The organism is Bacillus sp. PK3_68, from assembly GCF_003600835.1.
In the GTDB taxonomy this organism is placed as follows: domain Bacteria; phylum Bacillota; class Bacilli; order Bacillales; family Domibacillaceae; genus Pseudobacillus.
The window spans coordinates 1857500-1915170 of record NZ_NQYC01000001.1 but is presented as its reverse complement, the minus strand read 5'-3'; the positions used below and the strand labels follow the sequence as shown (position 1 = coordinate 1915170).

Sequence of the window (57671 nt, the reverse complement as noted above, 5' to 3'; positions counted from 1 at the left end):
TGATTGCCACCATGATTGCACGCCTGCTTGATAAGGCGCCGGTGAATGAGCAGGAAAATGCAGCTAAAGATCCGGTTATTGGTGCGATTATGGGTGGGATGAATCCGCATCACGCTATCGTATCTGGACTGGGTGCCACGCCGGAAAGCAGTACCGGTGTTCCTTGGAATGCTGGATATATCGTAGCAAGTGGCAACTTATTAGCGGATTTCCGTGCGAATTTAAACGCCGAGTCTCAGGGAAGATTGCAGGTGGCTCGTCTGTATGAAATGACAGATGATCGCGGTGTTAAGGATATGTTATCATTCCTGCTGGCACGTGATACCATGCATCAAAATCAATGGATTGCAGCCATTAAAGAATTAGAGGAGAAAGAAGGAGTCATCGTTCCTTCTACTGTGCCTGCTGAATATGAAGCAACAGAGTTTTCACATAAACTGTACAACTTTTCAGAAGGGGAAGACAGTGTAAAAGGCAGCTGGGCTGAAGGAACCGCACCGGACGGAAAAAAATTCGAATATGAGGAAATGCCGGTCATCTACGGGGAAAAACCGATGCTGGCGCCAGCTCCCCCGTATATGCACAGCACTCCGCCACACGACCCACAATAAATCAACTATTTAAAAGGAGGAAACTACTTTGAATAAAGATGTATTAGAGGGCGTACTCTGTGAAGTGAACAACTGTGTTTATTGGGAAGAAGGAAATCGATGCTCTGCTAATGAAATTCTTGTGACCAGTCACCGGGGCCATCGAGCATCCAATGTAGAAGAAACAGATTGCCAAACATTTAAGAGAGAGTAAAGATACTTTTCAAAAAAGGCTTGCCACCAATGGCAAGCCTTTTTTGATTCGGATCAGAGAGCAAGACCAAAATAAGGAGGGAATGAGCTTATCCTTTTTGCTAAATATATAAGGAAGGGGGTGTGAACATTGGCGAAAGACGTACTTTGTGAAGTAAACAACTGTACTTATTGGGCGAAAGGAAACGAATGTACAGCAGATCGAATTTATGTGGTTAGCCATAAAGGGAATCAGGCCACTAACACAAAAGAGACTGATTGTAAGACATTTGAACCGGAAGTATAACAAAAAAGGCTGACTCGAAAAAAGAGTCAGCCTTTACAATCTGGATTTACTGTTTTATTAGCCAAAGGAGGACTTGCCAAACGATTCTTCTGATAACGGCAGGGAAATTCGAAAAGTCGTTCCTGTCGGTGAACTCTCTTTTAACAGGAGGTCACCTTTTAATGCTTGGGCTAGCAGTTTACTGTAAGGAAGGCCAAGCCCCAAACCGCGCACTTTGTATTTTTTTTGTTCGCCGCGGTAAAAGCGCTCGAAGATCAATGGCTGTTCAGCTAGAGGAATGCCGCTGCCATTGTCCTTCACTTCAATAGAGAGAAGGCCGCCTTCTTGTTCTGATAATATAACTTCAATTTTCCCATCCGAATCTACAGCATGGCGCGCATTATTTAATAAGTTAACGATGATTTGCTGAAGCCGAACGGCATCCGTTGAAATATATCGATCATGTGGCAGGGGAGACAGTGACACTGTAATTTCCTCAGTCTCCTGGCCCAAGTGCCATTGATGAACGATTTCAGAAATCAGCTCATTTACTGAATGCTTTTCCACTGCCACAGGCAGGGCTTTTGCTGAAAATGAATTGAAATCAAGCAAATCATTGACCATTTTTTGCATTTTCGTTGTCTCTTTTAAGGAGATATCAATGAAGTTTTGTGCTTCTTCGCCTGTCACCACTCCATCTTTTACAGCTTGTAGGAGTCCACTGATTGAAGTGACAGGTGTTTTTAGCTCATGGGTAACACCGGCCAGCAGTTCAGCACGCAAGGATTCTAGCTGCTGAAGCTTTTGGGCCATCTCCTTAAATGAGTGAACGAGATCGTATACCTCCTGTTCTTTAATTTGTTCCGGCAGGCGAACTTGGTAGTTTCCCTCCTGAATTTGTTTTGCCGCTTTTGCCACCTGGCTGATTGGAGTAGCGAGCCGGCGAGAGAGAATATAAATGGCAGCCCAGCCGAACAAGCCAAGACTGATAATCAGACCGGTGAGAAGACGGTATTCCTCTGTCACATTTTCCAGTTCATTCTCTGGCTGCAGCATGACGACCCAACCGAATATAATGTCATCTACCTTAATCGGCTTTTTAATCATCCATGTACGTGAGCCATTAGCCAATTCAGGAGAAAGTTTCAACACGTCTCCTTTCTTTTCCAATAGAGAAGCTGCAAAGGAACTTGTTTTAATGCCGGAGGTTTGCTGATTAGCCGAGAGTACTCGTCCTTTTGGATCTGTAATATAGATAGCTGGCGGATGTTCAGATTGCAAAAAGAGCTCCCGGCTCTTCAACATGTCTTCATCAATAGTGGGAGAGACACTTTTTTCCTCTTGGCTGCCGGCAATTCGGTTTGCTAACTCCTCTGCAATAAATTCTGACACTTCCAGCCGATTGTTAAGCATCGTATGCTGCAGCCAAATAACTGTAAGCATGGCGGCAATTAAAAGACCGAGGCAAAGAGCAGCAACATAACGCGTTGTCCAATAACGCAGCAAAGAAACTCTTCTAGTTGTTTTCATGAACACAAAATTGATACCCCAATCCCCGTAAGGTTTTAATTTCTCCTTCTGTCTCCGGCCAATTTTTCAAGGCTTTGCGGAGTCTTTTGATCGACAAGTCCACAGCGCGATCACTGCCGTCATAATCATGTCCCCACACATGCTCGATCAGCTGTTCCCGTGTAAAGGTTCGATTTGGCTGGGAGGCAAGAAACAGCAATACCGATAAATCACGTGGTGTTAATGATAAATCAATTCCTTTTAATGTGACTCGATGGGCCACACTATCAATGGTTAAGCTGCCATAATGCTTGAGAGCCGAAGTCGGGGGTTCGTTGATTGATCGTCTCAGAACCGCCCGCACTCGAGCTGCCACTTCTTCTCCATTGAATGGCTTTGTAATATAATCATCTGCACCATTATTTAATCCATCTAGCCGATAGGTTACATCCCCAAGAGCTGTCAGCATAATGATTGGACAGGCACTTGTTTGACGAATCTCTTTAAGAACGGTCCAGCCATCTGCCTTGGGCATCATGACATCTAACAGCACAAGATCAGGCGGCTCGGAATAGAATAAATCAATCGCTTGTCGTCCGTCGAAAGCTTGGATCACATGAAAGCCGGCCTTGACTAGATAAGCTTTTAATACTTGGCTGATAGCCAATTCATCCTCTGCAAGCAGTACAGAAGCAGTCATCTCACTTCACCTCAGCTCATTTGATTACTGGTGTATGTTCGTTAAACAAATAGCTTACATTTTTAATCATTATAATTAAAAAGCAAATAAGCTGCCAAATTGACAGCTTAAAGAAAGAATCTCATTTAGCGCTTTTCATGTAACGATAGCTGAGCTATGCGAACTTCGCTCTTAAGGGTTTGAACGTCTTTATTCGATGTATCAATGCCTAGCGCAGCAGCCTGCTGTTTTATTTTTTCTTCCCTTACTTCCTTAGCAAGTGTTTCTATATCTTTATCTTCAACGTTGATCCCGAATGTTTGCGCCTGTTCACGAATGACATCAGAAAAATCTCTGATCGGCTTAATCTGCTGGCCGTCCCGATATTTATAAGACGTCACTTCCGCATTTGTTGTGGCAGGGCCTGCTGCTGTCATGGAAGGAGCCGATCCTAAAATCCCAATTGAGAGCGCACCGCTCATCACGTACGACATCGTTCTCTTTTTCATCTATCTATTCCTCCTATGTACAGAAAGACTTCAATAACGATTTGATAATTTTAATGTAAGGGATGAATGTGTCAACAACATGTCAAATGAAAAAATTCTATGTTTATTTTGTTTTTATTAAGAGAAAAGTAGTTTTATAACGTACTTTTTTAATATGGATAATAGGTCAATCAGGCGATGAGATGAACGGGAGAAATTGATATAATAGGCCGGATGAAAAGCAAATCACTTATTTAGCAGAGGTGTAAACTTATGAAACTATCAAAAAAAATGGGAACAGCCGCCGCCGCATTGATTCTTTCGGGCAGTATTTGGACATCTCCTGCAGATGCAGCCAATCCTTTTAGTGATATTTCCAGCGGATATTGGGCATACCCGCAAATCGAAAAAATGGCTAATGAGGGAATCATCACTGGATTCAAAGATGGGACCTTTCGAGCAGGTGAACCGGTAACTCGGGCACAGAGTGCCATTTTCATTGGACGGGCGCTTCAGATTAAGCCAGGACAATCCAGCACAACAAGTTTTCAAGATATTTCACCTTCTGGAACAGCTGCTTATCCTTATATTGCTGCTCTCACACAACGGGGCGTATTTTCTAAAGCAGAGAGCTTCTATCCAAATCGCACGCTTACAAGAGCAGAGTTAGCAAAAATTATGGTAACAGCATTTAATTTACCTAGGGCTAAAGGTTCGAATTTTACCGATGTACCGGAGGGCCATTGGGCAGCTGAGTATATTGGAACTCTTGCAGGAGCAGGAATTACTTCTGGAACATCAGCTACTACCTTCTCACCGAACGGGAAAGTAACGAGAGGACAGCTTGCTGTCTTTATTAGTAATGTTCTGAAGCATCATCAGCCAAATGATCAAAATGAGGAACTGACGAATCCGCAGCCGCTCGATCATCAGTCAGTTACGGGTACTCATTCTGAAATCGCAAAGCAAATTTTAGGGCTTGTCAACCAAGAACGAGCGAAAGCAGGAGTAGGATCGTTGCAGTATGCCAATGATGTGGCGAAGGTAGCCCAGCTAAAATCAGAAGACATGGTGAAAAACAACTATTTTGACCATACTTCTCCCACATATGGAAGTCCATTCGAAATGATGGATCAATTCAGCATTAACTACACATTTGCCGGGGAAAATATTGCTGCTGGTTACAGTACAGCAGAAGCCGTTATGGAAGGCTGGATGAACAGTCCCGGCCATCGCGCCAACATTTTAAATCCCAATTACAAAGAAATGGGAATTGGGATTGCCAAGGGCGGCGATTATGGCATTTATTACACTCAGATGTTCGTAAAGCGATAAACATCACAATTTTCATTACGGCAAGGAGGAGCTGAACAGATGGACTGTTCAGCTCCTCCTGCTGCAATTGTTACACAAAAGGAAATAATTTGCTTTTCTCTTGGAAGATTAGCAATTTTATAGTATGATAAATTTGTTTTATGAGAAAGAAATCTATTGGACAATCGAGGTAAAAGAAGGATGAAAGTGCAAGAACAGAAACAGTTATTGTTGCTCATGCAGGAAGCTTATGAAGAAGCTTATCGGGATGACAGTAAGGTTGAAAAAGTTATGCACATAATTAAAGAAAGAATGCAGGAAATGTACAAGGAAAACGTACATAGCAGGTAAAAGGCGGCCAATGTGCCGTCTTTTCTTAATTTTTTATTGATAGGGAAAGGGGATGGAAGATATGGGAATGTTTATTGAACAAAAAACAATTTCGAGCGATCTGGCTGAGCGGATGGTGGAGGCCGCCAAGGAAAAAGCAAGAGAGCTTGGCATTGCTATTAACGTAGCGATTATGGATGCAGGAGGCAATTTATTAGCTTTTTCTAGAATGGATCGGGCGCCGCTATTAAGTATTGAAATCGCCCAGGATAAAGCCTATACAGCTGCTGCATTTGGCCGGCCTACGCATGAATGGTATGATGTAATTAAAGACAAGCCGTCTTTAAAAACCGGTATTGTTCATACAAAGCGGCTTACCGTGTTCGGCGGCGGCTATCCTGTACGTTGTGGAGAAGATCTAGCAGGCGGAATTGGAGTAAGCGGCGGTTCGACCGAGCAAGATCAAGCTTGCTGTGAAGCGGCACTTGGCTTGATAACTGAGTAAAAAAGAACATGGCAACAAATATGGAGGGAAGAAAAATGCAGCCACCGCGTTTACAGCCCGGAGATGAAATTCGGGTGATTGCTCCATCAATGAGCATGGCGATTGTAAAAGGAAAGCAGGTAGAGCTGGCCAAAGAACGACTCGAACAATTAGGTTTTCGCGTTACCTTTGGCCGCCATGTTGATGAGCATGACCTTGTATTTTCTACATCGGTTGAAAATAGAATAGAAGACTTGCATGAAGCATTTCGCGATCCGGCCGTAAAAGCGATTTTTACGGCAATCGGAGGATACAATGCGAACCAGCTCCTTGCCCACATTGATTATGAGCTCATTAGAAACAATCCTAAAATCCTCATCGGGTATAGCGATATTACAGCACTTCAGCTGGCCATCTATAGACAAACCGGTTTAATTACCTATTCTGGACCCCATTTTTCTACGTTTGGCATGAAGTATATGGCAGATTACACCATTCAAGGCATGCTGACTGCTTTAACGAATGATGCGCCCTTCGAATTAGAAACTCCTGAAACATGGAGTGACGATAAATGGTACTTGGAACAAGAAGACCGTACATATTATCCAAATGAAGGACCTGTTATTATCACAGAAGGGCGAGCAGAGGGACGGCTAATTGGCGGTAATCTTTGCACGTTGAATTTGCTGCAAGGAACAGAGTTTATGCCTTCTTTAAAAGGAGCAGTATTGTTTATTGAAGATGATAATGAAACTCATTTAATGAAGTTTGACCGCGATCTGCAGTCAATCCTTCATTTACCTGAAGCGAAGGAATTGAAAGCTGTGTTGATTGGGCGTTTTCAAAAAGAGTCCGATGTGACCGAATCTGCCCTCATTTCGCTGCTGAAAAATAAGCCGGAACTTGCTGGAATTCCTGTATTGCTGAATGTTAGTTTTGGTCATACAGACCCAATGGCTACATTGCCAATTGGTGGCCAAGCGGAGATTGCGGCACAAAATGGCAAGGCTGAAATTATTATTTACGGAGCGTAAGTTATATACAATGGTATGAAAGAGCCTGTTGTGGAGACATTTATCACAGCAGGCTCTTTGACTATGCCTGATTAAGCTCCTCCGGGATGCGACGATTTCCTCGCTCCCATCGCTATTGTTAATTTGCGCGGCCAATGCTTTAGAGAATATCAAAGCAAAATAATGCAATTTTATACTCGGTGAGAGAAACGGTTTATCTACCTTTTATAGTTGAAGGGTGATGTATTAAGTTAAAAAGGCGCTGAAGCGATAGCTTATTTGTCAGGGATATGGTAAAAATAAATAAAACGATGTATAGAGCCATCGTTTTATTTTTATATTTTTAAAGGAGTACCATGTTATGAACATAATCAAAGTAAAAGATTACCGAGAACTAAGTGAAACAGCTGCCAGGATTGTATTAAAAAAAGTAAAACAAAATCCGCAAATGGTATTAGGGCTTGCTACAGGAGGAACCCCTGAAGGAATGTACGAGCGATTAGTGGCTGATCATCGTACAGCCGGAACAAGCTATAAACATATTACAACATTTAACCTTGATGAATATGCCGGTCTGCCACGGACAGACCGAAATAGCTACTATACGTATATGAAGCACCAATTGTTTGATCATATTGATATACCGGAGGAAAATATCCATTTGCCGAATGGAGAAGCGAAGGACTTACAGGAGGAATGTCTTCAGTACGAGCAGTCAATTAGAGAAGCAGGGGATATTGATTTGCAGGTGCTCGGTATCGGAGGAAATGGGCATATCGGTTTTAATGAACCAGGTACTCCTTTCCATTCAATCACTCATGTGGTAACGCTTGATGAATCCACAAGAAAAGCAAATGCCCGTTATTTCTCTAGTCTAGCTGAGGTGCCAACACAGGCACTTACTATGGGCATTCAAACAATCATGCGCGCGAAAGAAATTGTATTGCTCGTTTCAGGAGAATCAAAAGCAGAGGCAATGGTTCAACTGCTGACAGAGGAAGCGAACGAGAGCTTTCCGGCCTCGGCTTTGCTGGCACATCCGAATGTAACAGTGGTCGTTGATGAAGAGGCATTAAAAAAAGTAGAAAAACAGTAACATTCATTACTTGATTAAATGATTGAAGGGAAAGGGAGTTAATATGGGGGTCGTTAATAAAGGGGCAAAAGTTAGACATAACTAAAAATAACCCAGGGGTCAACAAAGTATTGATTGGATGGGACTGGGATGGGAATTTTCGAATGGATGTAGGGCCGATTAAATGTAAAGAGGAAGAAGACTGCGATAAGTATTTTGGATAATTAGGGTAACAAAAGAGAAGACAGTTCTGCCATAACGATGGTGGGACTGTTTTTTGATGGGGCCCGTTAGAGTTAGACTGGATTGTTAAGTTTTACTGCAATCAAATGCTTTCCACACGAGGTAAATGAGCTTCTGTAGGTTCGGTTTTTCCGGGACTGGCTGCTCCCGCTATAATCACTAGGGAAAAAATAACATTCATCTTTAACCAAGCCTTTTGAGTAAGGATGATAGCAGCCGTTTTTTTGTCAAAGCATAGCCGTAAAAACGGCCCAAAGAGACAAAAATACGGCTTTTTTTATAAAATAAGCGGCAAAAACAACGATTTTTAGCTGGCATGTTCCTTGCAATTATAAAACTGAATAATCAGACAAAGGGGGATTTTTCATGAAAGAAACAGTCGTAGAAGAAGTTAAAAAGGTGGACAAAGGGACAAGTGTTATGAAAGCTGCTGTGGTCAATGAATTTAAACAAGATTTAGAAGTGAAAACTGTATCAAAGCCTAAGCCGGGGCCTGGAGAAGCACTCGTAAAAATGGAGGCGTGCGGCGTGTGCCATACAGATTTGCATGCAGCTCATGGTGACTGGCCGGTAAAACCAAAGCTGCCGCTTATTCCCGGACATGAAGGAGTGGGTGTAGTCGAAGCGGTTGGTGAAGGGGTCACGACTTTAAAAGTGGGAGACCGCGTAGGGATCCCTTGGCTGTATTCCGCTTGCGGTGAATGCGAGTATTGCTTGAAAGGGCAAGAGACTCTTTGTCCGAATCAAGAGAATGGAGGCTATTCTGTTGATGGAGGCTACGCGGAATACTGTCTGGCTGCAGCAGATTATGTGGCGAAGATACCGGATGAGCTCGACTCAGTGGCAGCGGCCCCTATCTTGTGCGCAGGAGTAACCACATACAAAGCACTTAAAGTATCAGGAGCTAAGCCGGGAGACTGGGTAGCGATCTATGGTATTGGCGGTCTGGGCCATATTGCTCTTCAGTATGCGAAGGCAATGGGATTTAACGTAGTGGCGGTAGATATTGCAGATGAGAAGCTGGTACTCGCCAAAGAATTAGGCGCAGATGAAACAGTGAATGGCATGCAAGAAAATCCAGTCGAAGCGATTCAAAACCGTGTAGGCGGCGTTCAGGCAGCTGTCAGCGTAGCGGTAACAAAAAGAGCGTTTGAGCAAGCTTATCAATCTGTAAAACGCGGCGGTACGCTTGTTGTTGTCGGTCTTCCAAATGATGAACTGCCAATTCCGATCTTTGACACAGTTTTAAATGGCGTGTCAGTAAAAGGATCGATTGTTGGTACTCGCATGGATATGAAAGAAGCACTAGACTTTGCTGCAAGAGGAAAAGTAAAAGCGCAAATTGAAACCGCTCCGCTCGATCAAATCAATGAAGTGTTTGAAAAGATGGTCCAAGGAAAAATCAATGGGCGTATTGTCTTGACGATGTAAGATTTAAGAGAAAAGTAGTTTTACAATAGATGACTGTAAATCGCGATAGGGGGAGCCGCAATGATTTATGCAAATCCGGGCCAGGAAGGGTCAAAAGTAACCTTTAAGAAACGATATGAAAATTTTATTAATGGAGAATGGCAGGCGCCTGTAGGCGGCCAGTACTTTGAAAATATTTCACCGGTGACGGGGGAAGTATTTTGCGAGGTAGCTCGCTCGCAGGCAGAAGATATTGAACTTGCCTTAGATGCAGCTCATGCGGCTAAAGATGCTTGGGGGCGGACATCCGTGGCCGAACGAGCGAATATTTTAAATAAAATTGCCGACCGCCTGGAAGAAAACCTTGAAAGGCTGGCGGTAGCCGAAACATGGGACAATGGAAAGGCCGTAAGGGAAACGTTGAATGCCGATTTACCGCTGGCGATTGACCATTTCCGCTATTTTGCCGGTGCGATCCGTGCACAGGAAGGATCGCTTAGCCAGATTGATGATGACACGGTTGCGTATCATTTCCATGAGCCGCTCGGTGTCGTCGGCCAAATTATCCCTTGGAACTTCCCGCTTCTTATGGGCGTGTGGAAGCTCGCTCCCGCCCTTGCGGCCGGCAACTGTGTCGTGCTAAAACCGGCAGAACAGACGCCAGCTTCTATTTTAGTCTTTATGGAACTGATCCAGGACCTGCTTCCTCCAGGAGTCGTAAACATTGTGAATGGCTTTGGGTTCGAAGCCGGCAAGCCGCTCGCCTCTAATAAACGCATTGCCAAAATTGCTTTTACAGGCGAGACGACAACGGGCCGCCTGATTATGCAGTATGCTTCGCAAAATTTGATTCCTGTCACCCTGGAACTTGGAGGCAAATCACCGAACATTTTCTTTGACGACGTCATGGAAAAAGATGATGCTTTCCTGAATAAAGCGATCGAAGGCTTTGTGCTTTTTGCCTTAAACCAAGGGGAAGTTTGTACATGCCCTTCCCGTGCATTGATTCATGAAAGTATTTACGATCAATTTATGGAGCGCGCGATTGAACGTGTCAAGCAAATCAAGACGGGCAATCCGCTTGATACCGATACGATGATGGGGGCCCAGGCTTCCAGTGAGCAAATGGAGAAAATCCTTTCTTATATTGATATCGGCAACCAGGAAGGAGCAGAATGCCTGGTGGGTGGCGGCAAAAACACGGTCGCAGGTTTTGAAAATGGGTATTATGTAAAACCAACGGTCTTTAAAGGCGCGAACAACATGAGAATTTTCCAGGAAGAAATTTTTGGACCGGTCGTTTCTGTGACCACCTTTAAAGATGAAAAAGAAGCACTGGAGATCGCCAATGATACGCTGTATGGGCTGGGCGCCGGTGTCTGGTCTCGCCACGTGAACCGGGCCTATCGCTTCGGCCGCAGCATTCAGGCAGGGCGTGTCTGGACAAACTGTTATCATCAGTATCCGGCCCATGCGGCATTCGGCGGCTACAAAATGTCGGGCGTTGGCCGTGAGAACCATTTGATGATGTTGTCTCATTACCAGCAAACGAAAAACCTGCTCGTCAGCTACAGCGAGGATGCCCTTGGATTCTTCTAATACAGTCCCTATACTTCATCGCTTCGACATGGCAGGTAAAGCATGCATCCTATATATCAGGATGATTGAAAAATGTTTTTGTGAATAGCTTAAAAGCAGATGGCAGAAATTCTGCCATCTGCTTTTATTTTTCATTTAGGTAATAGCGGATTTGTCGTTTGGATAATCCAAGTCGGGCAGCCGCTTGTTCACGATTGCCGGCTGTTTCTTTTAAAACATTATGAATGATTGCTGCTGCTGTTTTTTTCTCCATATTTTTCATTTGCCTAATTAGCTCGTTCAGCTGCATTGGATCTTCTCTCTTATATACGTGTTCGACTTTACTGGCAAATTGGCGCCATTCATCAAGAAAATTGGCTGGTGCAACCTGTACGGGCACCGACGCGGATTGATGCTGGCCGTTCACCTTTCCCGGCAACAAATCGGGAGTGATGTTCATGCCATCATTTGATAAAGCGGCAGTGCGCCGGATTACGTTGGAAAGCTCTCTCATATTGCCGGGCCAATCATATTCAACCATTCGATCAATCGTTTCCTTGGCAAATACTATTTTTGCATTTAGTTGTTCAATGAGCGATTGAATAAGAAGGGGAATGTCTTCTCGCCGTTCTCTGAGTGGCGGAATGATGAGCTTTACTACATCAAGACGGTATAATAAATCTTCGCGAAAAGATCCTTGCCGAACGGCTTCCTCCAAATTAACGTGTGAAGCGGCAATAATGCGTGCTGATGTCCGCTTTGGAATCGTACCACCGATTTTCATAAACTCACCCGTTTCCAGAACGCGCAATAGCTTTACTTGAGTAGCAGGGGTTGCTTCTGCAATCTCATCAAGAAATAAAGTCCCTGAAGAGGCAGCTTCGAAGTAGCCAATCCGATCTGCGGTCGCGCCGGTGAAGGCTCCCTTTACATGGCCGAATAGTTCGCTTTCAAGCAGCGATTCAGAGATAGCCCCACAGTTAATACCGATAAATGGGTTTTCCTTGCGTTCGCTTGCCGCATGCAGATAATTTGCAAGCACCTCTTTTCCAGTGCCTGTCTCGCCTTCTATTAAAATGGTAATATCTTTCGAAGCGATTTTATAAGCGAACTCATATAATTGATGCATCTTAGAATTTGTGCCCAGAAAATAGCCGAGCTGCCGGGCGAGAACCGCATAATCTGCTTCTTCGTTATTTTTGGGAGAACTGTCGGTCAGCCGCTCGGCAAGCTGCTCAATCGCTGTAATGTCCTCAAAGGGTTTTTCGATAAAGTCCGCTGCTCCGTTTTTAATCGCGTCTACAGCTGTTTTGACTGTACCGTAGCCAGTCATAATAACACAGGCACATTGAGGAGCTTTCAATTTTAATGATTGTAGAATTTCAAGGCCATTGCGATCGGGAAGACGAACATCGATAAAAGCAAGCTGAAAAACAGAATAATCATCAAGTTGATCAAAGCAATCGCCGTTTTCCACATGTGTTGTTCTGTATCCTTTTAATTCAAACAATCTTGCTAAAAACCGGGCAACTTCCCATTCATCTTCAACGATTAAAATATGTTTCATCTATTCACAGCCTTTCACTTAAAAGAGGGATAGCTAATGTGAATGTAGTTTGATATGAATTTGAACTTTCGACTAAGAGGCGTCCCCCGTGTGACTTGGCAATGCCAAAGCTAACAGGCAGCCCAAGGCCGGTTCCGCTGTTTGCCGCTTTCGTAGTAAAAAACGGGTGGAAAATATCGTTTATTATTTCTGGAGCAATTCCTGTACCATTATCCGTAACGGTCAGAAAAGCAGAGTGATGATCGCTCTTTGTTTCAACGATAATCTTTCTTTTTCTGCCTTTTACATCTTGAAGCGCATCTTTAGCATTAATGAGTAAATTCACGGCTACTTGACTTAACTGTTGTAAATTTCCGTTGATGAGAGGCAGAGAAGAAGAAAGGTTGATGTCCAATTGAATGTTCTGTTTCTCAATTTGTCGGCGTGTTAAACTAAGCGCTTCTTCTACTGACTGGTTTAAAGAGCAAGGCTTAAAGGAAAACTCCTCCTGCCGGGAAAAAGCAAGCAAGCTGCGGATGATTGTCCGACATCGCTTCCCGCAAAGATCGATATCATCAAGCAGTGGCCTTATCTTTTCATTTATATCATTCATGCGAAGAAGCAGCTGTGTATTTCCGATAATGGCTGTTAAGGGATTATTAAGCTCATGAGCAACTCCTGCTGCCATTTCACCGATCGCTGCCAGCTGACCGGAATGAAGGAGCTGGGCTTCCATTTGCCGTTTTTCTGTAACATCTTTAATATAGAGAATAACAGCATGGAGAGTAGAGTCTTCAACAAAAAGAGGGTAGCAGGAACAATCATAAAACTTATTTTGAAGCCGCAGTTCAGCATAATGCGGCTTTTTGAACTTAATGGTTTCTTCAAATGGATTTCGAGAGGATCGGGCGGCTTCTTTTATGAATGGCCGAATGTCTCCATGGGAATCCAGCGGCCAGGAAGAAGCTGCATCATTTTTGGATAAAACGGTTCCATTTGGTGAGATAACTAAAATGGCGTCAGAGACTGCACGAAAGGTTTCTTCCCATTGCTGTTTGCTTGCAAAGACTTCCTCATACAGCCGGGCGTTTTCCACGCATACAGCAATTTGTCCAGCTAAATGCAGAAAGAAAGCTTGATCCTTCTCATCATATGAAAAGGGAACAAGAGAGCCCAGGGAGAGTACGCCAATAATTTTCCCCCGGCTTGTTAATGGAAATAAAAAAACAGAGTGAAGATGGAGATGTTGAAAAGCTTCTTTTTCAAAAAAGTCGGAGTCATCGTCCTGTTGATAAATGCGTTCTCGCCCAGTTACAAATACGTCGTTATATAAAGAGTGCTCTTTAGGAAAGGAAGTCTCTTTTTTTAGATAGAATGAGTCTTCGGGAAAGATATAGGACAGACGAAGTTCATAACCGTCAAAGAGGGCGAGGCTCACCCGTTTGATAGGGTAGATGCTTTGGAGTTTTTTCAGCGTATTCTCCAGCATTTCTTGAACGGACATATTGATATTGAAGCTTCTCATCACTTCATTCATGATTTCAAGCTGGCTATTTCGTTTCTTTAATTCTTCCACTGTTGTCTTTAACTCTGTATAATAGTTTTGTTTTGAGGATCGGACCCCTGTTAATAGTTCAATCATATCTTGTTTTTTCATCTTAATCACCTATAAGGCTTTGTAGAGAAGTGCAGCTACTTCTTCTGCCGTAATGTCTCTAGGATTTGTAATCATACAGGCATCTGACAAGGCTGTTTCGCTTATTTCAGGGATGGACGATTCTGCAAATCCCATTTCCGTTAATGTGAGCGGGGCGCCAATATCAATGGAAAGTTTCTTAATAAAGTTGATCGCTTTTTCCCCGGCTGCTGAAGAGGGAAGCGATTGGACATCTTCGCCCATAAGCGCAGCGATTTCTTTGAATTTATCAGGCGAAGCCAGCAAGTTAAATTCCATCACATGAGGAAGCAATACAGCATTGATATCGCCGTGTAAGAAAGGATAGCGGCCGCCGATTGCATGGGCCATCGCGTGGACAGCACCGAGAATAGCGTTAGAAAAAGCAAGGCCCGCATGCAAGCTAGCCATCGCCATTCGTTCTTTCGCCTTCTTGTTGTATTTAGAAGCAACAGAGGGGCGTAAGTAACGGCACGACAGAGCCAATGCATTTTTGGCATGAACATCTGTGAGCGGGGTAGCTGCGATGCTGACGAAAGACTCAATGGCATGGGTGATGACATCCAGACCAGTAGAAGCGGTCAGACGGGCGCTTTTTGTAGCGAGCACATCTGGGTCAACAATAGCGATGTCAGGAACAAGTGACTTAGAGACAATCGTCATTTTTTTCTGTTGTTCTGTATCAACTATAACAGAAAATTGCGATACTTCTGAACCCGATCCTGCCGTTGTGGAAACCATTACTAGCGGCGGGAGGGGAGAGGAGATCTGGTCTACTCCTTCATAATCGCGGATATGACCGCCATTTGTTGCAAGAATCGCAGCTGCTTTTGCAGTATCAATCGCGCTGCCTCCTCCTACTCCAATGAGAGCATCACACTCATTTTCAAGATAGGCGAGGGCACAGGCTTCTGCTTCTATATCTTTTGGATTTACGCTGACATGGGAAAAGACAACGGAAGAAAGCCCTGCTTCTTGGCAGCTTTTTTCTACCAGCTCGGACCATCCAGCTTGGATGACACCTTGATCAGTTACAATCAGGGCGCGTTTTGCCCCGAGACGAATGCAGCTTTCTCCCGTCTGCTGGATTGAACCGCTTCCGAAAATTACTTCAGGCATCACAAACTTATACATAAGGACACCGCCTTTTATTTCATCTACTTTTTTATTGTATCATTACACATGGAAATTTTTATATAATAAAAAAAGCTTATTCAACAAAAACGGTTGAATAAGCTTTTTTTGTTAACATTATTTATATACTTTTACACGCTCGCTTAGCGGCTGGAATTCTTTCTCACCAGCAGGTGCTACTGGTTTGCCGAAAGGCATTTGTGCATGCAGTTTCCAAGAAGCGGGAACATTCCACTCATTGCGTACTTTTTCATCAATTAAAGGCTGATAATGCTGAAGAGTAGCTCCTAAACCTTCTTGCTCAAGAGCGGTCCAAACGATATATTGGAGCATACCAGATGATTGCAAAGAATATTCCGGGAATTTATCGCTATATGTCGGGAACTGTTCTTGAAGGCCCCTGATCACTTCTTCCTCTTCAAAGAAAAGAACTGTGCCGGAGCCAGCTTTGAACATCTCCATTTTTTCTTCGGTTGGGCCAAAATCTTTGGCAGGAACGATTTCGCGCAATGTTTCTTTTGTTAAATCCCATAGCTTATCATGTTGTTCGTCGAACAAAACAATGACACGACCAGATTGAGAGTTAAAAGCAGTAGGTGCATATTTTACTGCAAACTCAACGACTTCCTGAACGCGTTCATTAGATACTGGCTGTTCTTTACTGATTGCATAGATAGAGCGTCTTTCTTCTACTGCAGTATAAAAGTCTTTTGCCATAGTAATTTCCCTCTTTCTGCAAATGGTTTTACCGCCTTTAAAGGCAGTATGTGTGTTAGTTGAAGAAGTTATCCTCATTTAATAAAATCCCGATTGTGTTGAAAAATCATTTTGTTACATTTCGTAACTAAATATAAAATAAAAATAAAGGGATGTCAAGTAACTTTGTTTATTAAAGTAAAGAGATTTCCTTTTAAAGAAAAAGGGGTATAATAAGTATATAAAGAGGTGAAGACGATGAGTGATTTTCAGCTTTGCCCCAAATTTGAAAAGGGGATGCAGATGCTCGGAAAGAGATGGACAGGATTAATCATTAATCAGCTTCTCTCGGGTCCACAGCGATTTTCACGAATAAAAGCCGAACTGCCAATCAGCGGAAAATTGCTGACAGAGCGTTTAAAGGAAATGGAAGAAGAAGAACTCGTCACAAGAAAAGTATACGCAGAAGTACCTGTACGTGTAGAATATGAATTGACGGAGAAAGGAAAAGCCCTGAAGCCGGTTATGAAGGAAATTTCAAAATGGGCAGAAGAATGGGTTGAAATAACGGAAAAAAATTAAGCGCCTCCTGGTTTAAAAATAAGCAAGGGTGGAAAAGAAAGATTGTTGTATTTTTAAACTAAAGGAGCTTACAAATGACACAGGACCAGCAGCAGTTTCTCTTAGCCATGCGAGAAGCTTATGAAGCAGCACAACAACAAGATACGAAACTAAATGATGTACTCAAATTAATTGAAGAAAAAGTCGGCTTTATCATTGCGTCCAATCAATAAAAAAAGCCCGTTCAATGCACGCGATTCTTTTGGAAAAAGAGTCGGGCTTTGGACGAGCTTTTTTGGTCTTTCTGTCCAGTTATTGAGCAGGAAGAGCGAAGCAGTTAGGCCTCTTTTTTTCATGTATTATGCTGGATAAGTAGATGGGTAACAGAATGGCTAATTACCGTGCTTGCTATCATGCGCCAGCTTGTTTGATCAATAGGCTCCATTAAACATGAAGGTTGTTTTTTCAATAGCTGATTGGCGTGGAAGCGGCGTCTATAGCGAAACTCAATCATCAAATACAGCAGAGCTTATCAATAAAAAGGCCTCCTGTTATTTAAACCGGAGGCATGACATTAAAGTAAAGCTTTTTTAATTGTCGTAATGCAAGTCCTCCGTGGAGTCGCTTAAAGCGACAGCGGAATTCGCGACTTCCTGGGATGCATGTTCAATTTCATCAACAATACGGTTAAGTTGAGCCATTTCGCCTTCAATTCGATGGTTTTGTTCTTTTGTATTTGCAATCAGTTCCAATAGCTCGTTGAAATCTTCATCGGTTTTTCCCATACTATCCATGCCTTTTACGACTAACTCATTCACTTTGTCAACGGACTGGCTCATCTGGCCAATCAAGCTATTCGTCTTCATAATATGATCGGATACATTTGTAGTGGATGTTTTTGTTTGGTCAGATAGTTTGCGAATTTCTTCTGCTACTACGGCAAAGCCTTTGCCGTATTCACCGGCACGTGCCGCTTCAATAGAAGCATTCAGTGCTAGCAAGTTGGTCTGTCCGGCAATGTTGCCGACGATGGTAATAACTTCTGTAATACTGGATGCAATATGATTCAATTCAGCAGAAAAAGTCTGGATATCGGAGACTGCTGCCTGGATATCTGTTAGCTTCTCGCCTTGGTCTTTCAGCATTCTCTGTCCTCGAACAGAATGATTAGCAGATTCATCAGCGAGGGCCATGCCATCTTTTGAAAGCTGTAAGATAGCATCTGACTTCATGCTAAGTTCCCGCAGTGATGCACTTGTTTCTTGCGAAATAGCTGCAAGCTCCTGGGAAATAGAATGAGCGCTAGCAATCATCGTTTCTCTCTTTTGCTGGACTATGAGGCGGAGCCGTTCCTCTTCTTTCTCATAGGCTTCCAGAACAAGCTGTTGCTCAAGATTTAACAGCTTAGATACGGAGGTAATGGCCTCAATTTTTTCGTCGACCGTTTTATCCGTCTCAGAAATGAGTGCGATAAGCGAGTTGAATAGCTCCTGAAAAGCGGACATGTACCATTTTGTTTTCAGACCGATACGCACGTGTACATAAGCAATCTTAAGTCGCTTCTGGATAAACTCCTCATCTATTTCACCATTAAATAGCTCTTGAATGTGCTGTCTTAGTGTTTTCTTCAATCGGTCAACACTGCTGTGTTCTTTTATGATATTCAGCAGGTTGGATTGTTTGCCAATAGCATCGTAAAATGCTGTCACAATATCATCGAGGTGTTCCTCCACAAGCGGCTGAAGTGATTTTACGACCGTTAAATCGTGTATAGATAAGTTGATCATGTCTAGTTGATTCATCAGGCTGCCTTCAGGGCGCACAGATAGACGTCCGACTGCTGAGAAAGTTGAAGCTGTTTCGCTCTCGGCCGTTCTTTTTGGTTTTATTCTGAAAAATTTCATATCCCCACTCCTATATCCCTATCCTTTTCAATGATAGAGTCCCATGGCTCTTTAAAATACATTGCTTCTTGTCTTTCATATCGGAAGTTTACAAAAATTGTTTATAGAGAAGAAAAAAATGTTGTGTCTTTTTATTGATGTAAAGAACATTCGTCTTTATATAGACCTGCGTGCATACGGTATAAAGAGGAGAAAGGAGAATGTAGAATGAAAATTAGAGAGTTCTTAACAAACCCTTATATTATCGCTGTACTAGGTGTGTGGTTTTCTACTTCTTTTATTATTATTTTTTATATGAATTGGACATTTGCCGGGGTGGCGCTTCTAGGCACCTTCTGTTTCTTCTTATATATTTCAGCTGTTTACCGGTTCGTGCTCTACAAAGGTGCTCCTTGGTTTGAGAGACGAGAGGATGATCTCTTTATGTCGCTTTGGTATGCATGGCCTGTCTATGTTCTTGCCTCCCTTACTATTTTCCTATTATCAGATGAATTATGGGCACTTGCTTTTGCTGCAGGAGGAGCAGCTGGAATACTGGTTGGTGAGTTCCGCCATGTCAGTTTAGCGGAAAAAGGAGAAAAAGAACCGATGAAAGTACAGGTACAATGATGAGGAGTTAAAGAGCTATTTAAATTGGTCTCCTAGATGGAGCTTTCTTTAATCAAATTCAGGATTTGCTGATAAGTTTAAGCACATGAACCCCCTTCATGAAGGAAGGGGGCAATAGATTATTGAAGGGAGCTGGCTAATCCAGGCTTTCTTCCTTGCATAGGATTTGTCTTTTCGAAAGCAAAGCCAACGTTTAATATGGTTTCTTCTTTTAATGCTGGCCCAATAATCTGCAGTCCGGCGGGCATGCCAGCCACAAGGCCGCAAGGAACAGTAAGGGCGGGAAGGCCGGTTAAGTTTCCGGGTCCCGTAAAGCGGATGATATGGTCAATCAAATCTACTTTTTCACCATTTAAGTCTGCAAAATCTTCCCCAATATTTGGCGAAATAATAGGCAATGTTGGGGTAATGAATACGTCTACTTTTTCAAATGCTTGTTGAAATTCCAATTTAATTTGACGTCGTAGCTGCTGAGCTCGCAAGTAATCCACGGCTGAAGGCAGTTCTCCCAGCTCAAATAGTAAGCGAATATCTGCCCCAAAGTCCTCCGGTCGTTCTAAAAGGTTTCGATGATGGATCGTGGCTGCTTCCGATAAAATGGTGATCATTTCTGCATATTCTGCGTGTCTTAATGAAGAAATGCTCACTTCTTCTACTTTTGCCCCTTGATCGACTAGGGATTGAATCCCAGCTCGTACAAGCTTTTCTATCTTGGAATCGACATTTTTAAAGAAGAATTCCTCATTTACACCAATGACAAGACCTTTTACATCGCCGGTTAACATTTCTGTATATCGGCTGACAGGTGCGTGAATAGAGGTAGGGTCGTTTGGATCACATCCAGAAATAATCTCTAGCAACCCTGCCGCATCTTTAACTGTTTTTGTCATGGGGCCAATGTGGTCAAGAGACCAGGAGAGCGGGAAGCATCCATATTTGCTTACTCTGCCGTGTGTGGGCTTTAATCCTACAATTCCACAAGCGGAAGAGGGAATACGAATGGAACCGGCTGTGTCTGTCCCAAGGGTAGCAGTAGTCATATCCGCTGCAACAGCAGCACCGGAACCGCCGCTGGAACCTCCCGGGATTTTTTCTAAATCCCACGGATTACGACAGGCGCCATAATGTGGATTATTATTTGTGATCCCCCATGCGTATTCATGCATATTTAATTTTCCGGTAAAAACAATCCCGGCTTCTCTCATCTTGCCAATAACGGTGGCGTCGAAATTGGGAATAAAGTCTTTATGAATTTTTGAAGCCATAGTCGTTCTTTCGTTTTGGACATATAGATTATCTTTAACGGCCATCGGAATGCCATGGTACATGCCGCGATAATTTCCGTTAGCTATTTCTTTATCCATATAGCGGGCAGTTTCTTCCGCTTTCTCGCGAGTAAAGCTGATGTATGCATTAATTGTTTTATTTTGGGATTCAGCATGATCCAGAACAGCTTTTGTTAATTCAAGAGAAGAAATCTTTCTATTTTCAATCAATGGTGCCAATTCTTCCACTGATTTTGTAATAAGATCTTTACTCAATATGATCACCTCCGGGAATATTGCGAAGAGAAATATCATAGTCGTCTAAAGACGCACTGTCCGTTTCAGCTTTCATTTGCTCGATGGCCTGCCAACGTGATTCAAGAAGGGGAAGATGCTCCTCGGTTACGCGCACCCCTTGGTTTTCTAATCTTTCACGTACGGATAATTTCATTGCAAACCCTCTCCTTTTCCTTAAGTACAAAGAATGATTCATTCATCAATTGATAAGTATGCAAACCCCATCCACGAGTTCCGTCTTTATGATGTGGAGTAAAATCCTCCTTTCTGGTTCTTTTAACTGCAATTTTTATGCCAGTACCAAAATCTGTAAGAGATGGAGAAAGTGCTTATAAGAATGTTGTAAAATAAGACAATTTTATTCCAAATATTCAGAAATTAATTGTATGATAAAGAGAAAGAAAGCTTGTCCGATTTTGAGACAGCTTTCCTAAAATAGGACAAGGGGATGGGGATGACGTGTATAGTAAAGTTGGATTGTTGTTTTCATTAACAGGAACGACTTCCATCACAGAGAAATGGCAATGTGAAGCAGCAAAGCTGGCGATCCAAGAGTATGATAACGGGGAGCACACTATAGAGACTGTTGTGCGTGATATTTGTTCAGATCCGTTAAAGAGTGCTCAGGAAGCGGAGCAACTTGCTAAAGAGGGAGTAAAAATCTTTATTGGGTGTTATACATCAGCCTGTCGAAAAGCGATTTTGCCTATTCTAGAAACATACGATTGTCTACTTGTCTATCCTACTTTATATGAAGGACGTGAATGCCATCCGCATGTCTTTTATACCGGAGAAGTACCTAATCAGCAAGTTCACACACTTTTAGATTATTTAACAAACCAGTATGGAAATCGAGTATATTGTATCGGCACAGATTATATTTATCCCCGTGAAACAAATGAGCAAGTTCAAACATACTTGTATGAGCGGGAGGGAATGGTGGTTGGAGAGCGGTATGTTCCTTTCGGGCAGCAAAAATTTTATGATATTTTAGAAGATATTCACTTAAAGAAGCCTGATGCCATTTTTTCTACACTTGTCGGAAAAAGTATCATTTCTTTTTATCAGGATTATAAACGGATGGGATTCAATCCCGAAGAAATCCCTATTTTCAGTCCAATTACAAAGGAAACAGAAATTGCAGCGATGGGGAGTGAATACGGAGCCGGGCATTACGGTTCGGCAAGCTATTTCCAATCTCTCTCCAATGCATTAAACACAGAATTCGTTAATAAATTTCACCGATTTGCTGGAGGGAAGCAAGTTATTTCTTCTGTAATGTTTAATACTTACTTAGGCACTAGATTAGTGATTGACAGTATCTGCAAAGTAAAGAGTGAAGATCACCGCCGCATTCTATACGACTTAAGCGGCCAAACATTCGACACAGCATGCGGCAAAATCGTAGTAGATGCAGATCACCGGCATTTAGCACGTCCGGTGAAAATTGCCAAAGCGCTATCAAACGGTCAATTTGATATCGTTTGGGACTCAGAAGAAAACATTCCACCCAAACCTTTTAAGCTTAAAACTATGGAGTCTGATCGGGTAAATGAAATTGTCCTTGAAGCGTGGGGGAGAATTAGTGAAGAGGCTTTGTTGGTTTTATCACAGCGAGGGAAAATCTTATATATGAGCAAGAAAGCAATCGAACTAACGGAATTTCGCGAAGGACAAACTCTTACTAAGCGTGCCCTTCAACATCTACGGCAGTGTTTCCAAGTCAACAGCTATGAAACCAATGACCAACATTTATATTTATTAAAGCGTAAGACAAAACAAGTTTCTATAGATTCACCATTTTCATTTGGCCGTGTTCAGACATGGAGTGAAAATTACCGACAAGAATTAGAAGTGGCCAGGCTGGCATCCCAATCTGTTGCCAACGTGTTAATTCTCGGAGAGACGGGCACAGGAAAAGAAGTGATCGCTCAAATGATCCATGAGCAAAGCGATCGTAATCATGGCCCTTTCATCCCTATAAATACAGGGCTGCTGCCTAAGGATTTGGTTGCTAGTGAATTGTTTGGCTTTGCTGATGGAGCGTTTACCGGCGCGAAAAAAGGTGGAGCGGTTGGTAAGTTCGAAGCTGCTCACGGCGGCACACTGTTTTTAGATGAAATCGGTGACATGCCGTTAGAATTGCAAGTGGTTTTACTGAGGGCGCTAGAAACAAAGAAAATTGTGCGTTTGGGAGAGACGAAGGAAAGGGCTGTGGATGTGAGAATTATTGCTGCGACCCATCGGAATCTTGCGGAGGAAATAGCATACAATGGTTCTTTTCGCTCTGATCTTTTTTACCGATTAAACGTTTTATCTGTTATGATCCCGCCGCTAAGAGAGCGTTCAGAAGATATCGAGCATCTTTGTCAGCAACTCTTGCAGGAGTTTACCGTATTATATGGGCAGGGCCCGAGCCAAGTAAGTAAAGAGGCTTTGCAAGTATTCATTCAATATCATTGGCCGGGAAACATACGAGAGTTGAAGAATGTATTAGAACGAGCGTTCTTGCTTGCTGGCAAGGAGAATCAGCAAATCGAAACGATACATTTGCCGAATGTATTAATGGGATATTACCATCGGAAAGAGCATAGACCAAAATCTATCAAAAATTATGAGAAGAAGCTTATTGAACAAGCCTTGCTTGAAACAAAAACAGTAACGGAAGCATCTGAACGGCTTGGAATCGCCCGCAGCACCCTGTATAGGAAAATAAAAGAATTTGATTTGACGATTTAATAAGCGTAAAAAGAACCGAAACGATGCTTCCTTCGGTTCTTTTTCTTGTCTAATTAAATGAAGCAGAGTGAAGCGTAAGTTAGCAGGTGTTTCTCGCTAATATTTGAACATTTATTAACAAGGACACCCATTAATCTTAAAAAGCCTCCCGGTATACCGTATTGGGAGGCTGGCCAATTAGACAGATTGTAGAAAGTCAATCACTTGTTCTGGGGATTTTGCGTGGGCACTGTGAAGGTGAGCCTGCTTTTCGCCATTTTTAAAAATTAAAAGGCTCGGAATGCCCATGACATCATATTTTTCAGCTATTTCAGGAAATTCGTCACGGTCAATTTCATACCAGTCATATTGATCGTATTTAGCGATGATATCGTCGATGAACATATCCATGCGGCGGCAGTCGGGACACCAGCCAGCTGTAAATTTCATAATAACAGGTTTTTCTTGTGAAATTAACTGCTGAAATTGATCTTTGCTTTGTACTCTTTCCATTTCTCATTCTCCTTCAGTTTTCATTCTGTCTTCCATTGTATGACGTACGGCGGCCAGAGACAAATAAAACATTTCAATTTCTTTAAGCTTTCGTTAAATGAGAGTGATTCGGGCTGGCTTTTCCTATAATAAGAAAGAGCGTCTACAAGTGAGAGGAGCAGCACGATGCATTTATCCTACGGAATTACGGGATTTTATGAAAGCGGAGAAAATCCTCCGCCGCGAAATAACGGCAAATTATTTAAGCAGATGTGTGTTGAAGCGGCACAAGAACTGGCTGCCGAAATGATTGCCTTTCATAAGCCGAGAGTCGACACTAATTTTTTTGAAGCGGTTCTGGACAATGGGGAAAAGCGCCTGCACATATTGATGAACGCACACTACCCGATTGTTGCTTTTGCAGCTTCGGTGTCATTTAAACATATTATTTTTTATGATGAGCCAGCATTAAGCGGAATATTTAAAGGCTTTTACATTTGCGAAGCGAAAGAGCTTAACCAATTGTTAAAAATAACAACCCAGCCTATATTTTCGATTGAGCAAGAGAACGATTTGAATAAGGCGGAAATGGGGCAAATTATTCACTGGCAGCCGCGCACCATAGGAGAGCTGGTATTCAATTACTGGAGTTAGCAAAATTGGAGAGTGAAAAGTGTTTCATTTTATTTCCAGAAGATTTTCTTCTTATTAGCTGATGTTAAACTGTTGTGAAATCGCACTTTAACGTTATAATGTAAGATGTGTAATTTTATAAGAAAGAGGCATCTTTTCATGACTTCTCCAAACCAAAACTCCAGCCGTATTGATTACGGATTAATTTTGATATTGTTAATGATGTTTATAACGAGTTGTGTTGCGATTTATAGTGCCCAGACAACGGGACAATATGACAGTAACTTTGTAATGAAGCAAATTGTTTATTATATGGTCGGCATTGCCATTATTTTAGTGGTTGTCCGATTTGACTCCGACCAGCTAATGGGGATGTCCTGGTATCTATATGGGCTTGGTATTGCCTTGCTCGCTTTTTTGATTGTAGCGCCTTCCAGCATTGCGCCCGTTATTAATGGGGCAAAAAGCTGGTACCAGCTGCCGGGTCTTTCTTTACAGCCATCCGAATTTATTAAAGTATTTTTAATTTTAACACTTTCCCGTGTGCTCATTGTTCATCATCAGAAGAACCCGGTAAAAACCATTCAATCGGACTTCTGGCTTCTGATTAAGCTTGGACTTGTTACAGCTTTTCCGCTGTTGCTCGTCATGCAACAGCCTGACCTCGGAACGTCACTTGTATTCTTATCTATCTTGCTCGGCATGATTTTCGTTTCCGGAATTACGTGGAAAATCTTATTGCCGTTGTTTGGGTCTGCCGCTGCAATTATAACGGGTATTTTCTATCTGGTACTGTGGCATCCGCTTATTTTAGAAAAATACCTTGGCGTCAAGCAATATCAGTTCGGACGCGTTTATTCGTGGCTTGATCCATACACGTATGAAAGTTCGACAGGATTCCATTTAACAAGGTCATTGCTGGCGATCGGTTCCGGACAAACGATGGGGAAAGGTTTCGGTTATCGGGAAGTTTATCTTCCGGAAAGCCATACCGACTTTATTTTTAGTATTATCGGCGAAGAATACGGCTTTATTGGTGCGAGTATTGTCGTCAGTCTTTTCTTCCTGCTAATCTATCATATTACCAAACTCGCTTTAAGTACGAAGATACCGTACTATACGTATCTGTGTGCCGGAGTCATTGCGATGATTACCTTCCATGCCTTCCAAAACATTGGCATGACGATTGGACTTTTGCCGATCACTGGTATCCCGCTTCCATTCATTAGCTATGGGGGAAGCTCGTTAATGGGAAATATGTTTGCTATCAGTTTGATTTTTTCTATGACCTTCAATGAGCGTCACTATATGTTCTCTTCAGACAGATAATAATATATCCGAAAAGACTGATCCAAAGACAGGGAGCCCTGTCCGGATCAGTCTTTTTTGTCGTTTAGTTATGTATAAACAAGGTGCGGGATGCTGAGACTAAGATATGTAAATTTTAAAAGGAATTAACAGGACACCAGGCTGATAAATGTTTGATTAATTATTAACAGAGATTAGGTGAAAGGATGCAACGTTCAGCTAAAGCACTTGACACAATTCGCTGGTTATCAAGAAAGCTGAAGCCAAATTCAGATTTTGTAGAGAAAAACATGAAAATTGAAAGAAAAGAGGCTACGCTTTTATTTATTAAAACAGTCGTAGACAGTAATGAGCTGCAAAAGCTGATTATTAAGCCTTTTTTTGAAATGGATTCAGAAGCTCATTATGAGGCATACTTACAATCACTTCCTAGCCAGCAGGAAGTCACTTCCAGGGAAAACTTAATGATCGAGTTAACCAAAGGCAGTGTGCTTGTTGCTGTAAGCGGTCAACTGCTCTTATTTGACGTCAAGAAGGTCAATACAAACAATATTCTTGAAGCTGCTATTGAAACTACCACACAAGGGCCACAATATGCATTTAGTGAAGATATACAAACGAATGTCAATCTTATTCGGCAGCGGTACCATGAGCCGACGCTCACAGTGGAAATGCTTGAAGTCGGATCTAAATCTCATCAGGCACTGGCTTTAATATACGACAGAGAAACAGTTAGTGAGAGAATGCTGGATAATATCAGACAGAACTTGAAGGAACTAAAAGAACCCATCATCCAATCAACAGTAGAATTAAAAAGAATGATGAACAAAAAAAAGTATGCCTTGTTTCCAAAAATGATGGTGACAGAACGAACAGACCGAGTTGTCTATAACTTGTCTGGCGGCAAAATAGTCATCCTTCTCGATGGAGATCCATTTGCCATTATTGCTCCATGTGTTTTTTTCGATTTTTTATCAGCAATGGATGACAACTATTACCCGTACTTCGTAGTGAAATTTTTAAAAGGAATCCGTTATTTGGGAATGTTTCTTTCTTTGGTGCTGCCTGGTTTATATGTGGCGGTCACTTCATACAATCCAGAGATTTTCCGTGTGCAGCTTGCCATGTCTGTAGCTGGCAGCCGGGTAGGGGTTCCTTATCCGTCCTTTGTTGAGGTATTGTTTATGCTCATTATTATGGAATTGCTGATTGAAGCGAGTGTCCGGCTGCCAAAAGTAATTAGTGGAACGGCGACCACTGTTGGCGGCTTAATTTTGGGGACAGCTGCAACAGAAGCGGCTTTGGTTTCCAATATTATGATCATTATTGTCTCCGCGGTGGCCATTTCCAACTTTGCCATTCCGATTAATGAGATGAACACGGCTGTAAGGGTAATGAAGTATGTTTTGCTCGCCATTGCAACCATTTCAGGGGTAGCCGGATTGACATTGGGAGTTGTCGGCCTGGTGATGTATTTAACGCATGTCAACAGCTTTGGCGAGCCTTATTTAAAATTATTTGTGCAGAAAAAAGCGAATGAAAATGAAGGGATATAAATATGAATCGTTATTTCTATTACTTGCTTGCTGTTAATATGGTTGCTCATATTATTACTTCTGTCCCGATGGTACTTTTTGAGGCAAGAAAGGAAGGAGCCATCGTGTCGATGATTCTTTCTCTCGGTGCAGGAAGCTTGGTTATGTACTGGATGACGAGGATATTTACCCGCTTTCCCGGCAAAGGCTATCCCGAGTTGTTAAAAGAGTACACCAGTAAATGGATTGCCAAGCCGCTTCTTTTCTGTACGGTGCTCGTCTGGTTTACAGCGGGTTTAATTACCATTATTACTTATTCGGCCTTGCTAAAGCGATTTTTAAATCCCGATATGCCACTGATAGGTATCATTTCCATGATGTTGGTGTTTGTTTCCTTCGGTATATTGATGAATTCCAAAAGCGTGTTGTATACCGTAGAGGTTGTCTTTCTTATCAGCATTCCTATTACGATTTTTATTTTTGCAAAAATGTATGTAGATAAAGGGATGAATTGGGACTTCGTGAGGGAAGCAATGATGTATATCGAACATATGCCAGATTACTCGGCATTTGCTGCAGCTGTATACGTGGTGTTAGGACCGGCAAATTTAATTATTTTCAATCGGGTGTTTACTAATAAACAAACGATGTCGTGGAAGCAACTGCTGATTATAGTCATAACCGGAATATTCGCTTTGTTTACTTCTTATTTCATTCCAATTGGATTCCAGGGGTTCAAGAATATTGATCTTCTTGTCCATCCCTGGTTCCTTACAGCTGACTCTATTCGGATGAAGTTTGGCTTTATCGAGCGCGTTCTTTTTATGTTCGCCCTATTAAGCTTGGCGATTGCCTTTTTAAGCATACTTATTCATTGGCATGTCGCCATAGAGTTACTCAAAAATATTATTTGGTTTAAGAAACTGCAATGGAAAGGTTACAATCTTACTCCTTGGCTATTTGTGGCTGTTTTCTGGGTTAGCAGTCTGATGGTTATTCCTTATTTAACGGAACTCCAACTGTATACGTATACAGCATACGCGCTTGACTTGTTCTTTCCTTTTATCTTTGTCATATTGCTTAGTCTTCTGTGGATAAGAAGGAGGGCGAAGGCATGAGCAGAAAGACACTTTTTCTTGTTATTTCTATGCTTACCTGTCTGGCAATCTTATCAGGGTGTGGATTTAAAGACATTGATAAGAGGGGGTTTGTTGTTGCGGTTGGTGTAGATGGGACAAAAGACAAAAAGAAACCCTATCGTATTACCTTAAAGTTAGTAGTGCCGACAGGAGCATTCAAGCAAGCTCCAAAACCAACGTATGATTATTTGTCTATCGAGTCCGCTACTCTGGCAGAAGGGGTTCGAATGTTAAAAACACATACCGATAAAGAATTAGACTTTTCGCATGCAAAAGTAATTCTCTTAGGAAAAAACATCCTTGAACGTGACGCCAGACAAACATTTGATATTTTCTTAAGAAGAAGAGATTTTCAGGGAATTGCCTGGGTAGCGGTCGGCGACCCTTCAGCGGAAAAAGTTTTAAAAACAAATCCGACTACCGACGTACCGGGCTCCAACGCCTTGTTCAACATCTTCTCTGATGAAGGGACAGAAAGCGTCTATATTGTAACCACCTACGTGTACGACTTTGCCCGCCGGCTATTTGAGACTGGTCTTGATCCGATTTTGCCGATTATTCGAGCAACAGACAAGGGGCAAGAATATCGAACGAACGAGACCATTGTTTTCAAGGAGGGCAGGGAAAAGGTAAAGTTAACCCCAGAAAAAACGAAATACTACAACCTTATATCGGGCAGGGAGGAAAGGGCAGACATTGTTGTGAAAAAGAAGGAAATGCATATTACGATTGCAGTTGGCAAAGTACAGGCAAAGTATAAAATACTGACACCCGCCAATCAAGCACCTGTTTTAAAAATGACTGTGGATATTGATGGAATTATAGAAGAATCACAACATCCCGTACAGCCTGAAAAGCTAAGCCTTTACAGTAAATACGCGAGCGAGGCAGTGAAGAGGCGATCACTTCATCTCCTGGAATTCTTGCAAGAAAATGAGGTGGATCCTTTAGGATTTGGTCTTCGTTATAAGGCTACAAGGCTTCATAACCGAGATCTTGAAGCAGAATGGCAACGGATTTATCCGCGGCTAAAATTCGATGTAGAGGCTAAAGTGACGATAAAAAGCACCGGGGTTATTAAATAAAAATCCAGCCAGGAAAATGTATGGCTGGATTTTTCATTTAGTGTTAATGTACGTCGTTACTGCGAATGATAAGAACGTCACACTTAGCTGTGCGGGTAATACGCTCAGAAACACTTCCGAGGAAAAGACGTTCTACTCCGTGAATGCCGGTTGCTCCACAAATAATCAAATCCGCTTCCACCTGATCGGCAATCTGATTTGGAATCAATGACTTTGGAGAGCCGACTTCCATTACTGTATAAACTTTCGGAGCGCCTGCTGCTTCTGCTGCTTGCTTGCACCTAGCGAGAAGTTCCTGCCCTTGTTTTTCATTATAATCAGGAATAGAAGCATGGGCCAGTGCTTCCACTGAAGAGAAATAGCCATTATCAACAATATGTACAATATGAAGGGAGGACTCGTTACGCTTGGCAATTTCTATCGCTTTTCGAAGCCCTTGTTCTGCTTCATCCGAACCGTCTACTGCAATTAAAATATTTTTATAATTCATCGTTATTCTTCCTCCTTTTCTTTATTGTACCTAATCGATGGAAGAGAATCAGTAGAAAATAGACAAGATTTGCGAATAATTTCCAAACAAATAGAAAATATATAGCATTTCAGAGCATTTTGAATGAAATTGTTCAATCAGTCAGCAAGCATAAGAGATCCATTTTAAGAAATATGAATAAAAGCCTTTTTAGTGACGGGGTTAGCGGAAGAACATCTGCGGGTTAGTATAGAAATTGCCCTGGGCGAGTCAGTTTTTCGTACAGGGAAGTTTCTGAGTGAGAATAAGCTGTTAGCTAAAGAAGCAGAATAAACTGCATCATGTGATGAATGAAAAAAGATACAGATGACGAATATACGAACATGAGCGGCTTCACTAAATGATAAAGTAAGCAAGGATGGATAAGCAAATAGAGGTAAGGACCATAGCGATTAAAGGCCTGAACGCTTTTGTACGTAAGTCCCGCAGATTCACATTTAACCCGAGACCCACCATAGCTGCTGTCAGAAGCCAAGTTGTCATATTAGCTACTCCGTTCATTGTCTTGTCTGAAACGTGAATAGAGTGGCCGAGAATATAGCTCCCAAAAAGGCTCATCACAAGAAATCCAATTAAAGACCACGGGAATTCCACTTTTGCTTCGGAGTGATTCTCCGCTGATTTGCGCTTCATCAAATACATAACAATAAAGCATAACGGAACGAGTAGAAAGACACGCCCCAATTTGGCGAGCAAGGCCATAGCTAACCCTTCTTGGCCGGCCGGTGCTCCTGCTAAGGCTACATGGGCAATTTCATGCAGGCTGATGCCTGACCAGATGCCATAGTCAACCGCTGATAAAGGAAGAAACGGCCGTAAGATGGTATAGGCAATAGCAAATATTGTGCCGACCAATGCAATGATTCCGACACTAATGGCCGTATCGTCATCGTCTGATTTGACGATAGGAGCCACCGCTGCAATAGCAGCTGCTCCGCAAACACCCGTACCGACACCGAGAAGGAGAGAAATCATTTGATCAGCTTTAAGCAATTTAGCGATTCCTAACGTTAAGAAGATAGCAAAAATGATGACTCCCGCATCCCGTACGAGCAGCCCAAGACCCTCATGCAGAACCATACTAATATTTAGTTTCAATCCATATAAAATAATTGCCAGTCTTAGCAGTCTTTTAGAGGAGAAAGCAATACCGGAACGAATGACTTCTGGATATCCGAGTAATTGCCGATACGCAACAGCAATTATGATAGCGCAGGCTAACTGGCCGACATGATCAAACCCAGGCACCTGAGCTAATAAGTATCCCAGCAAAGCAATCAGAAACGTAAAGGAGATCCCGCCGATCCATGGAAGAAGAAAAGCTGTCTTGCCTTTTGGCTGGACAAGCTTTTTTTTGAGTTGAACATTCTGCATAGCCATTTCAATCCCTCCACAAAAATAGATTGTAATTTTATCTTAAAGGATGATTTGCTATAAGAAAAATAAATCATTATGATAGTGATAATAAGCAAAATGCATAATAAACTGAGAAAGGAGAAACATATGTATGGATCAACTTTTGCTTGTTTTTATTACAGTGGCAGAAAAAAAGAATTTTTCTCGGGCAGCAGAGGAATTGCATATGACGCAGCCAGCGATCAGCCAGTGCATCCAAGCGCTTGAGCGTGCAGTTGGATCGCGGCTGTTAGATCGCACAAATAAATATGTCCGCTTAAATAAAGCAGGGGAGATCGTTTACCATCACGCGAAGGAAATCACAGGGTTATATACTAAAATGAAGTGTTTAGTAGACGATTTAACGAACAAGGCAAGCGGGGAGTTATCGATAGGGGCCAGTTATTCATTTGGTGAATATGTGCTGCCTCATATTATTGCTTATTTGAGTAAGTATTATCCGCTCATTAAGCCAGCTATTAAGATTGGCAATACAAAGGAAATTGAACATTTAGTCGCCAGGCATCAATTAGATGTTGGGATTGTAGAAGGAGAATTCAAGCATGAAAGGCTGAATTTTGAACCATTCGCTGAAGACAAAATGTATGTGGTGGCCGCTGCTCAACATAAACTCGCTCGCAGAAAGTCCATTAGGCTGGCCGAGTTAGAGAAGGAGACATGGATTGTTCGAGAAAAGGGATCAGGTACACGGGAAGCAACAGAAAAAATGTTTCAGCTATTTGAACAACCGCCTGAACAATTAATGGAGTTTGGCAGCACACAAATTATAAAAGAATCCGTTGAAGCCGGTTTGGGCATCTCATTGTTGTCACAATGGGCAATCAGAAAAGAAGCAATGGATGGTTCACTTGTCATTTTAAAAGTAAAAGAAGCGCCGGTAAAAAGAAAATTTTCCTTAGTGACAACAACGGACCCATTCCAGCCGAAGGTCGTTGAAATCTTGAGCCAGTTGCTACGAGAGGATTTAGCCAATGCTATCCCAAAGGTAGAGATATAACCATTCGAATAGGGGAAAAGAGCGGCCGTCTTATTGTTTGGGCCGCCCTTTTGAGGATAGGAAAGCCGTTAGCTTTCCAAGTATCGATATAATGTGGATTTGCTAATCCCTGTTTCTTCCTTTATATCACTTAGGCTATATTTTTTGCTTTGATACATTCGGATAGCCTTCTTGACATTTTCATCCGGCTTTCTCGGTCTCCCGGTTGCAATCCCTTTTTGCCTCGCTTCATGGACACCGCTTTTAGTCTTTTCGCTTATCACATCACTTTGAAACTCAACAAGGTGCTTAACAATATCACTGAACCGGTAGCCGCTTTCGTGGCTAGTATCAATTTCCTCTTTTAGTGATTGAATAAATGCTCCCTTCATCTCCAATGTCTCCAAGAGCTCAACTAAATGGCGAGTGGAGTCAGCTAATGCAAAAAGTTTTGCCACGATAATTTTATCTCCGGGATGAAGTTCCTTAATCATCTGCTCAAGGGCCTTTCTCTTTTTGGCAGATGAATGTTCTTCTTTAATGATTTTTTCACATGACCAGTCTGCTAAAAGCTGTGCTTGGCTGTCGCAATTTTGATCTTCATAATATGGCCTCATATATCCGATTAACATAACGACTCCCCTAACTAGTGTAAAAGTTTCAGGCTGTTTACCTGAGAGTATGTAAAGTAACTTTTGCCTGCATTTTTACTTCCTCTATAACCAGGTTGGTGTTCAAAAAAAGTACCAAAAGGGTTCCTTTTTGGGAAGAAAGATGATAGACTGTTTTTTGTTCCTGTCGGCCCGGCTTTCATGAGAGTGAAAAGCCAAAACATCCTACTATAAATGAGGGGTAAAACAAGATGATAGAAAAAATAAAAAAAGATTGGTTTTCTAATATAAGAGCAGATGTTCTTGCCGGTATCGTTGTGGCATTAGCGCTTATTCCAGAGGCGATTGCTTTCTCCATTATCGCTGGAGTGGATCCGATGATAGGATTATATGCTTCCTTTACGATGGCTGTTGTTATCTCATTTGCTGGCGGCCGTCCGGCTATGATTTCAGCAGCAACTGGGGCCATGGCGCTATTAATGGGGCCGCTCGTGAGAGAATACGGGCTTAATTATTTGCTGGCCGCCACGATTTTGACAGGTATCATTCAGATATTATTTGGTGTATTTAAAATCGCGAGGCTCATGAAGTTTATTCCACGAGCCGTGATGATCGGATTTGTTAATGCGCTGGCTATTTTAATTTTTATGGCTCAAGTGCCGAATTTCATTGGCATTTCAACTCTAACGTATATTTTTGTTGCTATTACTTTAGTTATTGTGTATGTTGTTCCTCGATTTGTCAAAATCATTCCGGCACCATTAATCGCGATCCTCGTTTTGACGGCGGCAGCTATTTATACACAAGCAGATGTGCGAACAGTAGGAGACTTGGGAAACATTAGTCAACAACTGCCGCAGTTTCTCATTCCAGATGTGCCTTTCACATTTGAAACATTCGCTATTATCTTTCCTTATTCTATTGCTCTTGCCATCGTTGGCCTGCTCGAATCATTGTTAACTGCTTCGATTGTTGATGATATGACAGGAACCGAAAGCAGCAAAAATCGGGAAGCGAGAGGCCAGGGAATAGCCAATATTGTAACAGGCTTCTTTGGCGGAATGGCTGGCTGTGCGATGATTGGCCAGTCTGTTATTAATGTCAAATCAGGCGGCCGCGGCCGGTTATCTACTTTAGTGGCAGGATTATTTTTAATGTTTCTAATTATAGTATTAGGGGATCTTGTTGTACAGATTCCGATGCCGGTCCTTGTGGGAATTATGATTATGGTATCTGTCGGAACGTTTGATTGGTCATCGTTCTCTTACTTAAGGAAAGCACCGAAAACAGATGCAGTTGTGATGCTCGTCACTGTGGCGATTGTTGTTGCAACTCATGACTTATCTAAGGGAGTAATTGCTGGAGTGATCTTAAGCGCTATCTTTTTTACAGCTAAAATCTCTAAAATAAAAATCAATAAACAAGTAGAAAAAGAGCATACATTGTTTACAGTGGAAGGCCAATTATTCTTTGCCTCTGCGGATGACTTTGTAGATATTTTTGATTTTACGGTGGAGAATAAAAAGATTGTCATTGATTTTTCAGGTGCTCATATTTGGGATGACTCCGCCGTTGGAGCAATTGATAAGGTCATGATGAAATACAATGAGAGAAATAATAAAGTGGCGATTAAAGGATTGAACTCGTCCAGTCAAAGAATCGTTGACAAGCTAGCTGTACACAAAAACGCTAAATTAATGCCTCATTAATTTAGCGAATGAGGTGACAATATGTATAAAAAGATTTTACTAGCTGCAGATGGGTCAGAGAATTCCCTGAGAGCAGCGCGGGAAGCTGCTGAAATTGCTTTCCTCGTAAAAGACTGCAAAATTGAGGTTGTTTATGTGGCTGACTATTCAAAATCAAAAAGCGCTATCCTTCATTCCCAAGGAAAAGAAGAGCTGGAGCTCTCCCGGCGGGAAAAGCTTCATCAGATGGAAAAAGAATTACAATCACAGCATATAGCGTATGAAGTGAAAATTTTGCATGGAGAGCCAGGACCCGCTATTGTTGAATATGCAAATAAAGAGAACTTTGACCTCGTCATTATTGGCAGCCGCGGGCTTAATTCATTCCAAGAGATGGTGTTAGGCAGCGTCAGTCATAAAGTCATGAAAAGAGTAAATTGCCCGGCATTAATCGTCAAATAGTTTCCCTGTTTAAACAGCTTGCTTGAAGAGTGGCTATTCTCCAAGCAAGCTGTTTTATTTGCATAAAAGAGAAAGAAGAGTAACGAATGAAAAAGTGAAGCATTGTACATAGAAGTATATTGTTATAAGCTAATGAGAAAATTGGTAGCCTGTTAAAAAGCCGCTGGTTTGAAGGGGGCAAGCGAAAAAATTGGAGTGAATCAAGCGAGTGGAAAATAATCTGGACTTAACATTATAGATACCTATTCGAGAAGGAGTTATGTAAGTGATAAAAGCAATAGTTTTATTTATTTTAGCAGGTGTAGCTGAAATCGGGGGAGGATATTTAATATGGCAGTGGCTGCGCGAAGGGCGTCCAGGATGGTTCGGTTTTCTCGGGGGAACAGCGCTGTTTTTATATGGAATAATTGCGACTTGGCAACTGTTTCCTAGCTTCGGTCGAGTATATGCTGCCTATGGTGGAATATTTGTGGTATTAAGTCTGTTATGGGGCTGGTGGATAGATAAGAAAACGCCGGATTCCTTTGATTGGATTGGCGGTTTGATTTGCCTAGCGGGTGTAATTGTAATTTTATGGCCGCGTGGCTGACACAAACCGTTCGTTTAAAGCACCTCTCCTCTGGGAACAGTAATGAATAGAACATGACCTAAAAGAGGAAGGGAGAATAAACAGTGGCTAGAAAAGAACCGCATGAGAAAATGACAGATAAAAGCAATGGGCTAAGCAACACACAAGAGGTGTTGTACCAGAGTGAATTTAATCGTGCAGACGCTGCAAACAAAGAGAAAAATAAGAAAAATAAGAAGTAAAACGAGTGGAGCTGTTTTGAAAGTCAGTGTGATGCTGATCTTCGAAACAGCTCTTTATTTGTGATAGCTCCCTTGCGCTACGTTCGTTTGAATGTAAGAGCGCCATAAATTTTTCAAGGGGAAGCGACCTTAAGCTCTGATGGCTTCAAAAATTATTCATAGAAGGGGCTCTAGAAAAAGTGTTAAACTAAATTAAAACGTTACTAAACAGGAAATTAAAAATGGAGGGCTTCAAGGTGAGCTCATTGCTATTCACTTCCATCGTCTTTCTTTGCCTCGGGTTGCCCATTGCCAGCCTTGTTATTTTACTTTTACTTGGATTTTTTGAGAGGGAATTTGACTATTTACAGCTGGAGAATAAACAGATTCGTATGGAGAAGGAACTGCAAAGCATGGAATATTTGCAGTTGAGCCAGCAAATTCAGCCTCACTTTCTGTTCAACTCTTTGAATGCGATGTTGTCGCTCGGGCGTTTAGGACGAACAAAAGATATAGTGGAGTCGATGGAGCAATTTTCTCAATTTTTGCGCTACAAATATATCGAGAAAGATGCGCTCGTCTCATTTGAAAAGGAACTAGAATACACCAATCACTATTTGTCTGTACAGAAGATTAGATTTGGTGACAAGTTAAGTGTTGAATTTGATCTTGATGACCGAGCCTTGCCAACTTATCTTCCGCCCTATATGCTGCAAACATTTGTAGAAAATGCTTTTAAACATGGCCTTGAAAAAAAGGCAGGGGAGAAGACATTGTTGATTCGCTTGAAAAGAGAAGGAAGCTGGGTCGTCCTAACGGTCATAGATAATGGCCCAGAAACGATGGTAAAGACCCATGAACAGAAAGGAATCGGCTTGGATAATATAAGGAAGCGCCTTCGCTTATTATTTGATTTACATACAGATGTCAACATAAGGAGATATCAAGACAGAACCGTTGTGACTGCGCAGTGGCCATATACACCAGGGGGAGAGCATGAACATATTACTGGTAGATGATGAACCGTTAGAATTAGAGCAATTGGCGTTTCTCATTGGTGAAAGGTATCCGCTATGGTCGGTTTTTACAGCAGAAGACGCCGCTCAAGCGAGGAAAGTTTTAATCAGCCAATCTATCCATTTGGCTTTAGTCGATATTCATATGCCGGGAGAATCAGGACTTGATCTTTGCGCATATATACGCAACGAACACGAGGCTGAATGCATATTAATCACAGCATTCCAAGAGTTTGATTATGCTAAGCAGGCGATCCGCTTGCAGGTGCTTGACTATATTGTTAAACCAGTGATCAGCAAAGAGCTTTATCATGTGTTGGATGCTTTCAAAGAAAAGCACCGTTACCTAGAAGGTTCACCGCCCATCCAAGAAGCGCTCGCTATTATTCATCAACATTATCAGACCAAGTTAAATTTATCTGAGTTGGCAGAGAGGATTCATGTAGCGCCAACCTACTTAAGTCGTAAATTCTCCGAAGAGCTAGGTGTCAGCTTTCAGGAATATCTGGTCAAGTATCGAATTGAAAAAGCCAAAAAGCTTTTAAAAGAGGAGCCTCATTGGAGCATGAGTAAAATTGCAGAAGAGACCGGGTTTTCGAGCCAAAACCACTTCAATTATACATTTAAAAAACTCGTCCATTTTTCGCCGAGGCAATACAAGGAGAGTTTGATCGATGATTGACTGGTATGTCATCTTATTTTTAGGGACAGCTATTGTGATGGCTAACATTGATCGGGTAGCTGAACATCAAAGTGCATGGGATTACCTTTCTACGGGGAAAGCTCTTGGCATTCAAAAAGGCACGGTTTTACTGTGGCTTTCTTTTTTAGTAGCTGGGCTGTATGGTTGCCGATCTTTCTTACTTATCATTTTGGGATATTTATCGGGATAGCTCTTCTTGCAGGAACAATAATAGCCCTGTACTTCTTTTTAAAAGAGATAATAAAAAGAATTAGCCACCAGCTTGACCACAAATCAGGAATTTTGTCTTACTATCAAAAAAAGTTTTCTGCAAATGGGTATCGTTTCTTTCTATTATTAATGGTTATCGCAAATTTAGAAGGGGTGTTGCTGGAGCCAGCATTTGCAAATGTTCTGCTGAATGAAGGCTTCGGGAAGAATGCTTTTTTCTTTATCATGTTGCTTTTTATGTTTGGCCTAATTATAGCAGGACTTGGCGGGATGACTACCATTTATAAGGCGGGAACGCAGCTTCTATGGATAAGCAGTGCATCGGTGATCCTTATTTCCCTGCTTCTTTACTTAGGGGAGGGCACAAATGCGATATTCAATGATTACAAAAGAGTGGCCCAATCATTGACCTATGAAAGAAAATGGCTATGGATAACAGCCTGTGTGATAGCTTTTGCCGGAAAGCTTTCTATGAACGTCTTCTTTTGGCAGGTTATTTCTTCAATTAAAGAGAAGCATTTAGCCTCCTCTATTAAGCTTTCCCTCTTTTGTTCAGCAGCTGTTCCTTTTTCGTTATGTTTGTATGCGGTTTATCTATTGGGAAAGGGGGTAACACCTACTTTTCCGGTGATTTTAAATAAGATAATGGAAGCTCACAATGAAGCCGCTTCTATACTGATGATTATTATTTGGCTAGTAGGTCTCGTACACTCTGTTGGTCTCTCTCTTTTCTCGGTGACAGCTATTTTTATTCATTGGATGGAAACGGCAGGCAAACAGGTAACAACAAAGAAAATCTATTATTTTGCCATCGGGATAGCTGTTGCTTGTCTAAGTCTGCAAGTTCTCTTGCCAAGCTTCTTTTTTTGGTTTCTGTTCATGTATATCTTATTTTATTTATCTTTTTCTATCCCGCTATGGGTGTCTTTAAGAAAGAGCGGGCGTATAAATATCAGCGCTCCTTTGGCGATGGCTTTCATTTGGGCCGTAGGGGTTACTGTTTATACTCTGACGAAGAGTACGAGCCTTTCGCTTCAATGGGGATTATTCTGGCCTTTACATTGGGAGGAAGCATTTTTTTATCTAATTTTTCAGAAAAGGATAACTTTTCATAAAATATGGGCAAGATTTCGAAAATCAACCTCCTTCGCTTTTTTTATAATGAATAAAAAGGAGGATGACAATCGTGGCTGAAACACTTACACGTCAAAAGTATATTTATGAAATGAGTCATACACATGCGCCTGTTTTAAGAGTAGCCTCTGGCACAGAGGTAGTGATTGACACTTATGACTGTTTTCTTAATCAAATTACTTCTGCTGATACTGCATTCAATGCAATTGATTGGTCGCAAATTAATCCAGCGACAGGTCCTATTTATATAGAAGATGCAGAGCCGGGAGATATTTTGTCCGTGACAATCCATAAGATTGAGCTTGAAAAACAGGGAGTGATGGCAACGGGACCGCAATTAGGAACCATGGGTCACCGTATAGAAGAGTTTTCTGTGAAAGTGGTGCCGATTGAAAATGGAAAAGCCATTTTTAATAAAGATATAGCACTGCCTTTGAACCCGATGATTGGGGTCATCGGTGTGGCTCCTAAAGAGGGAGAAGTGCCCTGCGGAACACCAGGGGATCATGGAGGCAACATGGATACAACGTTAATCGCCGAGGGGGCAACGGTTTATTTTCCTGTTTTCCATCCAGGAGCTCTCTTTTCTTTGGGGGATGTCCATGCGGCTATGGGAGACGGAGAAGTTGGCGTATCAGGGATAGAAATTCCCGCAAAGGTCACAGTAACCTTACGAGTCATTAAAGGTTCATCGATCGAGACGCCCCTTGTTGAAAATGAGGAAGGAATTGCTTTTCTCGTTTCTAAAGAAACACTTGATGAAGCTGCTGATCAATCAGTAGAACACCTAGTTGATTATTTATTGCAACGTACAAGTATGAAGATTGACGAAGTGACGATGCTGTTAAGCGCGGCTGGCCATGTGCAGGTAAGCCAGATTGTTGATCCGTTAAAAACAGCTCGTTGTTTTCTTTCTAAAGATATTTTGAAGAAGCTTGGCATCAAAGAAATTTTTCAGGAGGGATAAGGGATGGCACTTAAAGCGGCACAATCATCATTACCCCCAAACTCGGGTAAGCCAGGTCTGAAGCGTTCTTTGTCCTTTTGGGATTTATTGATTTACGGAATGGTTTTTATGGTCCCCATTGCGCCTTTTGGAATCTATGGTGTGGTGGCTCAAGGGTCGAATGGGATGGTGGCCCTTGCTTATCTAATCGGAATGGCCGGCATGATTTTTACTGCATTTAGTTATGCTCGCATGTCAGAAGCTTTTCCGATTGCCGGATCTGTCTATGCTTATGCCCAGCGAGGAATCAACGAATCGGTAGGATTTATCGCTGGCTGGCTCATTCTTCTAGATTACGTTTTCATTCCGTCTTTGCTCTATTTAGTCAGCGCAGCAGCCTTGAGCGATGTTGTTCCGCAAGTTCCGATGCTCGTATGGGTAGTAGCCTTTATTGCGATTAATACATTAATCAATATTTTAGGCATTGAATTCACCGCTAAGGCAAATAAAATTATTGTTGTGATTGAGTTGATCATCTTAGCTATCTTTATCACAGTAGGTGTACTCGCTATTGTAAAAGGAGTCAACGGGGCGGAGTTCAACATTAAACCGCTTTACGATGAGAGTAAATTTAGTATGAGCGTAGTTATGGGGGCTGTTTCAATCGCCGTGTTGAGCTTTCTCGGCTTTGATGGTATTTCTACCCTTGCGGAAGAATCAAAAGAAGGAAGCAAGGCAATTGGCAAAGCATGTGTGTATGCTCTGTTAACCGTCGGCATTCTATTCATTATTCAAACATGGGTTGCAGCATTAATTTGGCCTGATTATGAAACATTTAAAAATCCGGACGTCGCTTTTTACCAAGTTGCCGAAGTTGTCGGCGGACCCTGGCTGAAAATGTTGACTTTGTTGGCCACAGTCTTTTCCTGGGGAATCGCCAATGCACTTGTGGCCCAAGCCGCCATTTCGCGCATTCTTTATAGCATGGCGCGTGACCGCAAGCTGCCGGTATTATTAGCGAAAATTCACCCTAAATATAATACACCTTACACGAGCACCATAGTCATTGCAGTTATTTCTATTATTGTAACATTCTTTTTCTCTTCGCAGCTGGATAAGTTGGCGTCTGTAGTAAACTTTGGGGCATTGTCATCTTTCTTGTTTTTGCATCTATCTGTGATCAACTATTACATGGGTAAGCAGAAGAGCAGAGATTATGTGCGCCATCTAATTTTACCTTTGATTGGGTTCATTATTATTGGCTATGTGTGGTTCAATCTCGATCCGCTTTCCAAGCAACTTGGCTTTTCTTGGCTTGGCATCGGTATCCTTTATCTGCTTTTTTTAAAGATTAAGAAGAGAGACATGTCACTGGATATTGAATGATAAAACTAAGAAGGCAGCCTGAGAATGGGCTGCCTTCTTAGCTTATGGACGTAAGAATCAGTAGCACCTCAGTTCTCGACAGATGAATAGTGTGCAGCCAGAAAAGCGAGGATATCATGGTTGATGATCTCAATATGTGAAGAGGAAGGGAAATGCCCCATATCATACGCCCGCCACTCCAGCAGGTTCCCAAAAAGGGGAACCGCTTTTTTTAATAAGGCATCCTCCGGGAAGAAAATATCAGTCTTTCCGGCAATCAGCAAAGTCGGAGAATGGTAATGCTTTAATTCACTTTTCGTTGTTAATTTTGGCATGTCCTGCTCAAGGGAAACATACTTAAAAATCATCCCAATGATCTTTCTATCCATTGCTTTCATGCTGCCCCAAGACATCGTATTGGCAATGGAGGCAAGGTGTTTTTTTGAACCGCTCATTTTGTAAAGAAGTAAAGGCATCATAATCTCTTTGATCATTTTTGTTTTTGAACCAAGGCTGATGCCTGCTGGAGCAGCAAGTATAGCACAGGCAATTCGTTGGGGACGAAAAGCTGCCAGCCGCAAAATAACCCCGCCCCCATATGAAGGGCCGATAAAGGCACAGCGCTCAATGTGGTAATGATCAAGAAGATCAGTGATCCACAACGCGAAGCTCTCATCTTTGGCTGATATCCTCGTTTCATCACTATAACCTGGATGTCCGATTGTATCGGGAGCATATACTTTATATTTACTGAGCAAGTGTTCAAACCAGGACAAGGTGACCGGGTTAATACAATTGCCACCTTGAAGGATAAATAATGGTTTTCCATCTTCTTTTCCCATCGTTAAGACATGTGTCCGGCCGAATCTTGTCGGCACATATTCTCTCTGTATTTTACAGCTGAATGATTGCAGGTACTCTTCATACTTTCCAAGAATAAGCTGTTTTCCTCGCTCACTCCTGTAGATGGATTTATTTTTCATGCATCCCGCCCCCTGTATAAAATAACTGTTTTGTAATCAGTATTTTAACAGAAAACACCATAAAAATATGAAAATCCAGGGAGGGATCAGTCGGTTAAATGGTAATGACGAACTAAAAAATCAGACATGTCCTTATTCATTCTCTCGATATGTTTTCTTGAAGGAAAATGTCCCATGTTGTAAGCTCGCCATTCAAGAAGGTCTCCAAAGAGAGGGGCTGCCCTCTGAAATAGCTTATTCTCAGGAAAGAAAACATCCTGCATGCCGGCAATCACCATTGTGGGTGAGTGATAACGTTGAAGTTCTTGTGTTGTCGTTAATTTGGGCAAATCATGCTCAAGCTTGACATGTTGAAAGATTGTGGCGATGATTTCTCTATCTATCGTTTTCATTTCACCCGCAGACATGGCATCAGCCACTGCTTCAATTTGCTTCGTTGAATCGTTCAATTGGTAAAGTGTAAATGGAAGGAGCATTTTCTTTATCGTCCACCATTTAGAGAAAGGGCTGATCCCGGCCGGAACAACGAGGATAGCGCAGTTTATTTTCTCCGGATAAAAAGCGGCAAGCCGTAAAACGATGCCGCCTCCGTAAGACACACCGGCAAAGGCACAGGATTCAATCCCATAATAGTCCAACAAGTCGTTCGCCCATAAGGCAAAGCTGTCATCTTCAGGATTGATTCGTCTTTCATCGCTGAAACCGGGATGACCGACTGTATCCGGCGCATAAATTTTATAATCAGCAAACAATCCCTCAAACCAGGAAAGTGTCATTGGATTCAGGCAATTGGCGCCGTGGAAAATGAATAACGGTTTGCCGTCCTCTTTGCCGAGTTTCAATACATGTGTTCGTCCAAACCTTGTCTGTACGTATTCTCTTTCTACTTTATCTTTAAATAACCGCAAGTAATCCTCATATTGTTGCATTACGTGGTGTTTAATATGAGAGTGCTCATAAATCATGTGTCTGCCTCCTATCCGTCTTTCTTTTAGAATAGCCACACTTTGCAAGTGGTATAAGTTAACGCTTATGAATAGAAACCATTAGGGAAAGTTAAAGAAGAAAGAAAGGTGAGTCTCTTGAAAAAAATAGCTTATTCTCTGTCTTTGTTTGTTGTTATCTTCTTAGGCAGCAGCATGATGAATGTAACTGCTCAAGGCGTCAGTAATGAGGACATGGAGGAAGTGCTGGTTGCCCAATTTCATGCCCAAATATCGCAATCCATAAAAAGTGCCTACAATGTTAGGTTCCCGCAATTTGAACATGCACGTATTCTTTCAATAAAAAAAGCGGCTTTACCCGAGCCATCAGAAGAAATGAAGCCGGGGGTAGAGTATGAAATTATCCTCAAAGTAAAAGTGCTGAATGTTCCGAGAGAGACAAATTCACTTATTATTACCATTGATAACAGTCAGTCAAACGGGGAATTTATTGTGAAAGATGTAAAGAAGGAGTAAGCAAAGTGATCTCAACATATACGCGACGCATATTTGGAATCAACTGGTTCGCCCGTAAATGATAAAATTACAGCCATCATCGACAAAACTCTGCTCGCAACAGGCTTATGTCTGCTTATAAATAAGGCTCTGTTAAAGAGTTGGTTGTAGCGATAGATGGGTGAACCCGACAATTCTGGTGAGACCCCGCAGGAGCGCATGCAACGAGGAGGCTTGGACCGCCCCCAGCAGACATCAACAACCGAGTATAACATAGTCTCATAAATAAAAAAACTGTCCGATAGCTAGCTATCGGACAGTCCCAATTCAATAGAGGGTTCCAGTTGGATATCAACATTTCCTTTAAGCGCTCGACTGATCATGCAAGATTTTTCCGCTTTTTCAGCAAGTTTTTTTGCTAATGACACCTCCCTGTCGGTAGCCTGGGAATTCAATACAATAATTGGACGATGAATGATTGTTTTGTAGGTAATGATCCCATTTATAACTTCCACTATGCCTTCCGACTCCATCGTCAAGCTGTCTTTTTCGAGATGGCTGCGCTCCATCATGGCAGCTAAGGTAATAATGTAGCAGGTAGCTGCAGCACCAAGCAGCATCTCATCCGGGTTTGTGCCGATACCGGGGCCGTCCATTTCGGGTGGAATGGATACTTTTGTTTGTAAATTGCCCGTTTCAATTTGGCCTACATCATTGCGCAGGCCGGGCCAGTGTGCTTTTAAATGAAAACTGTGTAATGTCATCGATTTTCTCTCCTTTTTTATAAGGTAAAATAACCACTCAAAGCCATTCAACCATTTCTTATTCTTTTATAAAATGGTGATTTGCATAAGCGGCAAAAGGTATGTACAAACCTGGCTTTATTAAAGTACTTCGTTAAATTGGTCCGCTTGCTCGCAATGGCTGTTATTTTAGAAATTTTTCTTTTCTCAATTAGCGGTGATTTGGAAGAGTGAATGAAATCATCAACTATAACAATGTGAACAGCAAACGTGTGAAAAATAGTTAGGCTTCTTTTTTCTTGAAAAAGAGGTTCTTGTTTTTCTTTTGTTTAGTGAAAAAAAGAAATGGCCAAGAAGGCTCTTTTTCTTTAGGACAAAGCCTCTGTTTCGCAGGAAATAATTTTACATAAAAATCCTTCATATAATTGTCAAAATCCGAACGTTTATTAAGATGTGATGTGGTATATATTAAGGGTAGATGGAATTTTTCAGAAAATTCTATTACAAATAATTTTTCTAATTAAAGTCTATGGAGACAAATGACATATAAAGGAGTGTAAAATTATGCGCATCAAGCACAAGAAATCTCTTGAAGAGCTTATTCAAGAGAATAAGGAACAATTGCTTAATGATAAACAAGCGATTGAAAAGATTGAAAAGCGTATCGAAGAGCGCCATGAGTTAAAAAAGCTAGCTTAACAAAAGCTAGCTTTTTTTACTTTAGGAACGCTTTCCCCACAGTTCCATAGGATTGGCTTGTCCCTCATTAAGGGGCATGTGAACCATCGAAAGGGTTCGTTCTTCTCTCGATTTTTTTAAATCGTCATAAATCTTTCCAGAGGTGGTCAGTCCGACTGCTGCTGCTTCCTCAACAGCCGCGCAATAAAAAACTTCTTTAATGCCCGCAAAATACATAGCTGCAAAGCACATCGGACAAGGCTCCCCACTTGCGTATATCGTATAACCCGATAAGTCATTTGTCTGTAGCTGTTCTTGTGCACGCCGGATTGCCAGCATTTCCGCATGACCGCTCACATCATATTTTTTATGGAGTTCATTGACTCCCTCAGAGATGATGTTGCCGTCTTTCACGAGTACTGCTCCAAATGGCTGGCCACCGCTTTGAACATTTTCCACAGCTAATTCTAACGCTCGCTTCATAAATGAATCCAATCTAACAACCTCCTCTGAAAACTCTTCACCATCATTATAAGGCATTTATCATTATTTTTCCTAAATGGACCACAGTATACTAAGAGAGAAGAAGTGATTTTGCTGAATAATAGGCTTGAACGGCAAATATATTGGATTGTGAAGGAGTCTTTTATTCAGAAAGGCGGTGTTTATTGTGCAGATCCATGTTGTCCAGCAGGGCCAAAGTGTATACCGGATTGCTCAAATTTACGGAACTACTGTGCAAGCGATTGCTCAGGCAAATGAATTGCCTGATCCTTCACGTCTCGTTGTCGGGCAGGCATTGGTTATTCCGGTTACAGGGCGATACCATCGGGTAAGGCAAGGAGAGTCGCTCTCCGTCATCGCAAGAACGTATGGCACAACTGTTAGCGAGCTTGCGCGTGTTAATAATATATCCGTGTCCGCTCCTCTTCAGATAGGGCAACGTCTATATATCCCTCCCCGGCCGAAGTCTACAATTGATGTGCTGCTTTATGTTGAACCACAAGCATCGGTGAGCGAAGCGATCATCAATGAAGTGCGCAATCGAGTTGGCTCTTTAACATATCTCGCCATGTTCAGCTATCAGGTCAATCGCGACGGATCGCTCAATGCCCCTACAATTGACAACATCCCTGCCATTGCTCGCGCTGCAAGGACGATCAATGCAATGGTTATCAGTAATATAGAAGAGTTCCAGTTTAGTGCTGATCTCGCGCATGCTATATTTACGAATGATGCCGCTCAAAATCAGTTATTTGGAAATATTATCCAAGTGGCTAATGATGTTGGTTATGAAGACATCCATTTTGACTTTGAATTGATGAGGCCTGAAGATCGCGAACTGTATAATACATTTTTGCGAAAAGCGAGAGACAGGCTTCACGCGGCCGGTTTAATGATATCGGCCGCTGTTGCACCGAAAGCGAGCGATGTGACAACTGGGATTTACGGCGCTCATGACTATGAAGCCATTGGGCAAATTGTTGATTTTGTGGCTCTGATGACTTATGAATGGGGATACACGTACAGTGAACCGCAAGCGGTTAGCCCGATTGGGCCAGTTAGAAATGTTGTGCGCTATGCCGTGAGCGTTATTCCGAGGAATAAAATATTGTTGGGGCAAAATTTGTATGGCTATAATTGGGCAGCTCCTTATCCACCAGCAGGAGGTCCGCCAGCAAGAGCTGTCAGTCCCCAGCAGGCAATCGCCATCGCATTAAGGGAAAATGCTCAAATTCAATATGATTACCAGGCGCAAGCGCCTTTCTTTCAGTACATCGATGATGCCGGAGTACAGCATGAAGTATGGTTTGAAGATGCGCGCAGCATTCAGGCAAAATTTGACCTGATCAAGCAATTTGGCTTAAGGGGGATTATGTATTGGAAACTTGGTCTCTCTTTTCCACAAAATTGGCTGCTGTTGGAGGATAACTTTACTATTAGAAAAAGAGCATAAAGACGATCAGATAAGGGGCTTCCGACAGGAAAGCCCCTTGTGATGTTTATTTAAAATGTGTTGGCCGCTGTTGCGGCCTTCCTTACGCCTTCTTCAATAATTTCTTCGGCTCTGTCAGGGAATTGATTATGGCCTTCAACAATAACGGTTGTGATATCATTTACTCCCCAGAAGCCAAGAATGGTTCTTACATAATTCATGGACATTTCTGTTGCTTGTGCAGGTCCTTCAGAGTAAACACCACCACGTGCTTGCAGAAGGGCCACTTTTTTATCAGTGAGTAAACCAACTGGACCTTCAGGTGTATACTTGAACGTTTTGCCAGCTTGCGACAAATAATCTAAATACGTATGTAGCGCTGCAGGCACAGTAAAGTTCCAGAGTGGGAAGGCGATGACGACTTTGTCTGCTTCCAGAAATGGATTCAAGTATTTATTGACAGTAACGGTAGCTGCTTCTTCCTCAGTTGTTAATTCTAAGCCTTTTGCTAATTTAAACATGCCGTTAATCATATCTGTGCCATAGTACGGCAAGTTTTCTTGAAACAAATCAAGCTCAGTGATTTCATCGTGCGGATGAGTTTCTTTGTAGCTCTCAAGGAACGCATAATATAACTTTACACTTACAGACTGATCGATTGGTCGTGGATTAGCTTTGATAAATAAAACTTTAGACATGCAAATTCCTCCATAATATGTAATTTATTATATTTATAAGATAAGGCGGTATTGTAGTCATTGTCTTTACTAGTTTAAAGTAAGAAAAAAGTTATTGTCAATCATTGACCCTCCTGGCTTTTAATAAGGAAGCCTGATAGAAAGGAGGGGGATAAGCTGTCAACAGAGGCTGTCCGGCCTTTTTTCCTGACAGCCTTTCTTTCGTATGTTGACGATTTAAGGCAATGAATAAATTTCACTATTCGGCGCTTCCTCTATCTTTGATCTGATTAGTTTGCCTTCATGAACCAGTTTCTGTAATCCCTGTTCGACATCAGCAGGTTTTACGCCTAATATTTCTGCAACCTTTACTGTCGATATAGCCATATATTTCGGCTTCTTGGATGAAGATAAAATCATCCCCTTGACCCTCTCAAATAATGGATCTCTCTCCATGTCTAATGACCTCCTTACCATAGAGTCCTTTAAAGTATTTCTTATGTAAAAAGGTATCCTACCTTTCTTCTTTATATACCAAATCCATTAGAAGAAAATTTATTGTTGAAATCTCCATTATTAGGGAAGGTATATAAAAGAATGTCAGCAAAGGAGGAGAGAGAATTGGCTTATCACAGTCCACAGCAAATTGCACAACTAGCAGTAGAGACTGGAGCGAGAAAAGTTCATTTGCCACTTCACAGTATGTTGTTATTGGGTTTTTTGGGAGGAGCCTTTATCTCACTCGGCTATCTTTTAGATATACGAGTAGTTGCCAGTTTGCCTCACGAGTGGGGATCATTTTCAGCCTTTTTAGGCGCCGCTGTATTTCCTGTGGGATTAATGCTAATTATTATCGCGGGAGGAGAATTATTAACGGGGAACATGATGGCTGTTTCGATGGCCTGCTTAGCTAAACGGGTTACTGTAGCTCAGCTTGCCAAAAACTGGTTTTGGATCACCATTAGCAATTTTATTGGAGCACTCTTCGTCGCTTATTTTTTCGGCCACATAGCCGAACTGACGGCAGCTGGCCCTTATCTCGAAAAAACGGTTGCAACAGCACAAGCTAAGCTGGAAGCTAATCCGTTGGCAGCGATATTTTCTGCTATCGGGTGTAACTGGCTCGTTGGATTGGCTGTTTGGATGGCCTATGGAGCAGAGGATATCGGTGGGAAAATATTAGCGATCTGGTTCCCTATTATGGCATTCGTTGCTATCGGGTTTCAGCACGTGGTCGCCAATATGTTTGTTATTCCTGCAGCTATCTTTGCAGGCTATTTTAATTGGGGAGATTATTTTTATAATTTTATTCTTGTATTTATTGGGAATGCTATAGGAGGAAGTCTATTTGTTTCAGCTTTTTATTGGATTGCTTACCGGCGGGAACTTGCGCCAGTCAGCAATACTGAAAGCAAGGAGGAATAAAGAATGGAAGAATCCGCATTCTCAATCCGGATAAATGACAAGGAATTCACGGCAAAGCCGGGACAGACTATCCTGCAGGCTGCTCAATCAGGGGATTTTTCATCCCTAGTATCTGCTATCATCCAAATCTAGGAACAATTCAAACATGTGACACCTGTTTCGTCAATGTAGGAGGAGAAATGGTACGAGCCTGCTCTACAAAAGCGGAAGCAGGTATGCAGGTAGACACGCTGTCATCACCTGTACGGGAAGCCCAATACGAAGCGATGTCACGAATATTGAAAAACCATGAGCTTTATTGTACGGTTTGTGACAATAATAACGGCAATTGTACCGTTCACAATACGGCAGAGTATTTGGAGATTGAGCATCAAAAGTATGAATTCAAAGCTAAGCCGTATCCTCCTGATCATTCCCATCCTTTTTACCGATATGAGCCTGATCAGTGCATATTATGTGGAAGATGCGTGGAGGCTTGCCAAGACTTGCAGGTGAACGAAACGTTAACAATCGATTGGAGCAGGGAAGCCCCTCGGGTCATCTGGGATAACGATGTTCCGATTGATGATTCTTCATGTGTATCATGCGGACATTGTGTTACTGTTTGTCCATGCAACGCCTTAATGGAGAAATCCATGCTCGGGGAAGCTGGCTATTTAACATCCATTCCTCCAAAAATTTTGGAGCCGATGATTGACTTAACGAAAGAAGTAGAACCTGGCTATAAAGAGATTTTTGCTATTTCAGAAGTAGAGGCAGCCATGAGAAAATCACGCATTAAGCGGACGAAAACGGTTTGTACATATTGTGGTGTTGGCTGCAGCTTTGAGATGTGGACAAAGGGCCGTGAAATTTTGAAAATTGAACCTACAGAGGAGGCACCTGTCAACGGCATTTCAACCTGCGTGAAAGGAAAATGGGGGTGGGATTTCGTGAACAGCGAGAAGCGGTTAACGACCCCTCTAATCCGCAAGGGAGATGAGTTTGTAGAAGCAACATGGGAGGAAGCGCTAAACCTTGTTGCCAGCAAACTCACAGCTATTAAAGAACAGCATGGTCCACACTCTATCGGCTATATTGCCTCCTCTAAATGTACGAATGAAGAAAACTTCTTATTTCAGAAACTGGCACGTGCTGTGATGGGGACCAACAATGTAGATAACTGTTCACGGTATTGTCAGTCTCCAGCTACTGCGGGGCTTATGCGGACGGTTGGCATCGGCGGGGACTCAGGAACGATGAGAGACATTGAGCAATCAGAATTAGTCATCGTGATCGGAGCAAATGCAGCCGAGTCTCATCCAGTGCTTGCGACAAGGGTAAAAAGGGCGCATAAATTACATGGCCAAAAGCTGATCGTAGCTGATTTAAGAGAAAATGAGCTGGCACAACGAGCTAATCTTTTTCTGCATCCAAAGCCGAGCTCGGATCTGATTTGGATCTCTGCCGTGACCAAATATATATTGGATCAAGGTTGGGAGGATAAAGAGTTTTTAAACAAGCGAGTGAATGGATTAGATGAATATATCACTTCTTTAGAAAAATTCACATTGGATTATGCAGAGGAAGCAACCGGGCTCACGAAAGAACAGCTGATTGAGACAGCGACAATGATTCATGAAGCTAAATCAGTGTGTGCGCTGTGGGCGATGGGAATTACCCAGCATACGGGAGCGACTGATGCCAGTACAGCTATTGCTAATTTATTATTGATTACCGGGAATTTTGGTCGTCCCGGAACAGGAGCTTATCCGCTGAGAGGGCATAACAACGTACAGGGAGCTTGTGATTTTGGAACAATGCCAGCTTGGTTGCCTGGATACGAACCTGTCCAAGATCAAGAAGCCAGAGAGCGCTATGAAAAAGAATGGGGTGTGACTCTGCCGGCAGAACCAGGATTCAACAATCACCAAATGGTGGAAGGTATTCAGACGGGGCAAATTAAAGCGATGTACCTTTTCGGAGAAGAAATGGCGCTTGTCGATTCAAATTCAAACCATGTAGAAGCGCACTTTGAAAAGCTTGATTTCTTCGTTGTTCAGGACATTTTCTTCAGCAGAACGGCTCAGTATGCAGATGTGATCTTGCCAGCTGCTCCAAGTCCTGAAAAGGAAGGGACGTTCACGAACACAGAACGGAGAATTCAAAGATTCTATCAGGTAATGGAACCGCTTGGAGATTCTAAACCAGACTGGAGGATTTTTCAAGAGTTGGCCAACAGGCTGGGTGCCAATTGGGATTATAAACATCCGAGCGAGATCATGGATGAAGCAGCCCGGCTTGCACCTGTCTTTGCAGGGGTCAGCTATGATCGTCTGGAAGAGTGGAACAGTCTCATATGGCCGGTCGCTGCCGATGGAACAGATACGCCCCTTCTATACAAAGACCGTTTTGCGTTTCCGGACGGAAAGGCAAGGCTTTATCCAGTTGACTTCACACCGCCGTATGAAGCAGGGGAAGAATATGACTTGCATTTAAATAATGGCCGGTTGTTGGAGCATTTCCATGAAGGAAACATGACTTACCGGTCGGAAGGATTAACTCATAAAGTTCCACACCCGTGGCTTGAAATATCGCCAGAGCTTGCTAGCCAAAGGAGCATTGAAGATGGATCTTTGGTACGGTTGACTTCTCCTTATGGCCATGTGGAAGTAAGAACGATTGTCACGGAACGTGTAAGAGGCAACGAGCTGTATTTAACTATGAACACGACTGAGGAAATCGAAGCGGTAAACCGTTTAACGAGCAGCTATCATGACAAGATTACTCATACGCCAAACTATAAGGAAATGGGCGTCAAGATGGAAGTTCTTGAAGAAAAAGGTGAACCTCCACTTCCACCGGTGAATCACCGGTTTGGAAACCGTGTTCCTCAGATCAGCGTGAGAGTAGAGGAAAAATGGAAACGGCTGGATTTCATACCGATTGAGGAAATTATTGAAATAAGGGGGGATGAGTATGGCCAAGGCAGTCAGGCAAATTAGCAGAAACATTCCAAATCAGCAGGAAGAACAAACTGAGGCAGTAACAGCCATCATCAAAGAGCTAGCCGATAATCGGGAAGCGATCGTCAGCACCATCGCAATTTTAAAGAACCTTCATGAAATGGGAGTTTTGAACATCGTTAAAGGCTTGCTTGAGCAGCGCACGGATGTGGGGGCCATTGCTATCCAGCAGATGAATCAGCCAGCGATGTACAACATTATTAAAAATGGAATGAATACGGCCAAATTTTTAGGAGCTGTAAATCCAGAGCAGTTGGCGAATATTCTAGAAGGTGTAAATCAAGGGATGCAAAGGGTCTCAGAAAGTGTAGAAAGAAAAGAAGATCCAGGGATTTGGAAGCTAGGAAAGAGCATTCGTACTCCTGAAGCCCGGGCCTCGTTGGCAGTCATGACGGAATTTCTACAAGGAATGGGCCAGGCATTTCAGCAGGATAAAAGGGAGACTCATTAATAGAAGGAGGGGTTTGCCGTGCCAAAGGGAGTCATCAGGTTGAAAAATAAGCTGACCCAGCAGGAGGCAGAAAAAGCTTCACAAGCATTGGAATCCGTGTGGGGAGTGCGAAGAACAGAAGTAAACCCGGCCAGCGGAGAAGCCGTCTTCAGCTACAATGAAGAGGCGGCTTCTTATACGGACTTTCAACAAGCTCTACTGGATAGCGGGTTTGAAATAGAAGAAGATCAAAATCATTAAAAAAGTAACGGTAGAAAGCATTTCTCTTGAGAAAAGGAGGAATAGAGATGAAAGTTTGCGAAGTGTGCGGAAGCGAGGAAGAAATGGAAATGAGCCAAAATGGAGAATGGCAATTGCAGGCGGGGTTACTGCACGTTTGTGAAAAATGCCGAACGGACCGTCAATTGCCCTCCTTCGATGAGGAATAACAAATAATCTGATGCTTGAAGGAACACCGTGCAAAGCGGACGAGCTGCAATCGTCTTTTGTCCGGTGTTTTTTGTTAAGTGGAAAAAGGAATATGAAGCTATGAAAAAGAATCGATTAGTTGTATGTTAAAAAGGGCCTATATGGAATAAAAAGCTAGTCGATTCTATCTAAACAGCAGGATAGCCACTAACGAACAGATACCGTCTTTAATTTCTTTATGTCGATTTCATATTTATTTTCATATCTTCTCGCTACGTCAAGTATCCCTTCCTTCGGCCCGTAATAGATAACTTTAAATTCATCATGGATATATTGAACAACGAAGAAGTCATCAAATTCTGCAAATGTGTTCTGGTTAACGGTAATAAATCCGCTCGTTTGGGCAGTGGTTTTAACGCTGATTCTCCTTCCCTTACTTATGACATCAAAGCCGTGCTGGTTCGTTTGTCTGGCTAGACTTCCATTTGTGTGGATCGCGCAAAGGAATTCGCCAATCCTTCCGATTAGATGCCGGAGTTCTGTCGGCTTACAATTTAGTAAGCTCATTTCATACTTTAGCATTTGGTTGTACTCTTCATAAAGTTTGCTGATCTGCTCTTTGCCAATGGAGGGAATCTGACTTCGGTTACCAACGGGAAAGTCCTCTTTTTTTCATAAAAGCTGCTTACTCCGTTTCTCCACTCTCCGATCACTATTTCTTCATCAGATCCTTTAGGTTTGTGAAAAATAAGGCCAGTATACGGATACTGTTCTCCTAAGTATTTATACGTATTTCTATTTATGTATAGAAATAAATGCTTATTAAAGGGGATTCCATTATTAAAGCGGTTATAACAGTAATCAGAAAGGATCACGCTGTCCGGATTCGTCCCAAATTGACTCATTAAAGCAGATTTCACATGTGAAGAGGTGATCAGTTCATTTAACTTACCTTGTAAGACAATCTTCATTTGTTCATAAATAGTCATTTTATGGCTGCTCTCCTTCTATTGTGCACTCAGCTATTCTATCGGCTAAATGTGGGTAAAGTGAATGCTAGCTGATGCATCTCTCTGCTGTGGAGTGTGTTTTTTGAAATCTTCAGACCATTGCGTTACGATGAAAAAGAAGAAATGTAAAAGAGAATTATGAGGAGGAAACCATTGGTGAATGAAGTAATTCAAACATTATTATCCCATCGCTCGTTCCGGTCGTTTGAAAACAAACCGGTAGATGAGGAACAATTAGATCAAATTATTCAGGCCGTGCAGGCCGCTCCAAATTGGATTAACGGACAGCAGCTATCTATTATCGCGATCAAGGACACGGAGCGCAAGAAACGATTTGCCGAGCTGTGCGGCGGACAGAAACATGTGGAGGAAGCAGCCGTCTTCCTCATATTCTGTGCAGATTTTTATCGGACACATTTGGCAAGCGAGATGGAAGGTATGCCGATGGAGGCTATTGAAGATATTGATACATTAATTGTTGGAGTGACAGATGTCGGGATTGCTCTTGGAACGGCTGTGGCTGCAGCTGAATCCTTTGGGCTTGGTACGGTACCGATCGGAGGCATCCGCCGCCATTCTTTAGAGGTGGTAAAAGAGCTCGCTCTTCCGCCTTATGTGATCCCGATCACCGGTCTATGTATTGGTCATCCCGGAAAGGACACCGGACAAAAGCCGCGCTTGCCGAAAGAAGCAGTCTATCACGAGAATACTTATCAGCAAGAACAAAAGCCGTTGCTTGAAAAGTATAATGACGATTACGCTAATTATTTAGTTGAAAGAAGCGGAGCGCAGCGGGCGGGCACGTGGACAAAAACAGTGGCCTCTTTTTACCGCCAGCCTTATTATGAGGGCATTGCTGACATGCTGAAGCAGCAGAAATTTCCTGGAGGAAAAGAATAGAAGCTATCATTCAATTTTTTTTAGGAGAGGAAGCCATGCTCAAAAGATTTACGTTAAACACGAACAGTCGTGATCAAATGATCGACGTGACTCAGGAAGTGAAGAATTTCATTAAGGAGCAAGGGATACAGGATGGGGCTGTTGTTGTGTATTGTCCCCATACAACAGCAGGCATAACGATCAATGAAAATGCAGATCCAGATGTAAAGCGGGATATGATTCGGCGCTTTGATGAAGTGTATCCGTGGGAGCACTCATTGGATCGGCATGCGGAGGGCAATACAGCGGCCCATATGAAATCTAGCACAGTCGGGTCATCCCAGCATGTCATTGTTGCGGAAGGCCGTCTGCTTCTTGGAACGTGGCAGGGCATTTATTTTTGTGAGTTTGATGGGCCACGCACACGTAATTTTTACGTAAAAACTCTGTAGCTAGCAACTTGTAGAACGCTTAAGGATATTTTTTATCCATCCCGAGCCTTGGGTATGGAGATTACCAAAGAACGGAAGCTGTATAACACAGCTTCCGTTCAGTTTGTCGACAAAAGGGGTTCGGAATAGTCTTATTCCGAACCCCTTTTGATTTTTCGGTAGTTTTAAAGCCATTCGAGAGAAAGATAGACCTCTCCGAGGTCATCATTTAAGCCATTTCTGGTTCTCGCCAAGTCCAGCTGGCCATTTTCTTGAGATTCATGGCAGCGAAAGTAAGCATCGCTTGCATCGACAATTTTTTAAGTCCCCTTAACGTTGTCCAACGCATGCCATGCTTTTCTTTTGCATCTGCGAATACACGCTCAATCGTTTCTTTTCGCTCCGCATAAATCGCTTTAACTTCTTCGTGGTGGCGAAGATGGTCGGCCTCTTCCATATATTTCTGCCAAATATGGCGTGTCACCACTTTTTGATGATTTCTGCTTTCCGTGCATTTAGCTAAAAAAGGGCAGGAGGTACAAACCTGTTTGGGTGATCTGTATTCACGATAGTCTTCCTTATTCGTCGTTGAGTAATTCAATACTTCCCCTGCCGGACAAAGGTAACAGTCAAAATGTTCATCGTACACATAGTCATGCTTTCTGAAGAAGCCCTCTTTTGTGCGCGGCCGTGTATAAGGCAAAGCAGGTGTCATGCCGTTTTCCATTAAATAACTGGCAATGGCAGGTGTTTTGTAAGCTCCGTCTGCACCAACAGCTTTAGGTTTTCCTACCTTTTCTATCACTTTCTCCATTAACGGCTCTAAGATTTGGCTGTCATGTGTGTTGCCTGATGTGACCATTGTGCCAATTACGAATCCCTTACGGTCTGCGGCCGCGTGAAAGGAATAGGCAAATTGTTTGGTTCGTTCGTCTTTAACGTAGTAGCCACTGTCCGGATCGGTTGTACTTTCCTTGATTTCTTTTGTTTCTTCTTTATCGAACTTATCTGGCGGGAACGGCTTTTTTCCATGATCCTCTCGGTCCTGATTAATCTCTTCTCGGAGGCGTTCCTGATACGCGCGTGTTTCTTTGCGAACCATTTTCTTTTCAAATTTACGCTTATTCGCGCTAGCTTTTACATGAGTGGAATCCACAAAAACGTGCTCCGCACTAATGAGCTTTTTCTCGGCAGCTATTTTTAAGATACGATAGAAGATCTGTTCAAACAGGTCGGTATCTTTAAAGCGACGCTCGTAGTTCTTACCGAAGGTAGAGAAATGCGGCACTTTATCATGGAATCCATAACCGAGAAACCAGCGGTAGGCCATATTCGTTTCCACTTCCTCGATCGTCTTGCGCATGGATCAAATGCCAAAGGCATATTGGATAAATGTTAGTTTAATTAAAATAATTGGATCAATGCTTGGGCGGCCCACTTCCGCATACAATCCTTCCACCAAGTCATAAATAAAAGAGAAATCCATCGCTGCCTCCATTTTACGGACCAGGTGATTCTCTGGTACAAGCTGGTCTAGAGCGATCATTTCTATTTGATTCCGTTGGATTGGATTGTTTTTCGAAAGCATCTTTCTCACCTCAAGTGTTTGATCTATTTATTTTAAAACAGGTATGGTTGTACGGCTACTCTAACTTTGTAACCCCTGTTGATTGAAATGGATGGCGCAAAGACTCCTGCGGGATCAGCGGGACAGGTGAGACCCCGCAGGCGCTTTCGCGGCGAGGAGGCTCACCGCCCGCCCCGCGGAAAGCGAAGCGCCTGGAATGGAAATCAACAGCCCTCATTCACAAGCAAAATAAAAAGGACTGTAGACAAACTCTAGAATTTCATTGAGTTTGTCTACAGTCTGAACGGAAGCTGTATAACACAGCTTCCGTTTTTTGTATGCATTTATCGGAAAAGTACAGGGATGGGAGGGATTCAGCCGGCATCGTGTCTCTGTGAGGAGAGAA

Annotated in this window: 61 protein-coding genes and 3 pseudogenes (1 of these 64 cut by a window edge); 40 read left to right on the top strand and 24 right to left on the bottom strand. The window is 42.3% G+C overall.

Features of this window, described 5'->3' with window-relative positions; translation table 11 throughout:
- The 3 genes from CJ483_RS10030 to CJ483_RS10020 form a co-directional block, all read left to right on the top strand.
- Positions 1-611, top strand: the 3' portion of a protein-coding gene (locus tag CJ483_RS10030) for a manganese catalase (protein WP_120034538.1). 214 nt of this gene lie to the left of the window's left edge; the window shows 611 of its 825 coding nt (coding positions 215-825); its start codon lies beyond the left edge, outside the window; the stop codon is at positions 609-611.
- A 28-nt stretch (positions 612-639) separates the two neighbouring features.
- The gene (locus CJ483_RS10025) at positions 640-804 is read left to right on the top strand and encodes a DUF1540 domain-containing protein (RefSeq protein ID WP_120034536.1); all 165 of its coding nucleotides are present in this window, start codon (positions 640-642) and stop codon (positions 802-804) included.
- A gap of 129 nt (positions 805-933) precedes the next feature.
- Positions 934-1089, top strand: a complete 156-nt coding sequence (locus CJ483_RS10020) for a DUF1540 domain-containing protein (RefSeq protein WP_120034534.1) — start codon at positions 934-936, stop codon at positions 1087-1089.
- 57 nt (positions 1090-1146) lie between these two features.
- Here the strand turns inward: CJ483_RS10020 and CJ483_RS10015 are convergent, their stop codons facing one another.
- The 3 genes from CJ483_RS10015 to CJ483_RS10005 all read right to left on the bottom strand — a co-directional run bounded on the left by CJ483_RS10015 (position 1147) and on the right by CJ483_RS10005 (position 3765).
- A complete protein-coding gene (locus CJ483_RS10015) occupies positions 1147-2574 on the bottom strand; it encodes a HAMP domain-containing sensor histidine kinase (RefSeq protein WP_259455604.1) in 1428 nt (475 codons plus the stop codon).
- A gap of 10 nt (positions 2575-2584) precedes the next feature.
- Entirely contained in the window at positions 2585-3277 is a 693-nt protein-coding gene (locus CJ483_RS10010) for a response regulator transcription factor (RefSeq protein WP_120034532.1), read from the bottom strand.
- A 125-nt stretch (positions 3278-3402) separates the two neighbouring features.
- The gene (locus CJ483_RS10005; RefSeq protein ID WP_120034530.1) at positions 3403-3765 is read right to left on the bottom strand and encodes a hypothetical protein; all 363 of its coding nucleotides are present in this window, start codon (positions 3763-3765) and stop codon (positions 3403-3405) included.
- Positions 3766-4017: 252 nt separating this feature from the next.
- On the opposite strand from CJ483_RS10005, the gene CJ483_RS10000 reads away from it, so the two are divergent.
- From CJ483_RS10000 to adh, 7 genes are all read left to right on the top strand, one after another.
- Positions 4018-5079, top strand: coding sequence for an S-layer homology domain-containing protein (locus CJ483_RS10000; protein ID WP_120034528.1), 1062 nt, complete (start codon positions 4018-4020; stop codon positions 5077-5079).
- Between the two features lie 180 nt (positions 5080-5259).
- Positions 5260-5409 (top strand): hypothetical protein, encoded by a 150-nt coding sequence (locus CJ483_RS24495; RefSeq protein ID WP_182917017.1) that lies wholly within the window; start codon positions 5260-5262, stop codon positions 5407-5409.
- A gap of 61 nt (positions 5410-5470) precedes the next feature.
- On the top strand, positions 5471-5893 hold the full coding sequence (locus CJ483_RS09995; protein WP_182917016.1) for a GlcG/HbpS family heme-binding protein: 423 nt from the start codon (positions 5471-5473) through the stop codon (positions 5891-5893).
- Between the two features lie 35 nt (positions 5894-5928).
- On the top strand, positions 5929-6906 hold the full coding sequence (locus CJ483_RS09990; protein ID WP_120034524.1) for a S66 family peptidase: 978 nt from the start codon (positions 5929-5931) through the stop codon (positions 6904-6906).
- 340 nt (positions 6907-7246) lie between these two features.
- Positions 7247-7981, top strand: coding sequence for a glucosamine-6-phosphate deaminase (nagB, locus tag CJ483_RS09985; RefSeq protein WP_120034522.1), 735 nt, complete (start codon positions 7247-7249; stop codon positions 7979-7981).
- Between the two features lie 642 nt (positions 7982-8623).
- A complete protein-coding gene (adhP, locus tag CJ483_RS09980) occupies positions 8624-9634 on the top strand; it encodes an alcohol dehydrogenase AdhP (RefSeq protein WP_120037912.1) in 1011 nt (336 codons plus the stop codon).
- A gap of 60 nt (positions 9635-9694) precedes the next feature.
- Positions 9695-11212 carry an aldehyde dehydrogenase gene (adh, locus tag CJ483_RS09975; protein ID WP_120034520.1) on the top strand — a complete coding sequence of 506 codons (1518 nt, stop codon included), beginning with the start codon at positions 9695-9697 and terminating at the stop codon, positions 11210-11212.
- A gap of 124 nt (positions 11213-11336) precedes the next feature.
- On the opposite strand, the gene CJ483_RS09970 is transcribed toward adh, so the two are convergent.
- The 4 genes from CJ483_RS09970 to CJ483_RS09955 all read right to left on the bottom strand — a co-directional run bounded on the left by CJ483_RS09970 (position 11337) and on the right by CJ483_RS09955 (position 16263).
- A complete protein-coding gene (locus CJ483_RS09970; protein ID WP_120034518.1) occupies positions 11337-12758 on the bottom strand; it encodes a sigma-54-dependent transcriptional regulator in 1422 nt (473 codons plus the stop codon).
- Between the two features lie 4 nt (positions 12759-12762).
- Entirely contained in the window at positions 12763-14394 is a 1632-nt protein-coding gene (locus CJ483_RS09965; protein WP_120034516.1) for a sensor histidine kinase, read from the bottom strand.
- Between the two features lie 9 nt (positions 14395-14403).
- Positions 14404-15546 (bottom strand): iron-containing alcohol dehydrogenase, encoded by a 1143-nt coding sequence (locus tag CJ483_RS09960; protein WP_120034514.1) that lies wholly within the window; start codon positions 15544-15546, stop codon positions 14404-14406.
- A gap of 117 nt (positions 15547-15663) precedes the next feature.
- Positions 15664-16263, bottom strand: coding sequence for a nitroreductase family protein (locus tag CJ483_RS09955; RefSeq protein ID WP_120034511.1), 600 nt, complete (start codon positions 16261-16263; stop codon positions 15664-15666).
- Positions 16264-16500: 237 nt separating this feature from the next.
- On the opposite strand from CJ483_RS09955, the gene CJ483_RS09950 reads away from it, so the two are divergent.
- Positions 16501-16824, top strand: a complete 324-nt coding sequence (locus CJ483_RS09950) for a winged helix-turn-helix transcriptional regulator (RefSeq protein WP_120034509.1) — start codon at positions 16501-16503, stop codon at positions 16822-16824.
- 74 nt (positions 16825-16898) lie between these two features.
- Complete coding sequence (locus CJ483_RS24490) at positions 16899-17036, top strand: hypothetical protein (RefSeq protein WP_182917015.1); 138 nt, start codon at positions 16899-16901, stop codon at positions 17034-17036.
- A gap of 357 nt (positions 17037-17393) precedes the next feature.
- Here CJ483_RS24490 and CJ483_RS25740 read toward each other — a convergent pair whose 3' ends face one another.
- Both CJ483_RS25740 and CJ483_RS25735 read right to left on the bottom strand, forming a co-directional pair.
- A complete protein-coding gene (locus CJ483_RS25740) occupies positions 17394-17948 on the bottom strand; it encodes a methyl-accepting chemotaxis protein (protein ID WP_481747737.1) in 555 nt (184 codons plus the stop codon).
- Between the two features lie 216 nt (positions 17949-18164).
- Positions 18165-18605 (bottom strand): annotated as a pseudogene (locus CJ483_RS25735) (protoglobin domain-containing protein); the annotation flags it as partial.
- A 309-nt stretch (positions 18606-18914) separates the two neighbouring features.
- Here CJ483_RS25735 and CJ483_RS09940 point away from each other — a divergent pair.
- Positions 18915-19316: a hypothetical protein gene (locus tag CJ483_RS09940; protein WP_120034505.1), complete on the top strand. Its 402-nt coding sequence runs from the start codon at positions 18915-18917 to the stop codon at positions 19314-19316.
- A 119-nt stretch (positions 19317-19435) separates the two neighbouring features.
- Here CJ483_RS09940 and CJ483_RS09935 read toward each other — a convergent pair whose 3' ends face one another.
- Both CJ483_RS09935 and CJ483_RS09930 read right to left on the bottom strand, forming a co-directional pair.
- On the bottom strand, positions 19436-20857 hold the full coding sequence (locus tag CJ483_RS09935) for an amidase (RefSeq protein WP_120034503.1): 1422 nt from the start codon (positions 20855-20857) through the stop codon (positions 19436-19438).
- Complete coding sequence (locus tag CJ483_RS09930) at positions 20850-21032, bottom strand: hypothetical protein (protein WP_120034501.1); 183 nt, start codon at positions 21030-21032, stop codon at positions 20850-20852. Before CJ483_RS09930 ends, CJ483_RS09935 begins: the two co-directional genes overlap by 8 nt.
- A 305-nt stretch (positions 21033-21337) precedes the next feature.
- Between CJ483_RS09930 and CJ483_RS09925 the strand changes: the two genes are divergently transcribed.
- Positions 21338-23617, top strand: a complete 2280-nt coding sequence (locus CJ483_RS09925) for a transporter substrate-binding protein (RefSeq protein WP_120034498.1) — start codon at positions 21338-21340, stop codon at positions 23615-23617.
- Between the two features lie 177 nt (positions 23618-23794).
- Here CJ483_RS09925 and CJ483_RS09920 read toward each other — a convergent pair whose 3' ends face one another.
- Positions 23795-24109 (bottom strand): thioredoxin family protein, encoded by a 315-nt coding sequence (locus CJ483_RS09920; protein ID WP_120034496.1) that lies wholly within the window; start codon positions 24107-24109, stop codon positions 23795-23797.
- 165 nt (positions 24110-24274) lie between these two features.
- Here CJ483_RS09920 and CJ483_RS09915 point away from each other — a divergent pair, with 165 nt between their 5' ends.
- The 5 genes from CJ483_RS09915 to CJ483_RS09895 all read left to right on the top strand — a co-directional run bounded on the left by CJ483_RS09915 (position 24275) and on the right by CJ483_RS09895 (position 29788).
- Positions 24275-24742, top strand: coding sequence for a hypothetical protein (locus CJ483_RS09915; RefSeq protein WP_120034494.1), 468 nt, complete (start codon positions 24275-24277; stop codon positions 24740-24742).
- A 138-nt stretch (positions 24743-24880) separates the two neighbouring features.
- Positions 24881-26050: an FtsW/RodA/SpoVE family cell cycle protein gene (locus CJ483_RS09910; RefSeq protein WP_120034492.1), complete on the top strand. Its 1170-nt coding sequence runs from the start codon at positions 24881-24883 to the stop codon at positions 26048-26050.
- Positions 26051-26235: 185 nt separating this feature from the next.
- A complete protein-coding gene (locus CJ483_RS09905) occupies positions 26236-27585 on the top strand; it encodes a spore germination protein (RefSeq protein ID WP_120034490.1) in 1350 nt (449 codons plus the stop codon).
- A gap of 2 nt (positions 27586-27587) precedes the next feature.
- On the top strand, positions 27588-28682 hold the full coding sequence (locus tag CJ483_RS09900; protein WP_120034488.1) for a GerAB/ArcD/ProY family transporter: 1095 nt from the start codon (positions 27588-27590) through the stop codon (positions 28680-28682).
- Complete coding sequence (locus tag CJ483_RS09895; RefSeq protein WP_120034486.1) at positions 28679-29788, top strand: Ger(x)C family spore germination protein; 1110 nt, start codon at positions 28679-28681, stop codon at positions 29786-29788. Before CJ483_RS09900 ends, CJ483_RS09895 begins: the two co-directional genes overlap by 4 nt.
- A 43-nt stretch (positions 29789-29831) precedes the next feature.
- Here the strand turns inward: CJ483_RS09895 and CJ483_RS09890 are convergent, their stop codons facing one another.
- Positions 29832-30278, bottom strand: coding sequence for a universal stress protein (locus CJ483_RS09890; protein ID WP_342753937.1), 447 nt, complete (start codon positions 30276-30278; stop codon positions 29832-29834).
- A 375-nt stretch (positions 30279-30653) separates the two neighbouring features.
- The gene (locus CJ483_RS09885; RefSeq protein WP_259455796.1) at positions 30654-31691 is read right to left on the bottom strand and encodes a YeiH family protein; all 1038 of its coding nucleotides are present in this window, start codon (positions 31689-31691) and stop codon (positions 30654-30656) included.
- A 133-nt stretch (positions 31692-31824) separates the two neighbouring features.
- Between CJ483_RS09885 and CJ483_RS09880 the strand changes: the two genes are divergently transcribed.
- Positions 31825-32730 carry a LysR family transcriptional regulator gene (locus tag CJ483_RS09880; RefSeq protein WP_120034480.1) on the top strand — a complete coding sequence of 302 codons (906 nt, stop codon included), beginning with the start codon at positions 31825-31827 and terminating at the stop codon, positions 32728-32730.
- Between the two features lie 68 nt (positions 32731-32798).
- Here the strand turns inward: CJ483_RS09880 and CJ483_RS09875 are convergent, their stop codons facing one another.
- A complete protein-coding gene (locus CJ483_RS09875) occupies positions 32799-33341 on the bottom strand; it encodes a recombinase family protein (RefSeq protein ID WP_120034478.1) in 543 nt (180 codons plus the stop codon).
- 230 nt (positions 33342-33571) lie between these two features.
- Between CJ483_RS09875 and CJ483_RS09870 the strand changes: the two genes are divergently transcribed.
- The 10 genes from CJ483_RS09870 (at position 33572) to CJ483_RS09825 (ending at position 41654) form a co-directional block, all read left to right on the top strand.
- Positions 33572-35029: a SulP family inorganic anion transporter gene (locus CJ483_RS09870; protein WP_120034476.1), complete on the top strand. Its 1458-nt coding sequence runs from the start codon at positions 33572-33574 to the stop codon at positions 35027-35029.
- A gap of 21 nt (positions 35030-35050) precedes the next feature.
- A complete protein-coding gene (locus tag CJ483_RS09865) occupies positions 35051-35470 on the top strand; it encodes a universal stress protein (protein ID WP_120034474.1) in 420 nt (139 codons plus the stop codon).
- A gap of 265 nt (positions 35471-35735) precedes the next feature.
- Positions 35736-36059 (top strand): YnfA family protein, encoded by a 324-nt coding sequence (locus CJ483_RS09860; RefSeq protein WP_120034472.1) that lies wholly within the window; start codon positions 35736-35738, stop codon positions 36057-36059.
- A gap of 83 nt (positions 36060-36142) precedes the next feature.
- Positions 36143-36280: a YfhE family protein gene (locus tag CJ483_RS09855; RefSeq protein ID WP_259455603.1), complete on the top strand. Its 138-nt coding sequence runs from the start codon at positions 36143-36145 to the stop codon at positions 36278-36280.
- A 236-nt stretch (positions 36281-36516) separates the two neighbouring features.
- Entirely contained in the window at positions 36517-37278 is a 762-nt protein-coding gene (locus tag CJ483_RS09850; RefSeq protein WP_120034470.1) for a sensor histidine kinase, read from the top strand.
- Positions 37256-37957 carry a response regulator transcription factor gene (locus CJ483_RS09845; RefSeq protein WP_120034468.1) on the top strand — a complete coding sequence of 234 codons (702 nt, stop codon included), beginning with the start codon at positions 37256-37258 and terminating at the stop codon, positions 37955-37957. Before CJ483_RS09850 ends, CJ483_RS09845 begins: the two co-directional genes overlap by 23 nt.
- Entirely contained in the window at positions 37950-38168 is a 219-nt protein-coding gene (locus CJ483_RS09840; RefSeq protein WP_120034466.1) for a hypothetical protein, read from the top strand. Before CJ483_RS09845 ends, CJ483_RS09840 begins: the two co-directional genes overlap by 8 nt.
- A gap of 92 nt (positions 38169-38260) precedes the next feature.
- The gene (locus CJ483_RS09835; RefSeq protein WP_142927223.1) at positions 38261-39382 is read left to right on the top strand and encodes a hypothetical protein; all 1122 of its coding nucleotides are present in this window, start codon (positions 38261-38263) and stop codon (positions 39380-39382) included.
- Positions 39375-40289 carry an acetamidase/formamidase family protein gene (locus tag CJ483_RS09830; protein WP_462792407.1) on the top strand — a complete coding sequence of 305 codons (915 nt, stop codon included), beginning with the start codon at positions 39375-39377 and terminating at the stop codon, positions 40287-40289. The genes CJ483_RS09835 and CJ483_RS09830 overlap by 8 nt, the downstream gene beginning before the upstream one ends.
- A 3-nt stretch (positions 40290-40292) precedes the next feature.
- Positions 40293-41654, top strand: coding sequence for an APC family permease (locus tag CJ483_RS09825; RefSeq protein ID WP_120034453.1), 1362 nt, complete (start codon positions 40293-40295; stop codon positions 41652-41654).
- Between the two features lie 68 nt (positions 41655-41722).
- On the opposite strand, the gene CJ483_RS09820 is transcribed toward CJ483_RS09825, so the two are convergent.
- The gene (locus CJ483_RS09820) at positions 41723-42616 is read right to left on the bottom strand and encodes an alpha/beta fold hydrolase (RefSeq protein WP_120034451.1); all 894 of its coding nucleotides are present in this window, start codon (positions 42614-42616) and stop codon (positions 41723-41725) included.
- 86 nt (positions 42617-42702) lie between these two features.
- A complete protein-coding gene (locus tag CJ483_RS09815) occupies positions 42703-43581 on the bottom strand; it encodes an alpha/beta fold hydrolase (protein WP_120034449.1) in 879 nt (292 codons plus the stop codon).
- 117 nt (positions 43582-43698) lie between these two features.
- Here CJ483_RS09815 and CJ483_RS09810 point away from each other — a divergent pair, with 117 nt between their 5' ends.
- Entirely contained in the window at positions 43699-44076 is a 378-nt protein-coding gene (locus CJ483_RS09810; RefSeq protein WP_120034446.1) for a hypothetical protein, read from the top strand.
- Between the two features lie 284 nt (positions 44077-44360).
- Here CJ483_RS09810 and CJ483_RS09805 read toward each other — a convergent pair whose 3' ends face one another.
- The gene (locus CJ483_RS09805; protein WP_120034444.1) at positions 44361-44819 is read right to left on the bottom strand and encodes an OsmC family protein; all 459 of its coding nucleotides are present in this window, start codon (positions 44817-44819) and stop codon (positions 44361-44363) included.
- A 543-nt stretch (positions 44820-45362) separates the two neighbouring features.
- On the opposite strand from CJ483_RS09805, the gene CJ483_RS09800 reads away from it, so the two are divergent.
- On the top strand, positions 45363-45497 hold the full coding sequence (locus CJ483_RS09800) for an FbpB family small basic protein (protein ID WP_120034442.1): 135 nt from the start codon (positions 45363-45365) through the stop codon (positions 45495-45497).
- A 21-nt stretch (positions 45498-45518) separates the two neighbouring features.
- Here CJ483_RS09800 and CJ483_RS09795 read toward each other — a convergent pair whose 3' ends face one another.
- Positions 45519-45971 carry a nucleoside deaminase gene (locus CJ483_RS09795; protein ID WP_120034440.1) on the bottom strand — a complete coding sequence of 151 codons (453 nt, stop codon included), beginning with the start codon at positions 45969-45971 and terminating at the stop codon, positions 45519-45521.
- 175 nt (positions 45972-46146) lie between these two features.
- On the opposite strand from CJ483_RS09795, the gene CJ483_RS09790 reads away from it, so the two are divergent.
- Complete coding sequence (locus tag CJ483_RS09790) at positions 46147-47433, top strand: glycoside hydrolase family 18 protein (protein ID WP_120034438.1); 1287 nt, start codon at positions 46147-46149, stop codon at positions 47431-47433.
- Between the two features lie 50 nt (positions 47434-47483).
- Here the strand turns inward: CJ483_RS09790 and CJ483_RS09785 are convergent, their stop codons facing one another.
- Positions 47484-48110 carry an FMN-dependent NADH-azoreductase gene (locus tag CJ483_RS09785; RefSeq protein WP_120034436.1) on the bottom strand — a complete coding sequence of 209 codons (627 nt, stop codon included), beginning with the start codon at positions 48108-48110 and terminating at the stop codon, positions 47484-47486.
- A 216-nt stretch (positions 48111-48326) separates the two neighbouring features.
- A complete protein-coding gene (locus tag CJ483_RS09780) occupies positions 48327-48545 on the bottom strand; it encodes a helix-turn-helix domain-containing protein (RefSeq protein WP_120034434.1) in 219 nt (72 codons plus the stop codon).
- A gap of 165 nt (positions 48546-48710) precedes the next feature.
- On the opposite strand from CJ483_RS09780, the gene CJ483_RS09775 reads away from it, so the two are divergent.
- The 5 genes and pseudogenes from CJ483_RS09775 (at position 48711) to CJ483_RS24485 (ending at position 53398) form a co-directional block, all read left to right on the top strand.
- Entirely contained in the window at positions 48711-49514 is an 804-nt protein-coding gene (locus CJ483_RS09775; protein ID WP_120034432.1) for a formate/nitrite transporter family protein, read from the top strand.
- A gap of 3 nt (positions 49515-49517) precedes the next feature.
- Positions 49518-52498, top strand: a pseudogene (fdhF, locus tag CJ483_RS09770) (formate dehydrogenase subunit alpha).
- Positions 52473-52970, top strand: coding sequence for a helical membrane plugin domain-containing protein (locus tag CJ483_RS09765; RefSeq protein WP_182917013.1), 498 nt, complete (start codon positions 52473-52475; stop codon positions 52968-52970). Before fdhF ends, CJ483_RS09765 begins: the two are co-directional and overlap by 26 nt.
- A gap of 18 nt (positions 52971-52988) precedes the next feature.
- Positions 52989-53210, top strand: coding sequence for a heavy-metal-associated domain-containing protein (locus CJ483_RS09760; RefSeq protein ID WP_120034428.1), 222 nt, complete (start codon positions 52989-52991; stop codon positions 53208-53210).
- A 47-nt stretch (positions 53211-53257) separates the two neighbouring features.
- Positions 53258-53398, top strand: coding sequence for a hypothetical protein (locus tag CJ483_RS24485; protein WP_182917012.1), 141 nt, complete (start codon positions 53258-53260; stop codon positions 53396-53398).
- 187 nt (positions 53399-53585) lie between these two features.
- On the opposite strand, the gene CJ483_RS25730 is transcribed toward CJ483_RS24485, so the two are convergent.
- Both CJ483_RS25730 and CJ483_RS25725 read right to left on the bottom strand, forming a co-directional pair.
- Positions 53586-53960, bottom strand: a complete 375-nt coding sequence (locus CJ483_RS25730; protein WP_481747714.1) for a DUF6998 domain-containing protein — start codon at positions 53958-53960, stop codon at positions 53586-53588.
- Complete coding sequence (locus tag CJ483_RS25725; RefSeq protein ID WP_481747713.1) at positions 53954-54367, bottom strand: DUF7225 domain-containing protein; 414 nt, start codon at positions 54365-54367, stop codon at positions 53954-53956. Before CJ483_RS25725 ends, CJ483_RS25730 begins: the two co-directional genes overlap by 7 nt.
- A gap of 177 nt (positions 54368-54544) precedes the next feature.
- On the opposite strand from CJ483_RS25725, the gene CJ483_RS09750 reads away from it, so the two are divergent.
- On the top strand, positions 54545-55288 hold the full coding sequence (locus CJ483_RS09750) for an NADPH-dependent oxidoreductase (protein ID WP_120037907.1): 744 nt from the start codon (positions 54545-54547) through the stop codon (positions 55286-55288).
- 35 nt (positions 55289-55323) lie between these two features.
- Positions 55324-55719 carry a secondary thiamine-phosphate synthase enzyme YjbQ gene (locus tag CJ483_RS09745; protein WP_120034426.1) on the top strand — a complete coding sequence of 132 codons (396 nt, stop codon included), beginning with the start codon at positions 55324-55326 and terminating at the stop codon, positions 55717-55719.
- A gap of 208 nt (positions 55720-55927) precedes the next feature.
- Here CJ483_RS09745 and CJ483_RS09740 read toward each other — a convergent pair.
- Positions 55928-57286 (bottom strand): annotated as a pseudogene (locus tag CJ483_RS09740) (IS1182 family transposase).
- Positions 57287-57671 lie beyond the last annotated feature (385 nt).

Coding starts and splice junctions, on each gene's coding strand:
- CJ483_RS10010 (WP_120034532.1), bottom strand. CDS start 3,277: ATGACTGCTTCTGTACTGCTTGCAGAGGATGAATTGGCTATCAGCCAA.
- CJ483_RS10005 (WP_120034530.1), bottom strand. CDS start 3,765: ATGAAAAAGAGAACGATGTCGTACGTGATGAGCGGTGCGCTCTCAATT.
- CJ483_RS10000 (WP_120034528.1), top strand. CDS start 4,018: ATGAAACTATCAAAAAAAATGGGAACAGCCGCCGCCGCATTGATTCTT.
- CJ483_RS24495 (WP_182917017.1), top strand. CDS start 5,260: ATGAAAGTGCAAGAACAGAAACAGTTATTGTTGCTCATGCAGGAAGCT.
- CJ483_RS09995 (WP_182917016.1), top strand. CDS start 5,471: ATGGGAATGTTTATTGAACAAAAAACAATTTCGAGCGATCTGGCTGAG.
- CJ483_RS09990 (WP_120034524.1), top strand. CDS start 5,929: ATGCAGCCACCGCGTTTACAGCCCGGAGATGAAATTCGGGTGATTGCT.
- nagB (WP_120034522.1), top strand. CDS start 7,247: ATGAACATAATCAAAGTAAAAGATTACCGAGAACTAAGTGAAACAGCT.
- adhP (WP_120037912.1), top strand. CDS start 8,624: ATGAAAGCTGCTGTGGTCAATGAATTTAAACAAGATTTAGAAGTGAAA.
- adh (WP_120034520.1), top strand. CDS start 9,695: ATGATTTATGCAAATCCGGGCCAGGAAGGGTCAAAAGTAACCTTTAAG.
- CJ483_RS09970 (WP_120034518.1), bottom strand. CDS start 12,758: ATGAAACATATTTTAATCGTTGAAGATGAATGGGAAGTTGCCCGGTTT.
- CJ483_RS09965 (WP_120034516.1), bottom strand. CDS start 14,394: ATGAAAAAACAAGATATGATTGAACTATTAACAGGGGTCCGATCCTCA.
- CJ483_RS09960 (WP_120034514.1), bottom strand. CDS start 15,546: ATGTATAAGTTTGTGATGCCTGAAGTAATTTTCGGAAGCGGTTCAATC.
- CJ483_RS09955 (WP_120034511.1), bottom strand. CDS start 16,263: ATGGCAAAAGACTTTTATACTGCAGTAGAAGAAAGACGCTCTATCTAT.
- CJ483_RS09950 (WP_120034509.1), top strand. CDS start 16,501: ATGAGTGATTTTCAGCTTTGCCCCAAATTTGAAAAGGGGATGCAGATG.
- CJ483_RS24490 (WP_182917015.1), top strand. CDS start 16,899: ATGACACAGGACCAGCAGCAGTTTCTCTTAGCCATGCGAGAAGCTTAT.
- CJ483_RS25740 (WP_481747737.1), bottom strand. CDS start 17,948: ATGCTGAAAGACCAAGGCGAGAAGCTAACAGATATCCAGGCAGCAGTC.
- CJ483_RS09940 (WP_120034505.1), top strand. CDS start 18,915: ATGAAAATTAGAGAGTTCTTAACAAACCCTTATATTATCGCTGTACTA.
- CJ483_RS09930 (WP_120034501.1), bottom strand. CDS start 21,032: ATGAAATTATCCGTACGTGAAAGATTAGAAAACCAAGGGGTGCGCGTA.
- CJ483_RS09920 (WP_120034496.1), bottom strand. CDS start 24,109: ATGGAAAGAGTACAAAGCAAAGATCAATTTCAGCAGTTAATTTCACAA.
- CJ483_RS09915 (WP_120034494.1), top strand. CDS start 24,275: ATGCATTTATCCTACGGAATTACGGGATTTTATGAAAGCGGAGAAAAT.
- CJ483_RS09910 (WP_120034492.1), top strand. CDS start 24,881: ATGACTTCTCCAAACCAAAACTCCAGCCGTATTGATTACGGATTAATT.
- CJ483_RS09905 (WP_120034490.1), top strand. CDS start 26,236: ATGCAACGTTCAGCTAAAGCACTTGACACAATTCGCTGGTTATCAAGA.
- CJ483_RS09900 (WP_120034488.1), top strand. CDS start 27,588: ATGAATCGTTATTTCTATTACTTGCTTGCTGTTAATATGGTTGCTCAT.
- CJ483_RS09895 (WP_120034486.1), top strand. CDS start 28,679: ATGAGCAGAAAGACACTTTTTCTTGTTATTTCTATGCTTACCTGTCTG.
- CJ483_RS09890 (WP_342753937.1), bottom strand. CDS start 30,278: ATGAATTATAAAAATATTTTAATTGCAGTAGACGGTTCGGATGAAGCA.
- CJ483_RS09885 (WP_259455796.1), bottom strand. CDS start 31,691: ATGCAGAATGTTCAACTCAAAAAAAAGCTTGTCCAGCCAAAAGGCAAG.
- CJ483_RS09880 (WP_120034480.1), top strand. CDS start 31,825: ATGGATCAACTTTTGCTTGTTTTTATTACAGTGGCAGAAAAAAAGAAT.
- CJ483_RS09875 (WP_120034478.1), bottom strand. CDS start 33,341: ATGTTAATCGGATATATGAGGCCATATTATGAAGATCAAAATTGCGAC.
- CJ483_RS09870 (WP_120034476.1), top strand. CDS start 33,572: ATGATAGAAAAAATAAAAAAAGATTGGTTTTCTAATATAAGAGCAGAT.
- CJ483_RS09865 (WP_120034474.1), top strand. CDS start 35,051: ATGTATAAAAAGATTTTACTAGCTGCAGATGGGTCAGAGAATTCCCTG.
- CJ483_RS09845 (WP_120034468.1), top strand. CDS start 37,256: ATGAACATATTACTGGTAGATGATGAACCGTTAGAATTAGAGCAATTG.
- CJ483_RS09840 (WP_120034466.1), top strand. CDS start 37,950: ATGATTGACTGGTATGTCATCTTATTTTTAGGGACAGCTATTGTGATG.
- CJ483_RS09825 (WP_120034453.1), top strand. CDS start 40,293: ATGGCACTTAAAGCGGCACAATCATCATTACCCCCAAACTCGGGTAAG.
- CJ483_RS09820 (WP_120034451.1), bottom strand. CDS start 42,616: ATGAAAAATAAATCCATCTACAGGAGTGAGCGAGGAAAACAGCTTATT.
- CJ483_RS09815 (WP_120034449.1), bottom strand. CDS start 43,581: ATGATTTATGAGCACTCTCATATTAAACACCACGTAATGCAACAATAT.
- CJ483_RS09805 (WP_120034444.1), bottom strand. CDS start 44,819: ATGACATTACACAGTTTTCATTTAAAAGCACACTGGCCCGGCCTGCGC.
- CJ483_RS09800 (WP_120034442.1), top strand. CDS start 45,363: ATGCGCATCAAGCACAAGAAATCTCTTGAAGAGCTTATTCAAGAGAAT.
- CJ483_RS09785 (WP_120034436.1), bottom strand. CDS start 48,110: ATGTCTAAAGTTTTATTTATCAAAGCTAATCCACGACCAATCGATCAG.
- CJ483_RS09780 (WP_120034434.1), bottom strand. CDS start 48,545: ATGGAGAGAGATCCATTATTTGAGAGGGTCAAGGGGATGATTTTATCT.
- CJ483_RS09765 (WP_182917013.1), top strand. CDS start 52,473: ATGGCCAAGGCAGTCAGGCAAATTAGCAGAAACATTCCAAATCAGCAG.
- CJ483_RS24485 (WP_182917012.1), top strand. CDS start 53,258: ATGAAAGTTTGCGAAGTGTGCGGAAGCGAGGAAGAAATGGAAATGAGC.
- CJ483_RS25730 (WP_481747714.1), bottom strand. CDS start 53,960: ATGCTAAAGTATGAAATGAGCTTACTAAATTGTAAGCCGACAGAACTC.
- CJ483_RS25725 (WP_481747713.1), bottom strand. CDS start 54,367: ATGACTATTTATGAACAAATGAAGATTGTCTTACAAGGTAAGTTAAAT.
- CJ483_RS09745 (WP_120034426.1), top strand. CDS start 55,324: ATGCTCAAAAGATTTACGTTAAACACGAACAGTCGTGATCAAATGATC.